Raw genomic sequence first — 50,607 nt, 5'->3', positions numbered from 1 at the left:
TCGCATCACTGCAGCACATGGTGCACGTCGAAGACGAAACAATTATCCGCTCCGCCTTGCGCCGCCTGCTGGAACGCAACCAGTACCAGGTCAGCGAAGCCGGTTCAGTGCAGGAAGCACAAGAACGCTTCACCATTCCTACGTTCGATCTGATCGTCAGCGATCTGCGTTTGCCAGGCGCGCCGGGCACCGAGCTGATCAAGCTCGGCCAGGGCACGCCAGTGCTGATCATGACCAGTTACGCCAGCCTGCGTTCTGCAGTCGACTCGATGAAGATGGGCGCGGTGGACTACATCGCCAAGCCTTTCGACCACGATGAAATGCTTCAGGCTGTCGCGCGGATCCTGCGTGACCGCCAATCGGCCCCTGCTGCCGGCGAGCCCGTTGCCGTGAAAACGACCAACGGCAGCGGCAAATCCGCGGTCGACAACAGCAACGGAGAGATCGGCATCATCGGCTCCTGCCCGCCGATGCAGGACCTGTACAGCAAGATCCGCAAAGTTGCGCCGACCGATTCCAATGTGTTGATCCAGGGCGAGTCCGGCACCGGTAAAGAGCTGGTAGCCCGCGCCCTGCACAACCTGTCGAAACGCGCCAAGGCACCGATGATCTCGGTGAACTGCGCGGCCATCCCGGAAAGCCTGATCGAGTCCGAACTGTTCGGCCACGAAAAAGGCGCGTTCACTGGCGCCAGCGCCGGGCGCGCCGGTCTGGTCGAAGCGGCGGACGGCGGCACGTTGTTCCTCGACGAAATCGGTGAGCTGCCACTGGAAGCCCAGGCCCGCCTGCTGCGCGTGTTGCAGGAAGGCGAGATTCGCCGGGTCGGTTCGGTGCAGTCGCAGAAGGTCGATGTACGACTGATCGCGGCGACTCACCGGGATTTGAAAAGCCTGGCGAAAATCGGCCAGTTCCGTGAAGACCTTTATTACCGCCTGCACGTGATCGCGCTGAAACTGCCTGCGCTGCGCGAGCGCGGTGCCGATGTCAACGAAATCGCCACGGCCTTCCTCGCGCGCCAGAGCGCACGCATCAACCGTACCGACCTGAAATTTGCCGCGGATGCCGAACAGGCGATTCGTCACTATTCCTGGCCGGGTAACGTGCGTGAGCTGGAGAACGCAGTCGAGCGCGCGGTGATTCTCAGCGAAAGCCCGGAGATCTCTGCCGACCTGCTGGGCATCGACATCGAGCTGAGCGATCTGGAAGACGACGAGTTCATCGGCCTGCCGCCACAAACGGCGGGTAACGCCAGCAACAGCAGCCATGAGCCGACCGAAGACCTGTCGCTGGAAGACTACTTCCAGCACTTCGTCCTTGAGCATCAGGACCACATGACCGAGACCGAACTGGCGCGCAAACTGGGCGTCAGCCGCAAATGCCTGTGGGAACGCCGTCAGCGTCTGGGCATCCCGCGGCGCAAGACCGGGGTCGCCAGCGAGAGCTGAACGTTACCTGTCGAGTGTGCGGGTAACGCTTGAAGATGTGAAAAAACTGTTACCTCAGTCGATTCACGTAACAGAAGCCGGGGTTATCGGTAACGAAACCCCGGCTTTTTTTCGTCCCGAGAAAACGGTTATATCGACCTAACCCTTTGTTTTACTGGGCTTCGCAAAAGTTGGCACGACCCCTGCTATATGTTTGGTACAAGAACAATAACAAGCAATGCACAAGACAATAAAAATAAGACGAATCGACTCACGCACAATAAAAACAAGACGGCGAGAGGCGCAGCTAACTGATTCTTTTGGAGAGGCGTTGTATTTGGGGCTTGCCCCACGACCAGGCCGAGAACAACAAAAACTGTCCTAAGACAGAGCCTGTACTGGTTGGATCGTAAGATCACTGCAATTCAGCGACCAAAGCAATCCGTTTGCTCTTGGCTCCCGATTGGGAGGGTCACGAAGGAAACACTTCGTGGCGAGGGCACTCAACAAAAACAAGAAGCCCGAATCAATAATAAAAAGAGCACGCAACTACTTCTTGGGGAGCTTCGGCTCCCCTTGTAGTTTCTCCTCCGCTGCAAAATCCCCCATTTTTATCGCGCGCGATGCCTGTAGCCTGCGGCTTGCAGCTCAAATCGGCCGTGTCCTACACCATCCCCCGACTAAATGCTAGAATCTGCGCCCATCATGCGGTCATTCTTTGGTATGGCCGAACATTCCTTCAAACAGTGCATCCCATGCTGAAGAAGTTGTTCCAGTCATTCCGAGCTCCCGTGCGTCGTACGCAACACATCCGCAGCACCCCTGAAGTGCTTAACAGCGGCCAACATTCGCTGCAGAAAACGCAATTCAGCCGCTATGCGGTGAATATCGTCGAACGCCTGCAAGGTGCCGGTTACCAGGCTTATCTGGTCGGCGGTTGCGTGCGTGACATGCTGCTGGGCATCACGCCCAAGGATTTCGACGTCGCCACCAGCGCCACGCCCGAGCAAGTCCGTGCCGAATTCCGCAATGCGCGGATCATCGGTCGCCGCTTCAAACTGGTGCATATCCATTTCGGTCGCGAAATCATCGAAGTCGCGACATTCCGCGCCAATCACCCGGTCAACGAAGACGACGAAGACAGCAACCAGTCTTCGCGTAACGAAAGCGGGCGGATTCTGCGCGACAACGTTTATGGCACCCTGGAAGAAGACGCGCAACGTCGCGACTTCACCATCAACGCCCTGTATTACGATCCGGTCAGCGAGCGCATCCTCGATTACGCCAACGGCGTACACGACATCCGCAACCACCTGATCCGCCTGATCGGCGACCCGAAGCAGCGCTATCAGGAAGACCCGGTGCGCATGCTGCGGGCCGTGCGTTTCGCCGCCAAGCTCAACTTCGGCATCGAAAAGCACACCGTACAGCCGATCCGTGAACTGGCGCCGATGCTGCGCGAGATCCCGTCGGCGCGTCTGTTCGAGGAAGTGCTCAAGCTGTTCCTCTCGGGCCACGCCGCGATCACCTTCGAAATGCTCGTCGATCTGCAACTGTTCGCCCCGCTTTTCCCTGCCAGTGCCGATGCGCTGGAACACAACCCGGAATACACCCACACGCTGATCAGCGAAGCGTTGACCAACACCGACCTGCGCATCAAGCAGAACAAACCGGTGACCCCGGCGTTCCTGTTTGCCGCGCTGCTGTGGCCTGCCCTGCCGGCCCGCGTGTTGCGCCTGCAGGAACGTGGCATGCCGCCGATTCCGGCGATGCAGGAAGGTGCGCACGAGCTGATCGCCGAGCAGTGCCAGCGCATCGCGATTCCAAAGCGCTTCACCATGCCGATCCGCGAGATCTGGGACATGCAGGAACGCCTGCCACGCCGCAGCGGCAAACGCGCCGACCTGTTGCTGGACAACCCGCGTTTCCGTGCCGGTTACGACTTCCTCCTGCTGCGTGAAAGTGCGGGCGAGGAAACTGATGGCCTCGGCGAATGGTGGACGGACTATCAGGACGCCAACGACAGCGAACGTCGCGACATGATCCGCGACCTCAGCGGCAAGGGTGATGACGCCAGTGGCGCGCCACGCAAACGTCGCCGCAGCGGTGGCTCCAAGCGCAAACGCGCCGGCGCCCCGAGCGCCACGGGCGAATAAGCGATGGAACGCATCTATATCGGCATGGGCAGCAACCTCGCTGACCCTGCCGAACAATTGCGCAGCGCCGTCGAGGCGCTGGGGCAATTGCCGCAGACCACGCTTGCTGGCGTTTCCGCCTTCTATCAAAGCGATTCATTGCTGCCGGGCCAACCGCGTTACACCAACGCGGTGGCGGCACTCGACAGCTCGCTTGCACCGCTGGAATTGCTCGATGCCTTGCAAGCGATCGAGAACGATCAAGGGCGTGAACGCCTGGAGCGTTGGGGCCCGCGTACGCTGGATCTGGACATTCTGCTGTTCGGCGATCGACTGATCGACGAGCCGCGCCTGCAAGTCCCGCATTACCAGATTCAGGAACGTGCGTTCGTGCTCTATCCCCTCGCCGAACTGGCGCCGCAGGATCTGCGCCTTGCCGACGGCCGAAACCTCCCAGAACTGCTGGCAGCCTGCCCGTTCGTCGGCCTGGAACGCCTCCCCCACGCCTGACGCAAATCCGCCCCTTTGTAGGAGCTGCGGAACGCTGCGATCTTTTGATCTTCAAAACCAAGATCAAAAGATCGCAGCGTTCCGCAGCTCCTACAGGGAATAGCGTTTACCCTCAGGATTTTGTCAGACAAAAACCCCGCGAATCAGCCCTGCCGCGCCGCTGAATCGCATCAGTAACGCCGGTAACACTCCCCTCGTAACAATGCGGTAACACACGCAATTGACTTCCTGTTGGCTCATCACGACTATAGGCGTCCCGCTGCCGCCAACCCGGCACATACGGGCGCAATCCAGGCCTTATAAGCACGACAAAAGAGCGTGCGCCTGAGTAGATGACGAATCACGCGCATTACTCGCAGCAGTTTCCAGAGCGCCTGAACGAGGATTTTTTACATGCCAGCCATCACCCTGACCACGCTCCAGAGCCTCAAGCAGAAAGGTGAAAAGATCACCATGCTGACCTGCTATGACGCGACCTTCGCTCACGCCTGCAACGAGGCCGGTGTCGAAGTGCTGCTGGTGGGCGACTCCCTCGGCATGGTCCTGCAAGGTCACGACAGCACCTTGCCGGTGACCACCGCAGAAATGGCCTACCACACCGCTTGCGTCAAACGCGGCAATACCGATGCCCTGATCCTCGCCGACCTGCCATTCATGGCCAACGCCACCCTCGAACAAACCATGAGCAACAGCGCGATGCTGATGCAGGCCGGCGCGCACATGATCAAAGTCGAAGGTCAGTTGTGGCTGGCCGAGTCGATCCGTCTGCTCGCCGAGCGCGGTGTACCGGTTTGCGCGCACATGGGCCTGACCCCACAAGCGGTGAACATTCTCGGTGGCTATAAAGTGCAGGGCCGTAACGAGAACCAGGCGCGGCAGATGCGCGCCGACGCGATCTCGCTGGAACAGGCCGGTGCGGCGATGCTGCTGCTGGAATGCGTACCGAGTGAACTGGCCGCTGAAATCAGCCAGGCCGTGAAGATTCCGGTGATCGGTATCGGTGCCGGTAACGCCACCGACGGCCAGGTGCTGGTACTGCACGACATGCTCGGCCTGTCGATCACTGGCCGCGTGCCGAAGTTCGTGAAGAACTTCATGCACGGTCAGGACAGCATCCAGTCCGCACTGAAGGCTTATGTCAACGAAGTCAAAGCCACCACGTTCCCTGGCATCGAACACGGATTCTCTGCATGAACACTGTTAAAACCGTACGCGAACTGCGCGCCGCTGTGGCCCGCGCCCGCAGTGAAGGCAAGCGCATCGGCTTTGTGCCGACCATGGGCAACCTGCACAGCGGCCACGTCGCGCTGATCACCAAAGCCACGCAACGCGTGGATTTTGTGGTCGCGAGCATTTTCGTCAACCCACTGCAGTTCGGCGCCGGCGAAGACCTCGACAAGTACCCGCGCACCTTGGCGGCGGATCAGGAAAAACTCCTCGAAGCCGGTTGCTCCCTGCTGTTCGCGCCGACTGTCGAGGAAATGTACCCTGACGGCATGGCCGGGCAGACCCGGGTCAGCGTGCCGCAACTCTCCGAAGGCCTGTGCGGCGCCAGCCGTCCGGGGCACTTCGAAGGTGTCGCGACCGTGGTCAGCAAACTGTTCAACATGGTCCAGCCGGATCTGGCGATTTTCGGCCAGAAGGATTACCAGCAACTGGCGGTGATCCGCGCGCTGGTGCATGACCTGAACATGCCGATCCAGATCATCGGCGAGCCGACCGTGCGTGCCACCGACGGACTGGCGCTGTCGTCGCGCAATGGCTTCCTCAGCGAAGAACAACGTGCGGCGGCCCCGGTGGTTTATCGCAGCCTGAGCAACATCGCCGAGTCGATCAAGCAAGGCGAACGCGACTTTCCGGCGCTGATCAGCGCTCAGCTGCAACAGCTCGAAGCCGCGGGTCTGCGTCCGGATTACCTGGAAATCCGTCATGCCCTGACCTTGCGTCCGGCGACGGCGGAGGATCGCGATCTGGTGATTCTGGTGGCGGCGTTCCTCGGCACCACGCGGTTGATCGATAACCTGCACCTGAATCTCGATACCCCGGTTTAAAGACACCGCAATACCCCCTGTAGGAGTGAGCCTGCTCGCGATAGCGGTGTGTCAGTCAGCATTAGTGTTGAATGACACACCGCCATCGCGAGCAGGCTCACTCCTACAGTGTTTTTCAGCGTCATGAAGATTGCATTCCAGCCATATTGCCGCCCTCAAAGCCTTCGGGCACACTGCCCGCCGTTTGATTCCAACCCGGGAAAATGCACATGCACGCGATCATGCTCAAGGCCAAACTGCACCGCGCCGAAGTCACTCATGCAGTGCTCGACTACGAAGGCTCGTGCGCCATTGATGGCGAGTGGCTGGACTTGTCCGGCATCCGTGAATACGAGCAGATCCAGATTTACAACGTCGACAACGGCGAGCGTTTCACCACCTATGCAATCCGTGGCGAAGAGGGTTCGCGGATGATCTCGATCAACGGCGCCGCCGCACACAAGGCCAAGGTCGGCGATCGGGTGATCATCTGCGCCTACGCCCATTACAGCGAAGCGGATCTGGTCAATTTCAAGCCGCGCATGCTCTACATGGGACCGGGCAATGAGCTGAGCCATACCAGCAACGCCATCCCGGTTCAGGTTGCCTGATCGCGTATCACCTCGTTCCGTTTGTCGGCCAGTTCCCGCTCTCGATGTTAAAAAAGTACAGGGATCTGGTCAGACAAAGTCAAGACAGAACGCAGCGCGAGGTTTACTGTATTCGCCCTGTGTCCAGAAATCGTGGCGACACAGTTGGCCCCACGCCCAAACATGGCGTGTCGTGGCTGTTCAGTGTTTAAAAGGCCGTTCAAGTAAAAAGGAAAACCGCAGCGATGGCGTACTACCGCACTCCTCACGACGTTACCGCTCTGCCCGCCTGGCAAGCGTTGAAAGATCACCGCCAAGCCATGCAGGATTTCAGCATGCGCGAAGCCTTCAACGCCGATCCGCAGCGCTTCAATCAGTTCACTCTCAGCAGCTGCGGACTGTTTCTCGACTATTCGAAGAATTTGATCAACGCCGAGACCCGCAATCTGCTGGTGGGTCTGGCCAACGAAGTTGATCTCAAGGGCGCAATCAAGGCGCTGTTCGACGGCGAAATCGTCAACTCGTCCGAAGGCCGCCCGGCGCTGCATACCGCCCTGCGCCGCCCGGTAGGCGACAAGTTATCGGTCAACGGCGTCAACGTGATGCCGGAAGTCCACAAAGTGTTGAACCAGATCACCGATCTGGTCGGCCGCATCCACGACGGTCTGTGGCGCGGTTACACCGAGAAGCCGATCACCGACGTGGTCAACATCGGCATCGGTGGCTCGTTCCTCGGCCCGGAGCTGGTGTCCGAAGCGCTGCTGTCGTACGCACAGAAAGGCGTACGTTGCCATTATCTGGCGAACATCGACGGCAGCGAATTCCACGAGCTGACGCAGAAGCTGCGCGCCGAGACCACGCTGTTCATCGTTTCGTCGAAGTCGTTCAACACCCTCGAAACCCTGAAGAACGCCCAGGCTGCTCGTGCCTGGTACCTGGCGCAGGGCGGTTCGGAAGCCGAGCTGTATCGTCACTTCATCGCCGTCTCGAGCAACAACGCGGCAGCCGTGGCGTTCGGTATCCGCGAAGAAAACATCTTCCCGATGTGGGATTGGGTCGGCGGTCGTTATTCGCTGTGGTCGGCCATCGGTTTGCCGATTGCCCTGGCCATCGGCATGTCCAACTTCAAGGAACTGCTGTCCGGTGCCTACACCATGGACCAGCATTTCCAGACCGCGCCGTTCGAACAGAACATGCCGGTGCTGCTGGCGCTGCTCGGTGTCTGGTACGGTAACTTCTGGGGCGCGCAGAGCCACGCGATCCTGCCGTACGACCACTACCTGCGTAACATCACCAAGCACTTGCAACAACTGGACATGGAATCCAACGGCAAGAGCGTGCGTCAGGACGGCACGCCAGTGTCGACCGATACCGGTCCGGTGATCTGGGGCGGCGTCGGCTGCAACGGTCAGCACGCTTACCACCAGTTGCTGCATCAAGGTTCGCAGCTGATCCCGGCCGACTTCATTGTGCCGATCGTCAGCTTCAACCCGGTTTCCGACCACCATCAGTGGCTGTACGCCAACTGCCTGTCGCAAAGCCAGGCGCTGATGCTCGGCAAGACCTTGCCGGAAGCCGAACAAGAGTTGCGCGACAAGGGCATGAGCGAAGAGCAGGTGCACAAACTCGCACCGCACAAGGTGATCCCGGGCAATCGTCCGAGCAACACCCTTGTGGTCGAGCGCATCAGCCCGCGTCGTCTCGGCGCACTGGTGGCGATGTATGAACACAAAGTGTTCGTGCAAAGCGTGGTCTGGGGCATCAACGCCTTTGACCAGTGGGGCGTGGAACTGGGCAAGGAACTGGGCAAAGGCGTTTACAACCGCCTGGTGGGCAGCGATGAAACCGTTGCCGATGACCCTTCCACCCAAGGCCTGATCAACTACTTCCGCGGTCGTCACCGCGGGTGATCAGTCGCTTGATAGAGAGCCCCTGAAGTTCAGGGGCTTTTTTTCGTCTGGCGTTTGGCGTGGATTTCGCGCTGACAGCCAGATCGTTTCCCCCTCACCCCAGCCCTCTCCCCCAAGGGCGAGGGGGAAAGGGAGCCGATTTTCGCGCTTTTCATTACTTGAGTTGGACTCAGGAATTTCAGGTCGATGTATCAAGCCCAAACACCTCGGTCAGTCCCCTCTCCCTTTGGGAGAGGGTTAGGGTGAGGGGCTCTTCGCGGTGGGGAGCCGTCTGCCGCCCTTGAACCCTTGCCCCCATCGGCGCATCTTTATCCTTGTCGCACCACAAGAATAAGGAACCGTCATGTTCGATATCAGCACGTACCCCAAAGCCGATGCCGTCCGCCGGGCTGCGCAATTGACTCAGGAAGACTATCGGCGCCTGTACCGCGAATCCATTGAACACCCCAGCACCTTTTGGGCCGAACAGGCCACGCGCTTCCTCGACTGGAGTACGCCGTGGCAAACCGTTCAGCGCTATGACCTGAAAACCGGTGAAGCCGCCTGGTTTGCCGGGGGCAAACTGAACGTCAGCTACAACTGCATCGACCGCCACCTCGCACAACGCGGCGAGCAGACCGCCCTGCTCTGGGAAGGCGACGACCCTGCCGAATCGGCGCAAATCACTTACAAAAAGCTCCACCACCATGTCTGCCGACTGGCCAATGTGCTGAAAAGCCGTGGCGTGAAGAAAGGCGACCGGGTGTGCATCTACATGCCGATGATCCCCGAAGCCGCTTACGCGATGCTTGCCTGCTCGCGGATCGGCGCGGTCCATTCGGTGGTGTTCGGCGGTTTCTCCCCGGACTCCCTGCGCGACCGCATTCTCGATGCCGACTGCCGCACGGTGATCACGGCGGATGAAGGCGTGCGCGGCGGCAAGTTCGTGCCACTGAAACAGAACGTCGACAAAGCCCTGCAGAGTTGCCCGGACGTCAGCACCGTTGTAGTGGTCGAGCGTACGCAGGGCAAAGTCGAATGGGTCGAGGGCCGCGACCTCTGGTATCACCAGGCCGTGCGCGACGTCAGCGACGATTGCCCGCCGGAGCCGATGGACGCCGAAGATCCGCTGTTCATCCTTTACACCTCCGGCAGCACCGGCAAACCCAAAGGCGTGCTGCACACCACCGGTGGCTACTTGCTGCAAGCGGCGATGACCTTCAAGTACGTGCTCGATTACCGCGACGGCGAAGTGTTCTGGTGCACCGCCGACGTCGGCTGGGTCACCGGCCACAGCTACATCGTCTACGGCCCGCTGGCCAATGGCGCGACCACGCTGATGTTCGAAGGTGTGCCGAGCTACCCGAGCAGCTCACGCTTCTGGCAGGTGATCGATAAACACAAGGTCAACATCTTCTACACCGCCCCCACCGCCCTGCGCGCATTAATGCGCGAAGGCGCCGAGCCGTTGAAGGAAACGTCGCGCGCCAGCCTCAGATTACTCGGCAGCGTCGGTGAGCCGATCAACCCGGAAGCGTGGGAATGGTATTTCAACGTCGTAGGAGAACAACGCTGCCCCATCGTCGATACCTGGTGGCAGACCGAAACCGGCGGCATCATGCTCAGCCCGCTGGTCAGCGCACAACGGATCAAGCCGGGTTGCGCCACGCAGCCGCTGTTCGGCGTGCAACCGGTGCTGCTCGATGAACACGGCAAGGAAATCAAAGGCGCCGGCAGCGGCGTGCTGGCGATCAAATCCAGTTGGCCGGCGCAGATCCGCAGTGTCTATGGCGACCCGCAGCGAATGGTCGATACCTATTTCAAACCCTACCCCGGCTACTACTTTACCGGCGACGGCGCGCGCCGCGATGAGGACGGCGATTACTGGATCACCGGGCGCATCGACGACGTGATCAACGTCTCCGGCCACCGCATCGGTACGGCCGAAGTGGAAAGCGCACTGGTCCTGCACGACAGCATCGCCGAGGCCGCCGTGGTCGGTTACCCCCACGACGTCAAAGGCCAGGGCATCTATGCCTTCGTCACGCCCATGAACGGCGCCGAACCGAATGACGAGTTGAAGAAACAATTGCTCGACCACGTCAGCAAGGAAATCGGCAGCTTCGCCAAACCGGACCTGATCCAGTGGGCGCCAGCCTTGCCGAAAACCCGCTCAGGCAAGATCATGCGGCGCATCCTGCGCAAGATCGCCTGTAACGAACTCGACAGCCTCGGCGACACCTCGACCCTGGCCGATCCGAGCGTGGTACAGGGCCTGATCGACAAGCGCCTCAATCAGTAACATCCCGGGCGCGGTCTACTGGTCGCGCCCGCCCTTCTTCACTGAGTGGTCATGGAATTCATCCGCAGCCGTATCGAACAGCAACTCATGAGCCTGACCGGGCTGTCCCTTGGCCAACTCGACCTGGAAAACCCCAAGGGCGATCCCGGCCTGTTCGGCCCCGACTCGGTCAGTTGGCAAGTGCACGGCGACTTCAGCAGCATGTTGATCGGCGGCATCAGCGCGTTGCTGCTGCAAGCGCTGCATCCGCTGGCGTTGGCCGGGGTTTGGGATCATTCGAATTTTCGTCAAGACATGCTCGGGCGCTTGCGCCGTACCAGCCAGTTTGTTTCCGGTACCACATTTGGATCGCGACGAGACGCCGACTGGTTGATCGAGAAAGTCCGAACCATTCACTTGCAGGTGGTGGGCACCGCACCGGATGGCCGGCCCTACGCGGCGAGCGATCCGGATTTGCTGACGTGGGTGCATGTGGCCGAGGTCAGCAACTTTCTCGCGGCGCATTTGCGCTATCGCAATCCGCACTTGTCGGCGGCCGATCAAGATCGTTATTACGCGGAAATCGCCGTGATTGCCGAACGCTTGGGCGCACGGGATGTGCCGAAATCGCGGCAGGCCGTGGCTGATTATCTGCAACGGATGCGCCCGCAGCTGCTGTGCGACGAGCGCAGCCGTGAGGTGTTGCGCCTGTTGCTCGCCGCGCCGGCACCGAGTGTTCTCGCGCGGCCGTTTGGCGATTTGATGATGAAGGCCGGTATTGATCTGCTGCCGGACTGGGCCAGTGCCATGCTCGATGTGCGGCAGAGTTCGCTGCAACGCCAGCTGATTCGCGCCAGCGTCAGACGCAGCGCGCCGATGCTGCGCTGGGCGATGCGCAATGGCTCGGTGCAACGGGCCAAACGGCGGATGGGCTTGCTGAGCTGAAAGCTTCGTCAGGCCCTTCGCGAGCAGGCTCGCTCCCACAGGAGATTTGATTTGCAGCACAGATCCCATGTGGGAGCGAGCCTGCTCGCGAAGGGCGCAACTCGATTGCCCACCAAGCTGCTAAACTCCCGCGCCCCAATTCTCTCCAGCAAGGCGCCCGCATGTCTTCCTTGAATCAGGCGCTGCGCGCCGCCCTCGATCAACGCCAGGATCTGCTAGCCGAGTTGCACCGCCAGGGCACCGATTGCTATCGCTTGTTCCATGGCAGCCAGGAAGGCGCCGGCGGTCTGACCATCGACCGCTACGGCCCGCAATTGCTGGTGCAAAGCTTCCACCAGACGCTGGAACGCGACGACCTGCTGCAACTGCACGCCATGGTCAATCAGACATTGGGCCTGGAAACGTTGCTGGTTTACAACGACCGCTCCCGTGGCAACTCGCGTATCGACCGTGAAGACAGCGTCTACAAGGCCGACGACGCTGCGCTGGTCGATCTGATCGGTCACGAATGGGGCCTCAATTACCGCGTGCGCGGGCGTCACGCCGGGCAGGATCCGCTGCTGTTCCTCGACCTGCGCAACACTCGCGGCTGGGTCAAGGATCACGCCAAAGGCAAATCCGTGCTCAACCTGTTCGCTTACACCTGCGGTGTCGGCCTCAGCGCAGCCGCCGGTGGCGCGAGTGAAGTGTGCAATCTGGACTTCGCTGAAGGCAATCTGGCGGTCGGTCGCGAGAACGGTCAGCTCAACCCGCAATTGCCGGAAATGCAATTTATCCAGTCCGATTACTTCCCGGCCATCCGCCAACTCGCCGGCTTGCCGATCAGTCAGCGCCGTGGACAAAAGCTGCCGAGCTATCAGCGCCTCGATCAGCGTCAATACGATCTGGTGCTACTCGATCCACCGGCATGGGCCAAGAGCGCGTTCGGCACCGTCGACCTGCTGCGCGACTATCAGAGCCTGCTCAAACCGGCCCTGCTGACCACTGCCGACAACGGCGTGCTGATCTGCTGCAACAATCTGGCGAAAGTCAGCATGGACGACTGGCGCGAACAGGTGTTGCGCTGCGCCGAGAAGGCGGGCCGGCCAGTCCGCGAGTGGAGCGTAATGACCCCGGGCGCCGACTTCCCGTCGATGGATCAGCAACCGCCGCTGAAAACCCTGATCCTGCAGCTATAAACAACCCTGTGGGAGCTGGCTTGCCAGCGATTGCGGTGGGTCAGTCAACAAAGTCGTCGACTGGTATGCCCTCATCGCTGGCAAGCCAGCTCCCACATGGGTTCTGTGTTTTGAGAAGAATCTGAACAATCCTGCCCCATGCGAGGTACTTCGGAACCAGAATCGCGTGCCATACTCCAAGGCACTCCGATTCAGACAGATGAAGCCGCACATGCCCAAAGGATTGATTCGCGCGATTGGCGCCTTGTTGACTGCTCTGGCTCTCTACAGCCTGCTGGGGTTTCTGATTTTGCCGGGCATCGCCCTGCGGGTGGCCAACCAGCAGTTGGCCAATTACGCGACGGTGCCTGCGCATATCCAGCGCATCGAGCTCAACCCGTTCAGCCTTGAAGTCACCCTGTGGGGGCTGGTCATCGGCGAACCGGGCAAGGAACAGGTCGGTTTCGAACGCCTGTACGCCGACCTGCAAATCGACAGCCTGTGGACAAAAGCGCTGCACCTGTCCGACATCGAACTCGACAAGCCGAAGAGTGAAATCCTCTTTGCCAAAGACGGCAAGCTCAACCTGCTCGGCCTGTTCAACGTGCCGGCCAGCGAGCCAACACCGGCCGACCCGAACGCCAAACCGTTTCCGCTGCGCATCGACAACATCAAACTGGCCGGCGGCGTCGTGCATTTTCAGGATGTGCGCCCAAGCGAACCCATCGAGTTCCTCTACGACGATCTGAATTTCGAGCTGAAGAATCTCAGCACCCTGCCCGAAGACAGCGCCGACATGACTTTGGTCGCCATCGGCCCGCAAGGTGGGCGAATCGACTGGGCCGGTAATTTCAGCCTGATCCCTTTCACCTCCGAAGGCACCCTGAAAGTCACCGACGGCAAGATGAAAGCCTTTTGGCCCTACGTGCGTGACTCCGTGCCGCTGGTACTCGAAGACGGCGTGATCAGCCTCAGCACTGAATACAAACTCAATCTGTCGAAAGAAACCGAACTGCTGCTCAATAACGTCGCCGTGAGCATCGCCCCCTTCGCCATCAAGGCCCCAGACGGGCGCCCGCTGGCGAAACTCGAACGTCTGGACGTCAGCGAAACGTCGGTGGATCTGGCCAAGCAACAAGTCGTGGTCGGCAAGATCCGCAGCCAGAAACTGGAAACCTGGGCTGCCCTTGAAACCGACGGCCAGCTGGACTGGCAGAAACTGTTCGCCAGCCAACCATCGAAACCGGCCGCCAAAGCCGCCGCCGAACCGGCAACGACACCGGCGGCTGCAGACTCGCCGAAAGCTGAACCGAACGCCCCGAGCAAACCGTGGCAAGTGCTGCTCAAGGATGTGCAACTGCGCAATTACACCGTGCACCTGGCAGACCGTTCGGCGAATCCGCCGGTGGCGCTGGATATCACCCCGCTGAACGTCGACCTGGAAGGTTTCGACAGCCTCAACGGCTCGCCCTTCAAGCTCAAGCTCGACAGCGGGCTGGGCAAACAAGGCAAGATCAGCGCTGATGGCACGGTCAATCTGGCCCCGGTCAATGCTCAGCTCGATGTGAAAACCCAGGACATCGACCTGCGTGTCGCGCAGTCCTACATCAATCCGTTCATTCGCCTCGAACTGCGCAGCGGCATGCTCGGCAGTGACTTGAAGGTCAATCTCAAAAGCACTGAACCGCTGGCGCTCAGCGTGACCGGACGGGCGCAGATCGATCAATTGCACACCCTCGACACCCTGAAAACCCGCGACTTCCTCAAGTGGCAGCAGGTGGTGGTCGAAGGCCTCAACTATCAGCACGGCGACAGTCTGTCGATCGACAAGGTCAACCTGTTCCAGCCTTATGTGCGATTCATGATCAACGACGATCGCACTACCAACATCGACGACCTGCTGATCCCGCAGCCCGCCGACAGTGGCGCGAAAACCGCAGCGGCAAAACCGGCCAGCAAAGACAAACCGCTGGGCATTCACATCGGTGGTATCGCGATCAATGACGGCTCGGCCAACTTCGCCGACTTCAGCCTGACACCGAACTTCGCCACCGCCGTGCAGCAGCTCAACGGTCAGATCGGCACCATCGACAGTCGCCAGGCGAAACCGGCGAGTGTCGACATCAAAGGCAAGGTCGACCGTTATGCGCCAGTGACCATCAAGGGCGCGGTAAATCCCTTCGATCCGATGGCCAGTCTCGACATCGCTACCAGTTTCAAACGCGTCGAGCTGACCACGCTGACCCCCTACTCCGGCAAGTTTGCCGGTTACCGGATCCGCAAGGGTCGGCTCAATCTCGACCTGCATTACCTGATCACCAAAGGTCAGCTCAAAGCTGAAAACAAAGTGGTGGTCGAACAACTGCAACTCGGCGAAAAAGTCGACAGCCCGGATGCCGTGAGCCTGCCGCTGAAACTGGCGATTGCCCTGCTCAAGGACGTCGACGGCAAGATCTCCATCGAATTGCCGGTGACCGGCGACTTGAACAATCCGCAGTTCAGCGTGATGCCGATCGTCTGGCAGACCCTGCGCAACCTGATCGTCAAAGCCGCTGCCGCCCCGTTCAAATTGATCGGGGGGCTGGTCAGTGGTGGCGGTTCGCAAGACCTCGGCACCGTGTCGTTCGCGCCGGGTTCCAGTGAGCTGAACAAGGACGCCGAAGCCGCGTTGGTCAAGCTGTCTCAAGCGCTGAAGGAACGTCCGGCATTGCGCCTGGAAATCGAAGGCACCGCCGCCAAAAGCAGTGACGGGCCGTTGCTCGCCGAACAGCGTCTGGAGCGTGAATACCAGTACAACTACTACAAGATGCTCCAGCGTCGTGGCGACAAAGTACCGGCTCAGGCGTCGCTGATCGAAGTGCCGGACAGCGAGAAAGGTCCGCTGCTCGAAGGCATCTATCGCACGCGTCTGAAAACCCAGCCACCGGCGCAATGGAAGGACTTGGGCAAGGAAGAACGCACAGCGAAGATGCGCGACGGCGTGATCCAGTTCTGGAGTGGCAGCGATGTGCTGCTGCGTCAGTTGGGTCAGGACCGTGCCAGCAGCATCAAGGATTATCTGGTCGATAAAGGCCAACTGGCAGACGACCGCGTTTACTTTATCGATGCCAATCTTGGTGAGGCCGAGAGCGACGGCCGCGTGGTGACGCAAATGCATCTGGATGCCGAGTGATGAAACAACAGTGGCTGGCCTTGCTCGCAATGACGCTCGCGGCCAGTCACGCCTCGGCGTCCGATACGCTGCGCTGCGGCAGTCAATTGATCAGCCTTGGCGACCGCTCCAGCGAAGTCCTGCAGAAATGCGGTGAGCCGGTCAGCCGTGATGTGTTGGGCTACAAGCGCAGCGCCAATCGCCGCGAGGAGTTTCAGGTCGAGGAGTGGACCTACGGCCCGAGCAACGGCATGTACCAATACCTGCGCTTCGAAGGCAATCGCCTGCGCCAGATCAACAGCAAACGCGGTAATTGACCCGCAGCGATCCCCTTGTAGGAGTGAGCCTGCTCGCGATAGCGGTGTGTCAGTCAGCAATTCAATTAGCTGACACACCGCTATCGCGAGCAGGCTCACTCCTACATTTGTTTTGTATTGCCCCGCAAATAGAACAGGCCCCGACACAAGTGGCGGGGCCTGTAATGGTCACATCCGTGTGACCGTTCGCATGAACTCTAAAGTTGCGGCAGACGTATGGCTCGGCCCGTCTGTCGCGCCTTCTCCCGGTCCAGGCGAGAAGTCATGCCTTACTCGGCTTTGAGGCCGTCAGCGGAGACCGCTTTGACGCCTTTGATTTTCTTGGTGATGTTCACTGCGGTGGTTTTCTGAGCCTCGGTCACGGCTACAGTCGACGACAGCGAAACAACGCCTTTGTTGGTTTCTACTTTGATGTCGGTGCCTGGAATGCCTTTTTCGGTCACCAGGTCACTTTTGACTTTGGTGGTGATCCAGGTATCGGAAGTAGCTTCTTTAGCCTGGGTGACTTCACCGGCGGCCAGAGTCATTGGAGCCTGGGTGGCCTGGGTGGTTTGTGCGAAAGCGCCGGTCATGGTCAGGGTCAGCGCGGTAGCAGCAGCGGCAGTGATAGCGAACTTCTTCATACGAGTAACTCCTGTTTTTCTGGAAAGTCTGCTGGATTACTTGTCAGCAGGGTTACCGAGGTAGTTGCGAACGCTGTGCCAACTTTTTCAAAGACATAAAATCCTTATAAATCAATAATTTATGAATAATGAAAAAATCCGGATTCATGCAAAATGCATGACTCGGGGAATATTCACATGCAAGTTGCGGTTTTTTGAAAAGTTCCTAAGACGCTGAAATTATTGAAGCTTTTGTGAAGCGACAGGCAATGAAAAATGCCCCGCAAGTGCGGGGCATTGATTCGTTTGCAAGCGAGGATCATGTACCGCTGGCAGTACAACCTTTAGGCGAGTAGTCCGCTGACACAGTCGTTGCACATGACCATCCGTTGGCGGCGGTACGACTCAACGTAATCGTTTTGCCCAGCACCGGGGCCGGCGCATTGGCAATCGTGCACACGATAGATCCCGCCCCATCAGCCGCAGTCCCCGAAGCCGACAACGAGCAGTTGGAAGTCGTGGTTACCGCGTCGCCTTTGACAATGGCGAGCGTAGGATTGGTCCCTTGATTGATGGTGTCTTCAAACGGCACCTTGAGTGCGCTGATTTCAGCCAGGCCCGCCGTTACCTTCGAGCGCGCCTGATATTTCGAATACTGCGGCAAGGCGATTGTCGCCAGAATCCCGATGATCGCCACAACGATCAGCAGCTCGATCAGAGTGAAACCTTGTTGTTTTTTCATAGACACGCTCCATGCATGAGTCGAAATCTCATGATCTGAAAAGGACGCAGCATAGGCCATGCCAATGCACGCGAGACCCCGTGCATTGGATATGAAACGCGAGCAGCGCCGTTTCCTACAACCTGCAACCGCACTATCTGACACTTTTTGTCACCTGCACCTGGCGTGTTTGGCGCTGTCACTTGACTAGGCTATAAGTCATGAACTGCAAGCGTGCGGAATCCCCATGAATGACATCGCTCTGAGCGGTCTGGCCAAGCAATTGGTGCAGGCCGAACTGCTGACCGAAAAAAGCGCCCAGCAGGCCTGGCAGCAGGCCCAGCGCAACCGGCTGTCGCTGGTCAGTTATCTGGTACAGAACAAACTGGTGAAGAGCTCCCAGGTGGCCGAAATCGCCTCGGAGCATTTCGGCATGGCGTTCCTTGATCTCAATTGTCTGGACAAGGAAACCCAGCCCAAGGGACTGGTCAGCGAAAAACTCGTGCGCCAGCACCATGCCCTGCCCTTGTGGCGACGCGGCAACAAGCTGTTCGTGGGCATTTCCGACCCGAGCAATCATCAGGCGATCAACGATATCCAGTTCAGCACCGGGCTGAGTACCGAGGCCATTCTGGTCGAGGACGACAAACTCACCGATGCCATCGAAAAATTCTTCGACACCCACGCCAGCGGCCTGGAAGACATGGCCGACGTTGATCTCGACGGCCTCGATGTCGAAGCCATCGATGACAGCAAACAGGAGGCTATCGGTGGACTCGACGCCGATGATGCGCCGGTGGTGCGTTTCGTTCACAAGATGCTGCTCGATGCGATCAAGAGCGGCTCGTCCGACCTGCATTTTGAACCCTACGAGAAAAACTACCGTGTACGGGTGCGCACCGACGGCATGCTGCGCGAGGTGGCAAAGCCGCCGATCCAGTTGGCCGGGCGGATTGCCGCACGCCTGAAAGTCATGGCCAGCCTCGATATTTCGGAGCGGCGCAAACCGCAGGACGGGCGGATCAAGATGCGCCTGTCGAAGAGCAAGTCGATCGATTTCCGGGTCAACACGCTGCCCACGTTGTGGGGCGAAAAAGTGGTGATCCGGATTCTCGACCCGTCCAGCGCACAGATCGGCATCGACGCGCTCGGCTATGAACCGGCGCAGAAAGACCTGTACATGGCGGCACTCAAGCAGCCGCAAGGGATGATTCTGGTCACCGGCCCCACCGGGTCGGGCAAGACCGTGTCGCTGTATACCGGCCTGAATATCCTCAACACCGTCGATATCAATATTTCCACCGCCGAAGATCCGGTGGAGATCAACATGGAAGGCATCAACCAGGTCAACGTCAATCCTAAACAGGGGCTGGACTTTGCTCAGGCCCTGCGCTCGTTTCTACGGCAGGACCCGGACGTGATCATGGTCGGCGAGATTCGCGACCTGGAAACCGCCGAGATCGCCATCAAGGCGGCTCAGACCGGCCACCTGGTGCTGTCGACCCTGCACACCAACAGCGCGGCGGAAACACTCACACGCCTGCACAACATGGGCATCCCCGGTTTCAACATCGCCACGTCAGTGAGCCTGATCATCGCCCAGCGCCTGGCACGCAAATTGTGCAGCCACTGCAAGAAGCCCATCGAGATCCCGCGCGAAACCCTGCTCAAAGAAGGTTTCCCCGAGGAACGCATCGGTCATTTCACGATCTACGAGCCGGTCGGTTGCGATCACTGCAACGGCGGCTATAAGGGACGCGTGGGGATTTATGAAGTGGTGAAAAACACTGCGCAGCTGCAACGGCTGATCATGGCCGAGGGCAACTCGCTGGAAATCGACAGCCAGATGCGCCGCGACGGCTTCGACGACCTGCGCACCTCAGGGTTGCACAAGGCCATGCAAGGCATCACCAGCCTTGAAGAAATCAACCGGGTCACCAAGGACTGAACATGGCGGTCAAGGCAGCGAAAATCAGCGTCTACACCTGGGAAGGCATGGACCGCAAAGGCAGCAAGGTCACGGGAGAACTGAGCGGGCAAAACCCCGCACTGATCAAGGCACAGCTGCGCAAACAGGGGATCAACCCCGGCAAGGTGCGCAAGAAGTCCGCCTCCTTGCTGAGCTTCGGCAAACGCATCAAGGCTCAGGACATCGCCCTGTTCACCCGGCAGATGGCGACCATGATGAAGGCCGGCGTGCCGCTGTTGCAGTCGTTCGACATCATTGGCGAAGGCTTTGAGAACCCGGCCATGCGCAAACTGGTGGACGAAGTGAAACAGGAAGTCGCGGCCGGTAACAGCTTCGCCACGGCCCTGCGCAAGAAGCCGCAATATTTCGACGAGCTGTATTGCAACCTGGTCGATGCCGGCGAGCAGTCCGGTGCCCTCGACACACTGCTCGAACGGGTCGCGACCTATAAGGAAAAAAGCGAACGCCTGAAAGCCAAGATCAAGAAAGCCATGACCTACCCGACTGCCGTGGTATTGGTCGCGGCCGTGGTGACCGGGATTCTGCTGGTGAAAGTGGTGCCGCAATTCCAATCGGTTTTCTCGGGTTTCGGCGCCGAACTGCCGGCCTTCACCCTGATGGTGATCAGCCTTTCCGAATTCATGCAGCAATGGTGGTGGGCGATCCTCGGCGTATCGGTGGCAGCCATTTTCGGCACCCGCCACGCTCTGAAAAAATCTCAGGAATTGCGAGACCGTCGCGACACCTGGCTGCTGAAACTGCCCTTGGTCGGCACGCTGATGTACAAATCCGCCGTCGCCCGTTTCGCGCGAACCCTGTCGACGACGTTTGCCGCCGGTGTACCGCTGGTGGAAGCACTCGACTCGGTGGCCGGCGCCACTGGCAATGTGGTGTTCAAGCGCGCGGTGCTGCGTATCCGCCAGGATGTCTCCACGGGTATGCAGTTGAATTTTTCGATGCGCAGCACCGGGGTCTTTCCCACCATGGCCGTGCAGATGACCGCGATTGGCGAAGAGTCCGGCGCACTGGACGAAATGCTCGACAAGGTCGCAGGGTTTTACGAAGAGGAAGTGGATAACATGGTCGACAACCTCACCAGCCTCATGGAGCCATTCATCATGGTCGTGCTGGGGGTGATCGTCGGTGGGCTGGTGGTAGCCATGTACCTGCCGATTTTCCAACTCGGCTCTGCGATCTGACATGCCTATCGACGAACTGTTTGCCCTGTATCCGCTGGCCTTCGTTTGCACCGCACTGCTGCTGGGCCTGGTGGTGGGCAGCTTCCTCAACGTGTTGATCTGGCGTCTGCCGAAGATGCTCGAGCGCGATTGGCGCCAGCAGGCCCACGACGTACTGGGCTTGCCTGCGGAACGACCGCTGCCCACCTACAACCTGATGCTGCCCCACTCCGAATGTCCGCATTGCGCGCATCGAATTCGCGCCTGGGAAAACATTCCGCTGTTCAGTTATCTGGCGCTGCGGGGGCGTTGCTCAGCCTGTGCGTCACCGATCAGCAAACGGTATCCATTGACCGAACTGGCCTGCGGCCTGCTCTCGGCATTCATCGCCTGGCATTTCGGTTTTGGCTGGCAGGCTGGTCTGTTGATCTTTCTCAGTTGGGCTTTGCTGGCGATGAGCCTGATCGACATCGAGCATCAATTGCTGCCCGATGTGCTGGTACTGCCGTTGCTGTGGCTGGGTCTGATCGTCAACAGTTTCGGGCTGTTCGTACCGCTGCATGACGCGCTGTGGGGCGCAGTCGCCGGTTACATGGCGCTGTGGTCGGTGTTCTGGCTGTTCAAGCTGTTGACCGGCAAGGACGGCATGGGTCATGGCGATTTCAAGCTGCTCGCGTTGTTCGGCGCCTGGGGTGGCTGGCAGATTCTGCCGCTGACGATTCTGCTGTCCTCGCTGGTGGGTGCGATTATCGGGGTGATTGTGTTGCGTTTGCGCGCTCAGGAAACCTCAACGCCAATCCCTTTCGGTCCCTATCTGGCAATTGCCGGCTGGATTGCCTTGCTCTGGGGTGGTCAAATAACCGACTTCTATTGGCAGTTTGTCGGTTTGAAATGAATACCCCTGTGGAAAAACCCTGGATTCTCGGCCTGACCGGCGGCATTGGCAGCGGCAAAAGCGCGGCGGCACAGCACTTTATCGACCTCGGCATCCATGTGGTCGACGCAGATCATGCGGCGCGCTGGGTGGTCGAGCCGGGTCGCCCGGCACTGGCAAAAATAGCCGAACACTTCGGCCCCGGCGTTTTGCAGGCCGACGGTACGCTGGATCGCGCCGCCCTGCGCAAACTGATCTTCGAGGTGCCGGAACAACGCCGCTGGCTCGAAGCCCTGCTGCATCCGCTGATCGCCGAGGAAATCGCTCATCATCTGGCGCAGGCACAATCGCCCTACGCGATTCTGGTTTCGCCGCTGTTGATCGAGTCCGGGCAATACGCGATGACCCAGCGCATCCTGGTGATCGACGCCCCGCAACAATTGCAGATCGAGCGTACCCTGCAGCGTGACCAGACCAGCGAACAGCAGGTTCAGGCGATCCTCAAGGCCCAGTCGAGCCGTGAAGACCGCGTGAGCCGCGCCGACGACGTGGTGGTCAACGACCGCGACCTCGCCTGGCTGCACAGCGAAGTCGAGCGTCTGCATCACTTTTACCTGACTTTATCCGGAGGCCAAGCATGAGCCAGACCCCAACCGTTGAATGCCCAACCTGCGGCGCGCCCGTTGAATTCACCCCTGAAAACAAGTTTCGGCCGTTCTGCTCTGATCGCTGCAAGCTGATCGACCTCGGCGCCTGGGCGTCGGAAGAACACAAGATTCCCGTTGCACCTGATGCCGAGGATGAACTGTTTTCCGGCGATTTCGATCCGCGCCACTGATCCCGATCAGGGCCGCATAAAGCCGTAGTCCTGATCGTCGTCGAGGTTTTCCGCCAAAAAGCGCAACTCGTCGGCCAGGTCTTCGGCGTTGCGCACCGCCTTGCTCTGTTGCACCACGGCACTGAGCAAGGCGCGCAAACTCAACCCCGGGTCAAAGCCCACCTCCTGCGCCATTTCCAGACTTTGCCGGGTCTCCTGCCTTGCCCACTCGTACACACTCATGTCGCCGCTCCTGAAGGGATTTGCGCGAGCATGAAATTTCGCGCGCATGGCGGGTTTGATATGGATCAAGACTTGGGATCGTCATCCTTCCACGGCGCCGAAAGGTAGCGCGTGCGATTGAACGTCTCCAGCCATTCCGGGCAGAACACCACCAGCGCACTGACGACCATGCCGTTGATGAACGCCTCGGGAAACAGCAGCAGCCACAAATAACCGATGAAGTCTTCCAGCCACTCCGGCATGGCGAAGAGACCGTCGTACCACAGCAGCGTCAGACTCAAGATTAGACATAACAGCGCGGACAACGCCGCAGCGAAGAATCCGGAGCAGAAGATGTACACGAACGGATTACGTGGCTGTGCGCGCTCGACGAGGATCGCCACACATTCAGTGATCAACACCGGTAACAGGATCAGCAGCGAGCCATTGACCCCGACCGCCAGCAGATCCTGACGACCCAATAGCACCAGGCCGATCTGTGCAATCAGGCCTGCGACAATTGCCAGCGGCCAATCCAGCAGTAAAGTCACAGCGGTCATGCCGATAAAGTGATACGACACGCCGGTGTCGAAATCCCTGCGCACCAGCCACAACAGAAACAAGGCGAACACCGTGCCGAACAGCAGATGCTGACGGCGGCTGTCGCTGAACAACTCGACCCACGGCGCACGCGCGATCGCCCACAGCAGCACAGGCAGGTAAATCAGCCAGCCGAGCGTCAGGCTCGCTATCGAAAGCAGTTCAGCTCCAATCATGACCCTCACCTTCCTACGACACATCCCCCTGTAGGAGCTGCCGCAGGCTGCGATCTTTTGACTTTAAAAAGAACAGGATCAAAAGATCGCAGCCTTCGGCAGCTCCTACAAGTGCACGATGACGCGGGGATCTGTAAACATCAGCCAAGCAAAGCTTTCTGCTTGTCGCATTTGAACGCTAAGCTTGGGCTTATGGATGACTCAGATTATTTACGCCTGCTGACCATCGCGGCCGAGCAGGCCAACGCGTTCCTGTCCAATGCCCGCAAATGGGAGCGTGAGCGTTGGGTTTGCCAGCGCCTCCTGCAAGGCTTGAACATTCCTTACCGTGTCGACGAATTCGCGCCGGCCGGTGAGCCGCCGGACGTGCTGTTTCGCGAGGCCAATTTCGAAGTGTTCTTCGTCCTCGATGAAGGGCGCCGGCTCAATGACGAATGGCGCGATGAACTGCAGCGTCGCCGCAGTGCATTTTCTCTCAGCCAACTGGTGCGCCGAGAAGCCAAGCCCAAGCGCATCCCGGCCAATGAGTTCCTCATGCGACTGGCACCGACCTTGCGCAAAAAAGCCCACAACTACAAAGAACGCGGCATGGATCTCGGCGAGCTGGACATCATTGCCTTCGCCAGTCTCAAGCGCGAAGTGCTGGATCTGAACAGTCACTTCCCGCCGCCCACCGAATATTTGCGTCAGGGTTGGCGCTCACTGTCCCTGGTCGGCCCGACCTTCGCCCGCGTGCTGTTCGCCCATCCGGATGCGCCGGATTTCTTGCGCAGCAACCTCGGACGCAGCATCGTCTTTGACGTCGGGATCAGCCTGTGACGCCGCTTCAGCAGTTGATTGCCGACGTACCGCAGTCCGGCCGTGTGCGCTGGATCGGCGTGCGTCCGGAATCCCGTGGGCCGATGATCGAGCTGGATGCCGTCGAGGCGCGGCTCGAAGCCGGGCTGACCGGCGATCATGCGCGCCCCGGTGTGCGCAATGCGCGGCAAGTGACGCTGATTCAGTGGGAACATCTGGCCGTCATCAACGCCTTGATGGGGCGTCCGGACGATCAACCGGTCAGACCTGAAGATCTGCGGCGCAATCTCGTTATCAGCGGTATCAATTTGTTTAGCCTGAAGGGTCGGCGCTTTCGCATCGGTCAGGCAATATTCGAAACCACCGGTTGGTGTCAGCCTTGCGCGCGCTTGCAGAACAACCTTGGCCCCGGCACCTTTCAAGCCGTGCGCGGGCATGGCGGAATTACCGCGCGGGTGTTACAAAGCGGGATCATCCGCCTTGAAGATAGCGTGAGCGTCGAACCGGTTCCGGACAGCGGCTATGCTGCGTTCAACCCCGGATAAAAACCGCTGTAGCTTCTGCCCATTCAGCAACGTCTACCTGACGAGGCAAATATGACCAGCCGCCTGAACCCTGAAGACCAGAAACATGTCGAAGAGTACCTGCAACTGTCCCAACACCGAGTCGAGCGCCGACCTTTCCGGCCGTGGATGCTCCTCGTGCTGGTGCTGGCAGTGACCATTGGTCTGGGCCTGTTGAGCCGATTTATCAGTTACCTGACGCTATGAGCTGCCTCGCGCTCGCTTGGGTAACCGCACCGATTTCCTTTAAAAACCTTGCGAGTTATCCCCATGTCCCATCGTATTGTTATTGTCGGCGGCGGCGCCGGCGGTCTGGAGTTGGCTACCCGTCTGGGTAAGACTCTGGGCAAGCGTGGCACCGCCAGTGTGATGCTGGTCGACGCCAACCTGACGCACATCTGGAAACCACTGCTGCACGAAGTGGCCGCCGGATCGCTGAACTCCTCCGAAGACGAACTCAACTATGTTGCCCAGGCTAAATGGAACCACTTCGAGTTCCAGCTGGGGCGCATGAGCGGGCTCGATCGCGCACAGAAGAAAATCCAGCTGGCAGCGACCTACGACGAAAACGGCGTAGAACTGGTGCCGGCGCGTGAAGTGCAGTACGACTCGCTGGTCATCAGCGTCGGCAGCACCACCAATGATTTCGGCACTCAGGGCGCGGCGCAGCACTGCCTGTTCCTCGACACCCGCAAACAGGCCGAGCGTTTCCACCAGCAACTGCTCAACCACTATCTGCGTGCGCACGCCGGGCAAACCGATGTCGTCGAGCAGATCAGCGTAGCGATCGTCGGTGCTGGCGCGACGGGCGTCGAGCTGGCGGCAGAACTGCACAATGCCGCCCATGAGCTGGCGGCGTATGGCCTGGACCGGATCAAACCGGAAAACATGCACATCACCCTGATCGAAGCCGGGCCTCGGGTGTTGCCTGCCCTGCCGGAACGCATCAGCGGGCCAGTGCACAAGACGCTGGAGAAACTCGGGGTCAATGTCATGACCAACGCCTCGGTCAGCGAAGTGACGGCGGACAGCCTGATCACTGCCGACGGCAACGAGATCAAGGCGAGCCTCAAAGTCTGGGCTGCCGGTATCCGCGCGCCAGGTTTCCTCAAAGACATCGACGGCCTGGAAACCAACCGCATCAATCAACTGCAAGTGCTGCCGACGCTGCAAACCACCCGCGATGAAAACATCTTCGCCTTCGGCGATTGCGCGGCCTGCCCGCAACCGGGCACCGATCGCAACGTACCGCCGCGTGCACAAGCAGCGCACCAACAGGCATCGCTGCTGGCCAAGTCGCTAAAGCTGCGCATCGAAGGCAAGACCCTGCCGGAGTACAAATACACCGACTACGGCTCGCTGATCTCACTGTCGCGTTTTTCCGCCGTGGGTAACTTGATGGGTAATCTGACGGGCAGTGTGATGCTCGAAGGCTGGCTGGCGCGAATGTTTTACGTGTCGCTGTATCGTATGCACCAGATGGCGCTGTACGGGCCGTTCCGCACGGCGATGCTGATGCTGGGCAGCAAGATTGGCCGTGGCACCGAGCCGCGCTTGAAACTGCACTGATGTAAGACCTGTAGGAGTGAGCCTGCTCGCGATAGCGTTGTGTCAAACGACAACGATGTTGCCTGATACACCGCTATCGCGAGCAGGCGAAGGCCTACATTTGATTTGTGTTTCTGTCTCGTAATGTATCTGCGTCCGTAATATCTAACCTTCGCTTACAAACTCCCCAGCTGCGCGACACAGTCGCGATACACCGCCACCGCTAAATGGCCACACCCGAGCAGCAACTGCTCAGGCTTTCGCCCTTAACGTGTGGTTGCACAGCGAGCCCAGGAGAATCCAGATGTCCCGTACTTCGACCCTCGGTAAAAATTCCATTGGCCTGATCGGCGCAGCCTTGGCTGGTGGCCTGATGCTGTCCGGTTCGGTAATTGCCGCTCAACCACTGGCGCAGGGCTACATGGTCGCTTCGGCGGAAACCTCGGTGAAAGCGCCGGAAGGCAAATGCGGTGAAGGCAAATGTGGCGATGCCTCGATGGCCAAGACTGACAGCGACGGTGACGGCAAGGTCTCGCGCGCCGAATTCCTCAAAGTCGCGCCGAAGTCCGACTTCGACAGGATCGACACCAACCATGACGGTTTTATCGACGAACAAGAGGCCTACAACAACGTGAAGGCCAACTTTGAATCCAACGGCAAGAAAATGCCCAAAGGACTGTTCGAGCACCTCAAAGATCAAGACGGCGCCTGATCAGCAGAAAAAACCAAGCCGCGCTTCCCCTGAGAGAAACGCGGCTTTTTCACGTCTGGCGCTTACAACTGGAAGCGCCGCACCATGCCCTGCAAGGCATTGGCCAGTTGCGACAATTCATGGCTGGATGCACTGGTCTGGTCGGCACCGGCGGCAGAACGTACTGACAAATCACGAATGTTCACCAGGTTGCGATCCACTTCCCGGGCTACTTGCGCCTGCTCTTCGGCGGCACTGGCGATCACCAGATTGCGCTCATGGATCTGATGCACTGACGCGGTAATGGTTTGCAGCGCTTCACCGGCGCGCTCGGCGAGCGCCAGCGTGGTCGTGGCACGCGCGGTACTGGCCTGCATCGAATCCAGCGCCAGGCTCGAACCGCTGCGCATGCCCTGGACCATCTGCTCGATCTCCTGCGTCGATTGCTGCGTGCGATAAGCCAACGCCCGCACTTCATCGGCAACCACGGCAAAACCTCGTCCGCTCTCACCCGCACGCGCCGCTTCAATCGCTGCGTTGAGTGCCAGCAGGTTGGTCTGCTCGGCAATCGCCCGAATCACGTCCAATACTTTGCCAATGTTCTGCGACTGGTTGGCCAGTGATTGCACCAACTCACCGGTCTGTTGCACGTCACTGGCCAGCGCGTTGATGGCCGTGGCGGTCTCACTGACGCGCACCTGGCCCAGATGCGCCGACTCGCTGGACTGACGAGTCGCGTCAGAGGTCGACACGGCATTGCGTGCGACCTCCTCCACCGCTGCCGTCATCTGGTTGACCGCAGTGGCGGCTTGTTCGATTTCATTGTTCTGCTGTTGCAGCCCCTGCGTGCTGTCGAGCGTCACCGCATTGAGCTCATCGGCAGCCGTTGCCAATTGCGTCGCCGAACCGCTGATGCCTTGCAGCGTCTCACGCAGGTTCTGCTGCATGGTCGCCAAGGCTTTGAGCAAGCGACTGACTTCATCATTGCCATGGGTTTCGATTGGCCGGGTCAGATCACCCTGCGCCACACTTTCTGCTGCGCTCACGGCACTGCTCAGCGGCCGGACGATACTGCGCGTGAGCATCATCGCCAGGGCGACTGTGGCCAGCGCGGCCAAGGCAATGAACAAGCTGACAATCGTGCGCGAGTTTTCGTAGTGCGCAGCGGACTTCTGGCTCTCGGCAGCGACCTGTTTGGCGAACAGATCCGCCAGGTCGTTGAGTTGTTTGCCGGAACCATCGACGACGGTTTTCATGTCGACCAGCAATAACCTGGTCAGCTCATCACGCTTGCCTTGCTCGGCGAGGGTGAAAGATTGAGCGATGCCACTGCGATAGGCGGCGAAGGTTTTCTTGAACTGGTCGTATAGCTGCTGGCCTTCCGGGGTGTTGACCAGTTTGTCGTAAGCGGCGATTTTCTCGCTCAGCTCCTTGTCGCGGGTGTCCATCTGGCTGCGGTAAGTCGCAATGTTGGCCGGATCCTGATCCAGCGCCATGCGCAGCGAGATGGTGCGGATGCGCAGCATGATCTCGCGAATCTCGTCGCCGCCACGAATACTCGGCAGCCACTGGTTTTCTACCGCGACTTCACTGTCGCGAATACTCGACATCTGCCCGAGCGCAAACACACCGAGCAAAGCCACCAACACCGCGATCAGGGCGAATCCCAGGGCAGCCCGGGGAGCAATATTCAACTGACGAAGCAACATGACGCACGCCCTTATTCTTGTATTGGCCAGATTCAAGGGGCGAAGCCATGGCAGTCCCCTCGTGTTAGCGGGCTATCGGCCAGTTGTACGATGACTTGAAGGGAATTGTCTTTTCGAAGGACAAAAAAAATCCCCGTATCTTTCGATACGAGGATTTTTAATATGGTCGGGGTAAGGGGATTCGAACTCCTGACATCCTGCTCCCAAAGCAGGCGCGCTACCGGACTGCGCTATACCCCGGCTTGAAATTGGCTCCGTGACCAGGACTCGAACCTGGGACCCAATGATTAACAGTCATTTGCTCTACCGACTGAGCTATCACGGAACTACATATTTCAATTTACAACGGTGAAACTTGTTGCTTCCAGTGACTCGTTCGCATCGCTGCGTTCGTGTGTCTGAGGCGCGCTATTCTACAACCTAGAACACCTCTGTCAACCCCCTAAATTGCTTTCAAGTTAATGATTTGCAACTTATTTCAGATTTCAACTCAGTGAGCTGAGACCGTCTTGGCGACTGACTGCGGGGCGCACTTTACAAGCCTTTTCCTTTGAGTTCAACAGCCTAACGAAAAAAAAGGCCCCACAAGGTGGGGCCTGCCAATTTTCATTGGTGTTCGGGCTTAGTTGAAAACGATTTCGTCGTTCTCGACAGTCCCGGTCGCCGTGTCGCCTGGCATGAAATGACCCGAGAGGATCAATTGCGCCAGCGGGTTTTCGATCCAGCGCTGGATCGCCCGTTTCAAAGGACGCGCGCCATACACCGGGTCGTAACCAACCGCGATCAGCTTGTCCATCGCTTCCGGGCTCAGTTCCAGCTTCAGCTCGCGCTCAGCCAGACGCGTACGCAGACGGCCCAACTGAATCTCGGTAATGCCTGCGATCTGATCCCGTGCCAGAGGCTCGAAGATCACCACTTCGTCGACCCGGTTGATGAACTCCGGACGGAAGTGCGACGTCAGTGCATCCATTACCGCTGCGCGTTGCGCCTCACGATCACCGACCAGCTCCTGAATCTGCACAGAGCCGAGGTTCGAGGTCATGACGATCACGGTATTGCGGAAGTCCACCGTGCGGCCATGGCTGTCGGTCAGACGACCATCCTCAAGCACTTGCAGCAAGATGTTGAACACATCCGGGTGCGCCTTCTCGACTTCGTCCAGCAGGATCACCGAGTAAGGCTTGCGACGCACAGCCTCGGTCAGGTAACCACCCTCTTCGTAACCGACGTATCCCGGTGGCGCACCGATCAGCCGCGCCACGGAATGTTTCTCCATGAACTCGGACATGTCGATCCGCACCATTGCCTCTTCAGTATCAAAGAGAAATTCGGCCAGCGCCTTGCACAGCTCGGTTTTACCGACGCCGGTCGGGCCGAGGAACATGAACGAGCCGCTCGGACGATTCGGGTCGGACAACCCGGCGCGGGAACGGCGTACCGCATTGGCCACAGCGACCACGGCCTCTTCCTGACCGATGACCCGTTTGTGCAACAGGCTTTCCATCTTCATCAGTTTGTCGCGCTCGCCTTCGAGCATTTTCGACACCGGAATGCCGGTCCACTTCGACACGACTTCGGCGATCTCTTCTTCAGTCACCTTGCTGCGCAGCAACTGGTTCTCGCTCTTGCCGTGCTGATCGACCATTTGCAGGCTGCGCTCCAGATCCGGGATCACCCCGTACTGCAACTCGGCCATGCGGTTCAGATCGCCTTTACGACGCGCGGCTTCCAGTTCTTGACGCGACTGTTCGATCTTCTGCTGAATCTGTGCAGAACCCTGCACCTCGGCTTTCTCCGAGTTCCAGATTTCTTCCAGATCGGAATACTCGCGCTCGAGACGGACGATTTCCTCCTGGAGTTTCTCCAGACGTTTCATCGCCGCTTCGTCACTTTCTTTCTTCAGTGCCTGAGATTCCACCTTCAACTGAATCAGGCGACGTTCCAGACGATCGAGCACTTCCGGCTTGGAATCGATTTCCATGCGGATGCGGCTCGCGGCCTCGTCGATCAGGTCGATGGCCTTGTCCGGCAACTGCCGGTCAGTGATGTAGCGATGGCTGAGCTTGGCCGCGGCGATGATCGCGCCGTCGGTGATCGCCACCTTGTGGTGAACCTCGTAACGCTCTTTAAGGCCACGCAGGATGGCAATGGTGTCTTCTTCGCTCGGCTCATCCACCAGGACTTTCTGGAAGCGTCGTTCGAGTGCCGCGTCCTTCTCTATATATTGGCGATACTCGTTGAGCGTGGTCGCGCCGACGCAGTGCAACTCGCCACGCGCCAGTGCTGGCTTGAGCATGTTGCCGGCGTCCATCGAGCCTTCGCCCTTACCGGCGCCGACCATGGTGTGCAGCTCGTCGATGAACAGAATGATCTGCCCTTCCTGCTTCGACAGCTCGTTGAGCAGCGATTTCAGGCGTTCTTCGAACTCACCGCGATACTTGGCACCGGCAATCAGCGCGCCCATGTCCAGCGAGAGCAGACGCTTGCCTTTAAGGCCGTCCGGCACTTCACCGTTGATGATGCGCTGAGCCAGACCTTCGGCGATCGCGGTTTTACCCACGCCGGGTTCACCGATCAGCACCGGGTTGTTCTTGGTGCGGCGTTGCAGAACCTGAATGGTGCGACGGATTTCATCGTCACGACCGATCACCGGATCGAGCTTGCCGTCTTCGGCGCGCTTGGTCAGGTCGACGGTGTATTTATCCAGCGCCTGCCGCGACTCTTCGTGGTTGGCGTCATTCACCGCTTCGCCGCCACGCAGGTTGGTAATCGCGTTCTCCAGGGCTTTTTTGCTGACGCCCTGGCCGAGCAACAACTTGCCGAGCTTGCTGTTCTCGTCCATTGCAGCGAGCAGCACCAGTTCACTGGAAATGAACTGATCGCCCTTCTGCTGAGCCAGACGGTCAGCCTGATTGAGCAGGCGTGCCAGATCCTGCGACATGTTGACGTCGCCAGTCGGGTTCTGGATTTTCGGTAATTGGTCGAGCTCTTTGGTCAGCTCTTTGCGCAAGCTGTTGACGTCGAAGCCCACCTGCATCAGCAGAGGTTTGATCGAACCACCCTGCTGTTCAAGCATGGCTTGCATCAAGTGCGCCGGCTCAATCGCCGGATGATCGTGGCCGACAGCCAACGACTGGGCGTCGGACAAGGCCAACTGTAATTTGCTGGTTAAACGGTCTATTCGCATAAGTCACCTTCCTTTTGAGCAGGCCGGACCTAAAAACCATCCTGAATAAAGAAACCTGCCAGATACCACTGTAGATGCGGTCGATTCTGGGAGATTCAAGCGTCAGAGGGTTGATGCAGATCAGAGAGTTTAGCGGGTGAGCCAGATAAGGGAGGCAAAGCGACCGGTGCGTGACGCACGGCGATAAGAGAAGAAGCGTGGATCGGTCACGGTGCAGAAACCGCCGCCATAAACAGCGGTAACACCACGTTCAGCCAGACGCAGGCGCGCCAGCTTATAAATGTCAGCCATGAACTTGCCGGCGTTGTCGCTCGGCACGAAGGCTTCTGCCGCTGCGGGCAATTGATTGATGAAGACTTCCCGCACTTCCGGGCCGACTTCAAAGGCTTGCGAGCCAATCGCCGGGCCGAGCCAGACCAGCACGTCCTTGGGCGGAATATCGAGGCTATCGAGCGTCGCTTCAAGTACACCCGCCGCCAGACCACGCCAACCGGCATGAGCCGCCGCCACGCGAGTGCCAGCACGATCGCAGAACAAGGCCGGCAAGCAGTCCGCCGTCATCGCCGCGCAGGCAATCCCCGGCGTTGCCGTCCAGCTGGCATCTGCGGTCGCAACAACGCCCGGATCAGCATGCGCCACGGCAATCCCGTGCACTTGCTGCAACCAGGCAGGCTGTATAGAGAAATGATCGGTCAGGCGCCGTCGGTTCTCGGCAACAGCCTCAGGACGATCATCGACATGATCGCCCAGATTGAGGCTGTCGAACGGCGCCTCGCTGACACCGCCCTCGCGGGTGGTGACGCAGGCTTTGACGCTGGCCGGCGCGGGCCAGTCCGGCGTCAGCCAGTTCATCCGATGAAGGCCTCGCGATCCTGTTTGAGCAAGGTCAGCAGCCAGACGAAATCTTCTGGCAGCGGCGATTCCCAGCTCATGCGTATACCGGTCGTCGGATGATCCAGTTCAAGGAAGCGCGCGTGCAGGGCCTGACGCGGGAAATGCTTGAGCGATTCCACCATCGTCGGGTTGGCGGCTGGCGGAATGCGGAAACGACCGCCGTACGCCGGATCGCCGACCAACGGAAAGTTGATGTGCGACATGTGCACGCGAATCTGGTGCGTACGGCCCGTTTCCAGTTTCACCCGCACGTGGGTGTGCGAACGGAAACGCTCCAGCACGCGATAGTGGCTGACGGCAGGCTTGCCGCCCTCCATCACCGCCATGCGCTGGCGCTGCTGGCCGTGACGACCGATCGGGGCGTTGATCTTGCCCCCGGCGGTCACCACACCAATCACGATGCACTCATAGATGCGGCTGACGCTGCGACTCTGCAACTGAGTAACGAGCTTGGTCTGCGCCTGAATAGTCTTGGCCACCACCATCAGACCGGTGGTGTCCTTGTCCAGACGATGCACGATACCGGCGCGCGGGACATTGATGATGTCCGGCACGTGGTGCAGCAAAGCGTTGAGCAAGGTGCCATCGGCGTGACCGGCAGCCGGGTGCACCACCAGGCCCGCAGGCTTGTTGATCACCAGAATGTCGTCGTCTTCATAGACGATGTCGAGTTCGATGTCCTGGGCGATCCATTCGCCCTGGGCTTCCTGCTCGGCAGTCAGCTCAAGGATGGCACCGCCATGCACGATGTCGCGAGGGCGGATGACCGCCCCGTCCACAGTCAGGCGACCTTCTTTGATCCAGGCGGAAAGGCGCGAGCGAGAGTGCTCAGCGAAGAGTTGGGCAGCGACTTGATCGAGGCGTTGGCCGCCCAATTCGGACGGCACCTCTGCGCGAAGTTCAATTTTATCGGACATGCTCTGACTGTGCGTCGGCACAGCTTTTGGTTTCGGCTGCGCGCTTGTGGTTAAATACGGCGTCTTTTGCCCCGAGGCTTTTCAACGGGGCGCTCATCATAACAGGACGGCCCCGCCCAAGACAGCGGCCGTCATAGGGACGCAAGCCGCCATGCAAGTGAAACACCTGCTGCTGATCGCCATCCTCGCATTGACCGCTGCTTGCTCATCGAAGGAAGTCGTAGACGAAAACCTCAGCGAAGCCGAGCTGTATCAGCAGGCTCAGACTGACCTGGACAATAATAGCTACACCAGTGCCACAGCCAAGCTGAAGGCTCTGGAGTCGCGTTATCCGTTCGGTCGCTACGCCGATCAGGCACAGCTGGAGCTGATCTACGCCAACTATAAGAACGCCGAGCCGGAAGCTGCAAAATCCGCCGCCGAGCGTTTCATTCGTTTGCATCCGCAGCACCCGAACGTGGATTACGCGTACTACCTCAAAGGTCTGACCTCGTTCGACCAGGACGTCGGCCTGCTGGCGCGCTTCCTGCCGCTGGACATGACCAAGCGTGACCCGGGCGCCGCGCGCGACTCGTACAACGAGTTCGCCCAGTTGACCAGCCGCTACCCGAACAGCCGCTACGCGCCAGACGCCAAGCAGCGCATGATCTACCTGCGCAACCTGCTGGCCGCCTACGAAATCCACGTGGCCGACTACTACCTGACCCGTCAGGCCTATGTAGCCGCCGCCAACCGTGGCCGCTATGTAGTGGAAAACTTCCAGGAAACCCCATCGGTCGGCGACGGCCTGGCGGTGATGACCGAGGCTTACCAGCGTCTGCACCTGGACGAACTGGCCAACACCAGCCTGGAAACCCTGAAGCTCAACTACCCGAATCACCCGAGCCTGCAAGACGGCCAGTTCGTGCCACGGGTTGCCGAAGCCGACAACCGTTCGTTCCTGAGCAAGGCGACATTGGGTCTGATCGAGTCGCGTCCTCCGCTGCCGCCGGGCGAAACCCGCGCCAACCAGGACGTGCAGAAGCAGTTCCAGGACGCGAAAGACGCGATCCCGAACGAGCTCAAGCCTAAAGACGAGAACGGTGACGTGATCGAAGAGCCAGAGCCCGAGTCGAGCAACACTGACCGTTCGTGGTTCAGCTACATGACTTTCGGCGTGTTCGACTGATCACACCGGATGGACAAGAAAGGGAGATCTGCGGATCTCCCTTTTTCGTTTCTGCGCTTTAATCCGCTGTGCGCTTGTCAGGTCCTTGGCTAAACTGCCGGATCATCAGTCGAAAAGCCGCTCATCATGCTTCGTTTATTGTTCTGGATCGTCGTGATTTTCGCCGCCATCTGGCTGTGGCGGAAATTCAAGGCCCCTGCCGCGTCCTCTCAATCCAATCGCACATCACGCGAGCAGGACGCCGCGCCGATGGTGCGTTGCGCCCATTGCGGCGTGCATCTGCCGCGCGACCGTGCGCTGAGCGTGCAACAACAGTGGTATTGCAGCCAGGCTCACCTTGAGCAAGGCCCGGGTGCCAGTGATCGCTGAGGCCAACCACGCCGACAGCAAACAGGCGCAGCGCCTGCTGCGCCTTTACCATCTCTACCGTTTAAGCGTCGGCATCACCCTGGTGTTGCTGATCTCCAGCAACATGGACAACCGCCTGCTGACGTCGGCCAACGACGGGTTGCTGCGCGGCGGCAGTTGGCTGTACCTGATTCTCAATATTCTGTTGGTGGTATTCCTCGAGAACACACGACGGCCGGCGCAACTGTTCAGTCTGGCCCTCGTCGATGTCCTGCTTTTATGCGGCTTGTTCTTTGCTGCCGGTGGCGTTGGCAGCGCGCTGGGCAATTTGCTGATTGTCTCGGTGGCAATCAGCAACACCTTGCTACGACGGCGCATCGGCCTGTTGATCGCCGCGATCGGCGCGCTGGGTATCATCGGCTCGAGTGTCCTGCTGAGCTTCGATCATCCCCTGAGCGCCAATGAATACCTGCAAGCCGGCACGCTCGGCGCCCTGTGCTTTGCCGCCTCGTTGCTGGTGCAGGGACTGATTCGGCGGCTGGAGGTCAGTGAAACGCTGGCCGAACAACGCGCCAGCGAAGTCGTCGGCCTCGAAGCGCTCAATGCGCTGATCCTGCAACGCATGCGCACCGGCATTCTGGTGCTCGACGAGGAGCGCCGGGTGCAACTGGCCAATCACAGCGCCCAGACCTTGCTCGCGCAGTCACACTTGCAGGGCCATCTGATCGACGATTATTCGCCAGCCCTGGTCGACCGCCTGCAACTGTGGATGAACAACCCGACCTTACGCCCACAGAGCCTGAAAATCCCCGGCAACGGTCTGGAACTGCAACCGAGCTTCATCGCTCTGGAACAAAGCCCGAACCAGCAAACACTGGTGTTTCTCGAAGACCTCGCGCAAATCGCCCAGCAGGCTCAGCAACTGAAGCTCGCTGCGCTCGGTCGCCTGACCGCCGGCATCTCCCATGAAATCCGCAATCCACTCGGTGCCATCAGTCATGCTGCGCAGCTATTGGGTGAGTCCGAGGAACTCGACGGCGCCGATCGGCGTCTGACACAGATCATTCAAGACCACTCCCAGCGCATGAACCGAGTCATCGAAAACGTCCTGCAACTGTCCCGCCGCCAGCAGAGCGCGCCGCAACGGCTGGACCTCAAGCCGTGGCTGGAAAACTTCGTCGCCGAAAGCCGCGAACAAGCCAGCGAGCGCCAGCAGATTCATCTGCGGATCAACTCCGGGGAGTTCATCACGCTGATGGACCCCGATCAGCTCACGCAGATTCTCGATAATCTGTTACGCAACGGTTGGCGCCACAGCGCCCTGCTGCACGATCAGGCGCAAGTCTGGCTGGCCCTGTTTATCGATCCCGACAGCCAATTGGCGATCCTCGAAGTACAGGACAACGGCCCGGGCGTCCCCGCCGATGAACAGACACATCTGTTCGAACCTTTTTTCACCACCAGCAGCCAGGGCACCGGCCTTGGGCTTTATCTGTCCCGTGAGCTGTGCGAAAGCAACCAAGCGCGCCTAGACTTTCAATCACGCCAAGGCGGCGGCTGCTTTCGCATCACCTTTGCTCACGGACGGAAACAAAGTTGAACACGAGCCCACGGCAAAAAATTCTTATCGTCGACGACGAACCGGATATCCGCGAACTCCTGGAAATCACCCTGGGACGGATGAAACTCGACACCTACAGCGCGCGCAATCTGGCTGAAGCCCAAGCGCTACTGAACCGCGAGAGTTTCGACTTGTGCCTGACCGACATGCGCCTGCCCGACGGCACGGGGCTGGAACTGGTGCAGCATATTCAGCAACGTTATCCGCAACTGCCAGTGGCGATGATCACCGCATATGGCAGCCTTGAAACGGCGATCAACGCCTTGAAAGCCGGCGCTTTCGACTTTCTCACCAAACCGGTGGATCTCACCCGCTTGCGCGAGCTGGTCGCCACGGCCCTGCGCATGCCGGCGGCTGGAAGCAGTTTTACCTCCATTGATCGACGCTTGCTCGGCGATTCCCCGCCGATGCGCAATCTGCGCAAGCAAATAGACAAACTCGCTCGCAGTCAGGCGCCGGTGTATATCAGTGGCGAGTCGGGCAGCGGCAAGGAACTGGTGGCACGGCTGATCCACGAACAGGGGCCGCGCGCCACTCAGCCGTTTGTGCCGGTGAACTGCGGGGCGATTCCGTCGGAGCTGATGGAAAGCGAGTTTTTCGGCCATCGCAAAGGCAGTTTTACCGGCGCGGTCGAGGATAAACCCGGACTGTTTCAGGCGGCCAATGGCGGCACCTTGTTCCTCGATGAAGTGGCGGACTTGCCGCTGTCGATGCAGGTAAAACTGCTGCGCGCGATCCAGGAAAAAGCCGTGCGCAGTATCGGTGGCCAGCAGGAAAGCGTGGTTGATGTGCGGATTCTTTGCGCCACGCACAAGGATCTTGATGCCGAAGTCGCGGCCGAACGCTTTCGTCAGGACCTTTATTACCGCTTGAACGTGATCGAACTGCGCGTGCCGTCGCTGCGTGAGCGCCGTGATGACATTGAAGTGCTCGCGGCCAATATGCTCAAGCGTTTGGCCAAGGACAGTGCTCAGCCCGTTGCGCGCCTTCATCCACAGGCGCTGGAAGCGTTGAAGAATTACCGGTTTCCGGGGAATGTGCGGGAGCTGGAGAACGTGCTCGAGCGCGCACACACCTTATGTGAAAACCGTACGATCGAGGCTGAAGATTTACGTCTGAGCGAAGGCAACTGCGCGGCGGATGGCGGGATCGCCGATCTGACCCAGATCGATAATCTTGAGGATTATCTGGAGAACGTTGAGCGGAAGCTGATTTTGCAGGCGCTGGAGGAGACGCGCTGGAATCGCACAGCAGCGGCGCAGCGGTTGAGTCTGTCGTTTCGGTCGATGCGCTACAGACTGAAAAAACTCGGTCTGGATTAAATCCTAAAAGATCGCAGCCTTCGGCAGCTCCTACAGGAAACGCATTCCAATGTAGGAGCTACCGAAGGCTGCGATCTTTTGATCTTGCTTTAAATGCGACCCTCAGGCGCATACGGCGCCGGATCAATGATCGGCGTGCGGCCGAGCATCACATCGGCAAACAACTGACACGACGCCGGCGCCAGCACCAGCCCGTTGCGGTAATGCCCGCAGTTCAGCCACAACCCCGCAAACCCCGGCACCCGGCCAATGTACGGAATTCCTTCCGGCGAACCCGGACGCAACCCCGCCCAGTGCCCGACCACCTCGGCATTCGCCAGCGCCGGCAGCAGATCCACCGCTGAAGCCTTGAGACTTTCCAGCGCGACATCGGTCGGTGTCTTGTCGTAGCCTTCGTGCTCCAGCGTGCTGCCGATCAGAATATGCCCGTCGCGACGGGGAATCGCATAACGGCCCTTGGCCAATACCATGCTCGGCAAAAAATCCGCCGCACACTTGTAGAGAATCATCTGGCCTTTGACCGGTTCGACCGGCAGTGTCAGGTCCAGCGTTTTGAGCAGATCACCGCTCCACGCCCCAGCGGTCAGCACGATCTGATCGCCCTTGATCACACCCTTCGACGTCTCGACGCCAACAACCTGCTCACCCTCGCGGACAAACCCGCTGACTTCGCATTGTTCGTGAATGGTCACGTTCGGTAATGCCTGCAGTGCCGCTTTCAGTGATTTCACCAGACGCGGATTGCGTACGTTGGCGACATCCGCCATGTAGATCGCTCGGGAGAACCCGCCGCCGAGCACTGGCACCGCATCATGCGCCGCCGAGATATCCACAGCCCGTAGCGGGCGATTTTCTCGCTCGGCCCAAGCCAGTGCCTCGCCTTCGTCGTCCAGATCCAGCCAGTACAGGCCAGTGGTGTGCACTTCCGGATCGACCCCGGTGTCGGTAAACAGACGCTCGCCGAGCTGTGGATAAAAGTCCTGCGACCAATGCGCCAGCGCGGTAACCGCCGGGCTATAGCGCCACGGATACAACGGCGAAACGATACCGCCACCCGCCCAGGACGATTCCTGACCGAGGTTCGAACGATCCAGCAGCACCACGCTGCGCACTTCGGAGGCGAGGTTGTAGGCGGTCAGCAGGCCAATTACCCCGCCACCGACAATCACCACTTGCTGTTGCCTGGTCATGTTTGATCCAACCGTAAAGAAGACAGTGGGCGCAAAAGGCACCCGAAAGAAAGCGCCTCAGCGACCCCAGCAATCCTTGGTGGTCAGCCCGGTAGTCGCATTGTTCATGTTACGGACGCCGGTGTTGGTCAGGGTGAAATCCCCACACTTGTCGGTGGCCATGGACGTGCCCGTCTTGCGGGTCGCGGTCAGCAGGAAGGTCTGGTCAGCAATGGTCGGGGTGATGGTGTAGAAATCATTGCCCGTGCTGAGTCCGGTGATGCCGGTATAGACATTGTTCTTGGTGTAGAAGCGCTCGAGGGTTTGCGCCTGTTCCGAGAGCAGCGACACCACTTCGGCGCGACGGCCTTTTTTCAGGTACTCGGTATAGCTCGGTGCGGCGATGGTGATGACGATCCCGATGATCGCAATCACGATCATGATTTCGATCAGGGTGAAACCTCGGTTGGATCTACGCATGCCTCAAACTCTCGCTTACTGGATTTGTCGCCACATGATACGACGGCTACCGCCGCCGCCCTTTTCCACAATGATCGTGATGGTGCCACTGGTGTCGGTCGTACCCTTGCGCTTGCCATCGCTGGAGATGAAGTTCAGGGTCGGAATGCCACCGGTGAATATCACGCCGCTGGAGATCGTGTCATTGCTGTCGACCAAACCGTCAGAATTGGTGTCCAGCACGGCGTAATTGAGCATCTTACCGCTGAACGCATCCAGTTCGACCAGTTTGCCAGTACCAAAACTCGCACAGGGATCAGTGGTATCAACACTCGCCGTGGTAAAGACAACACGGCCCAGCACGATACTCGCCTGATTGATCACCCGCTCGCCGGTCAGCACGTTGTTGTACACCAGCGGAAGATACCAACCCTTCTGCGCCGGATACGTCGTGTCATTCTGTGTTGTGGTCAAAAACTGCCCGGAGCTGCCGGAGAATGATCCCGTGATCGCCTGCGGCTGCAAGCTGCTGACGGTCAACTGACCAGAACCACCATCGGCGTCCCACACGGAATAAAACGCCTGCAAATCCTTGTTGGTCTTGTCCGCCGTTTCGTTGAACTTGCCGGTACCGACGAAGACCTGTTTGCCGCCCAGCGCATTATCCGCCAGTAACGGCTGCGCGGTGATCGGTTGCGCCGCGCCGCCCGCCGTGGTGAACAACGGTTTGCCGGAAAACGCCACGCCCCAACTGTCGGGAGAAGTGGCACTCAGGTCGAACTTCCATAACCGCCCTTTCAAGTCGCCGCCGTAAGCGGCCTGCACCACATTCGAAGAGTTGACCTTGAGTTTCACCGACGACAAACCGTTGCTGGTTTCGGTGCTGTCGATAACGATTTTTTTGATCAGCGAACCGTCCAGCGCATCCAGTACATACAAAGCTGCAACGCCCGAATTGCTGCCGTAACCATTGGCGATGAAAGTCGCCCAGCGACCATTGGCCAAGCGTGCCACTTCCGGACGGGCATAGGCGTAACCCAGATCATTGAATGCGTTCGCCGTACTGGCGGTGGCCGGCGCACTGACCTCCCACAAGGCCTTGATCACATTGCCCGCAGACGCATCAAACAGTTGCAGCCCGTAGAAGGTTTTGCCGCCGGCACCGGTGCCGCCAATGGCCAGGGTTTTCCACGCCGCGCCGGACTGGGCGTCGAACACCCCGACCTGACCGTCGACCAAAAACTTGTGGCTCACGCCGTTGACGTAGTTGGTGTCGGCAATCAGCCGCAACGACGGCAGCACACTGGACGGCATGTAGGCGTAGCGGCGAGTGCCGTTCGCCGAATTGATCACGTTGACGAAACCGTCGTTGGCGTTGACCAGCAGACTGGCGCTCATGTTTGCAGCCTTGGTGGCCAGGTAAGTGCTGTAGCTGGTGTCCCCGGAAAGATCGGCGGCGGTTTTGTCTGCTGGCGACGCCAGCACCAGCGGCGAATTGATGATGTCGCCGAGCAGCACACTGCGCACTTTCAGCCCGGCCTTGTTGGTTCCCTTGCTCCACTCCACCAGATCAACGCCGCTGATGCCGGTGGGCAAACCCTGACTCAGCGTGGTCTGCTGGGCCGGGGAAAAGTTGCCGTAGGCCAGGGTTACCGCTGCGTTGCTCAGAGTGTTCCACGACTGAAAGGTCGCGGCGGTGGCGGCTGGCACGATGGTGGTATCGGTCGTCCACTGCGCCGCCGAGGTATTGACCGTCCCGGCCGAGGTGAAGCCGAACGACTTGATCGTGCCGCGCCAATCCCTGGGGTCATAAGTGGTTTGATAAAAACTGCTGCTGGAGGTCAGTGTGGTGCCGCTGGTGACCCCCGCGCCGCCGGAGCCGGCCTTGGACGTGATGTCGCTCAGCGCCGAGGACAAGGCGGCGTTGAGCCCGGTACTGTCGGTCGCCTGGTAATACCTGCCTTGTCCGTAACTGGCCGCGTCCGACAGCATGTCATTGTCGGCGGTGAAGCCCACGGTGTAGGTGTTCATGTTCTGCTTGGGAAAATCCACCGCGTTCCAGCTCTTGCCCGCGGCGTCGGTGCCGGTCGAACGCATATCGATGTCAAAGGCAAACTTGGCGATGTCATCCAGATACAGCGTGTCCCCTTCACCGTCACCGTTGAGATTGATGCCGTCATTGTTGACGCCATCCCAGTTCGGCAAACGGCTGCCGCCCAGTGGGTCATTGGTGGGGAAAGTACGGTCGAAGGTCGGCAAGCCGTCGGTGATCACCACACCATAGTTTTTCTGGCAGCGGTACTGAATCGGGCTGGTGTAGGTGGTCGGTGTGCTGTTGTAGTACGGCGTCATGCCGCGCATGTAACGAGTGATTTCGTAATAGGTTTCCGCCAACGGCGTATTGGCCACGGCGCTCAAGCCGTTGATGGAAGAGATCAGTGCGTTGTAATTGGTGTCGGCCTGGGCTTGAGTCACGCTGCCGGACACCGGCGACAAATCGCTGATCGCACGGGCAATGAAACCGCCATTGCCGGAATTGTTGCTGGTGGCCGGATTGAATGTCGACAGGCCGATACGCAACGTGCGGTTGCTGCTGACCAAAGCTGTGGAGACGTTGCGCGCTACGTTGATGCGGTAGTCGCCGGGAATCGCCCCAGTGGTGAAATCGCGTGTGCCATTGTTGATGGCCAGCCCGACTACATAGGCAATGTAGTCCCCGGAATAACGCGTGTTGCCGCTGCCCACCGGATCCGGCAGCTTCAGACACAACGGCGCCAGGCTGTTGTTGTAGAACGCATAGGCCCCGCCGGAACAGCCTGATGTCGGCAGGCTCGACAGAAAGATCGTGTCACCGCTGATTGTCGTCGAACTCAGGCACAAGCCCAGCAAGGCGTTACATTGCCGGGCCGGCGTGCGATCAGCCGTCGGATCGAAGCCGGCCGCATAAATGATGCTGTTCATACTCCCCGAATCGTCGATCAGCAGCATGACGTTGGGTGGCACCGCTGCTGCACTCAACAGCGGCGAATCGGAAGGCGTGAACGCATACGCCGGCGCGGCCAGATAAAAGCTCAGCAGCATGCCGATCAACAGTGACATGCAGCGCTCAATACTTCGCATAAACACTCTCCACCACGCTACGCGAAGTGCCGGCGATGCCGACCGCTGTAACCCGATACAACGTCGCCGAGGTGTTGCTCGGTACGTTCACGGCCGTGAGAGTCGTACCGATGTTCTGTACTCCATAGAATCCATTGCCGGCCGCAATCCAGGTCACCCCGGAAGTCGAGTTGAGCCCCGCCGCGCTGACCACCGACGACTCCGCTGGCGGCGCGCATTGAGTGGTACCGCTGCACACGGCCAGCGAATAACTGTCCAGTTGCACCGCACTTTCGCCAATGCGCAACGCCGCCTCGGCAGTCTGAAACGACTGATTACGCAGACTCACGCTGCCGGCCATTTTTTCCTGCAGGTTGGCGCTCTGCATCGACGACAGACCAATCAGGGTCAGCAACAACAGGAATACCAGACTGACCAGCAAGACCATGCCGCGCTGCGCCTGACGGGTGTGGAGAGTCATCCTCATCGCCGCGCCCCTCACTGCAAGCGGTTGCGCAAAGCGGCAACCACGTTGAAGGTTTGATTGCGCACCCGATTGCTCGGATCGTTGAGGGTCAGGCTCAGCCGCACGCTGCGAATGCGTGCCGGATCGGCGGGGTTGGCGCTGTAGGTCGAGGCCGCCACGTCCGTTGCCGAACTGGCCAGACCGAACGTGACGTTGAAAGCACTGACGTTGTTCACCAGCACCTGCTGGGTCGGTGTGCCGCTGCCGGTGCCCATGAGAATCTGATTGTTGCTGAAGCTGTAGATCAGACGCCGGATCGGGAACGCGATCTGCCCGCTCGCCGCCGCTCGTAAACCCGTGTACGCCGTGGCGCTGTTGCGGCAATCGGAAACCACTGTCCAGGTTGGCGTGCCGCCGCCGCTGCCAATATCGGCAGTGACCAGCGTCAGTTTGAGGTTGGCATTGTCCCAACTGATCGGTGTGACCTGCGAGGCGTTGAAATCACCTGCGCTGCTCGAATCGGTGATGGTGCCAAGACAGCCGAACATCCCGACCATGCGAATTTCCTGAATCATTTTGCTCAACACAAACCGGGCGTCTTCCTGCATCGCCGCGGCAGTGTTCTGGCTGACATAGGTGTTTTTTGCCGCGATGAATATCTGCACCACGCCCAGCACCACGATCAGCCCCAATGCCAAAACGATGAGTAATTCGATCAGACCGAATCCACGGTTTCGCCGCTTCATGGCGTAGCCACCGGATCAACTGCTGCGCGGCTAGTCAGCACAAAACTGCGTTGAGCACTGGCGGTGTTGGCTGCCCGTGCGTCACTCCAGTTGATGGTGATGGTGTAGACCCGCTGATTGAGCGCGATGCTGCCGGTCGCCGTCGGCCCGCCAAAATTGATGATATTGGTGGTGAAATCGTAGAGATCCTGATCCCGCGCAACGCTGAGATTGCCCGAGGTCGGAGGCGTAATGGTGTAGTCGGCGCCGGAGTTGGCGCGGATGCGGTCCATCATGTCGTAGGCGATGAAACTGGCCTGGCTGGTCATCCGCGAACTGTCGGTGTACTTCAGCGCATTCAGTTGCACCGCCGCCGCGCCCAGCAGCCCGACCGTCAGAATCAGCAACGCGACCAGCACCTCGATCAGCGTCATACCCTGCTGTATATGTTGACTCCCTGCCCTCATCCGCAACTTCCACCCAATTGTATTCGTCCGTTCAAACACACGTTCAGCGTCCTGCTTTGCGTTCCCAGCGTGTAACTGATGACCACCGCTGTGGACGGCACCGCCAGACCGCCGAGGTTGTTGAAATCCAGCGCGGTCACTCCAGAGGTTAGCGTCAGAGTGGCGCCGCTGCTCATCGCTGGAACAACCCGCAATACATTGGCCGAAGTGCCAGTACTGTCATAGACCGCCAATTCGCCGGTCCACACGCTGCCGCCGGCGCTTGGCCGCAGGCGCAGGGTGGTGCCGCGATCAATGGCTTCGAGCCTGGCGTAATTGATCGCACGTCGCAGGTCGCCCATTTCGGTATCGGCCCTGCTGCTTTGTATGGTTCGAGTAAACGACGGTATTGCCAAAGTAATCAGGATGACAAATATCGCCAATGCGACCAGCAACTCGATCAGCGTGAAACCTTTTGTACGAAGATCCATCGATGCCCTCCGTTGCCGTCGGCTATACCTGCTTTACACGCTAGAACATTCAACCGGCCCATGTCGGTTGATTTGCCCTGCGCGGCGCAAGGATCGCGCCGCTCATCACACTCCACGGAGGGAGTTTGCATGCCGCAACAAGGTTTCAGCCTGGTAGAACTGCTTATGGGACTGGCGATCGGCGCAATTGTTCTGCTGCTGGTCAGTCCGTCATTTGCGGCACTGCGCGAATCGAACCTGCGGGATCAGGCCGCGCAGTCGCTGCTCGACGGTATCCGCAACGCGCGAACACTGGCCATTACCCGCAATCAGAGCGTGGTGATTCATGGCATCGATGGCGACTGGAGCCAAGGCTGGCGGATCATTCTGGATATCAGCGGCAACGGGCCGAAAGACAGCAGCAATCCGCTGCTGGTAGAGCACGCGAGCGAGGCGAAGGTGCCGGTTGTCGGCAACTGGCTGGTCAGTCGTTACATCAGATTCAGCAGTCTGGGACAACCACTGATGCCCGGTCGGGCCTTTCAGGCAGGGACATTACATATCTGTTCGGCTGACGAACCGGTCAGCCGGCAGCAGATAGTGCTGGCAGCGACCGGTCGCGTGCGCCTGAGCAGCAAAAGCGCTGAACAGGCGTTGTGTCAGAAAGCCAAAAGCGTCAGATCGAACGCACGCGCAGCTCTTTAGGCATCGAGAAGGTAATGTTCTCTTCACGCCCGGCCAGTTCGTCGGCACCGGTGGCGCCCCAAGCCTGCAATTGCTGGATCACGCCACGCACCAACACTTCCGGTGCCGAAGCACCAGCGGTAATGCCGATACGCTCGACACCGTCGAACCAGCTCTTTTGCAGGTCTTCGGCGCCGTCGATCAGGTAGGCCGGCGTGGCCATGCGTTCAGCCAGCTCACGCAAGCGGTTGGAGTTGGAGCTGTTCGGGCTGCCGACGACCAGCACGACGTCACACTCGTCGGCCAATTGCTTGACCGCGTCCTGACGGTTTTGCGTGGCATAGCAAATGTCGTCCTTGCGCGGACCGCCGATGGCCGGGAAGCGCGTGCGCAAGGCATCGATGACGCGACTGGTGTCGTCCATCGACAGCGTGGTCTGAGTAACGAAAGCCAGTTTTTCCGGATTGTGCACCTGCAACTCGGCAACGTCTTTCTCGTCTTCAACGAGATAAATCGCGCCGCCATTGCTGCCGTCGTACTGGCCCATGGTGCCTTCGACTTCCGGGTGACCGGCGTGGCCGATCAGGATGCACTCACGACCGTCGCGGCTGTATTTCGCCACTTCGATGTGCACCTTGGTAACCAGTGGGCAGGTGGCGTCGAATACTTTCAGGCCTCGGCCAGCGGCTTCAGTACGCACAGCCTGGGAAACGCCGTGAGCACTGAAAATGACGATGACGTCATCCGGCACCTGATCCAACTCTTCGACGAAGATCGCGCCACGACTGCGCAGGTCTTCGACGACGAACTTGTTGTGCACCACTTCATGGCGCACGTAGATCGGCGGCCCGAAGACTTCCAGGGCACGGTTGACGATTTCGATCGCCCGGTCCACGCCGGCGCAGAAGCCACGGGGGTTGGCGAGTTTGATTTGCATGCTGTGCCTCGTGTCTTGCGCGCAAGAAATAGCGAAAACGGTGGAAAACATTGTGGGAGCGAGCCTGCTCGCGAAAGCGGTGTGTCAGACAACATCTATGTTGAATGTCAGTCAGCATTCGCGAGCAGGCTCGCTCCCACATTTGACTCTATAGAGTCAGTTAGATCGCTTTAACGTTGATGATCTCGACGTCAAAGGTCAGCGTCTTGCCCGACAGCGGGTGGTTGAAGTCGATGGTCACTTGCGTGTCGTCGAACTCTTTCACCACACCCGGCAGCTCAGTATTGGCCGCATCGTTGAAGATCACCAGCAACCCCGGCGACAACTCCATATCGACGAACTGCGAACGTGGAATGATCTGCACGTTCTGCGGGTTCGGCTGGCCGAAGGCGTTTTCCGGCTCGACGGTCAGCGTGCGCTTGTCGCCGGCCTTGAAGCCGAACAGCGCCGCTTCGAAACCCGGCAGCAGGTTGCCGTCGCCGACCTTGAAGGTCGCCGGGGCTTTGTCGAACGTACTGTCGACGGTGTCGCCGTTCTCCAGGCGCAATGCAAAGTGCAAAGTGACTTCCGTGTTCTGGCCAATGCGTTGCTCAGCCAATACCTGATCAGTCATGAACGGCCTCTTCGGTTTTCTTGGTTTTGAACATATCCAGTGCCAGCATTATCGCGCCAACGGTAATCGCGCTGTCGGCGAAGTTGAACGCCGGGAAATGATGGCGGTTCTGCCAGTGCACCAGAATGAAATCGATCACATGGCCGAGGGCAATGCGGTCGTACAGATTGCCCAGCGCGCCGCCCAGCACCAACGCCAAAGCGACGGCCAGCCAGGTTTCGTTGCGGCCCAGACGCTTGAGCCAGACCACCAGCACGGCGCTGACCACAATTGCGATCAGGGCAAACAGCCAGCGCTGCCAGCCGGAGCTGTCGGCCAGGAAGCTGAAGGCAGCGCCGGTGTTGTAGGCCAAGGTCCAGCTGAAGTAATCAGGGATCACCACAATCTGTTGATACATTTCGAGCTTGCCTTCGAAGTAGAACTTGCTGGCCTGGTCGATGACCAGAACCAGCAAACTCAACCAGAGCCAGCTCAACCGTCCGAAACGGCCAACGGCATTAGGCATAGTGACGAACCTCGCCAGCGCCGCTGATGTTGTCGACGCAACGACCGCAGATTTCCGGATGTTCCGGGTTTACGCCGACGTCTTCACGGCAGTGCCAGCAACGGGCGCATTTCGGGAAGGCCGATTTGACGATCTTCAGCTTCAGGCCGCTGACTTCAGTCACAACCGCATCGGCCGGAGCCTGAACGAACGGCGCAACGCTTGCGGTCGAAGTGATCAGGACAAAGCGCAGTTCGTTGCTCAGCTTGGCCAGATCGGCGCTCAGGGCGTCTTCGGCGTACAGCGTCACTTCGGCTTGCAGGTTGCCACCGACGGCTTTCGCCGCGCGCTGGATTTCCATTTCTTTGTTGACCGCTACTTTGACCGCCATTACGCGCTCCCAGTAGTCGCGACCCAGTTCAACGTCGGCCGGCAGTTCGGTCAGACCTTCGTACCAGGTGTTGAGCATGACCGATTCGTTGCGCTCGCCCGGCAGGTATTCCCACAGTTCATCGGCAGTGAAAGCGAGGATCGGCGCGATCCAGCGCACCAGCGCTTCGGAGATGTGGAACAGCGCGGTTTGCGCCGAACGGCGGGCCTTGCTGTTGGCGCCAGTGGTGTACTGACGGTCCTTGATGATGTCGAGGTAGAAACCGCCCAGCTCCTGCACGCAGAAGTTGTGGATCTTCGAGTAGACGTTCCAGAAACGGTATTCGCCGTAGTGCTCTTGCAGCTCGCGTTGCAGCAGCAAGGTGCGGTCGACCGCCCAACGATCCAGCGCGAGCATTTCTTCAGCCGGCAGGATGTCGGTGGCCGGGTTGAAACCGGTCAGGTTCGAGAGCAGGAAGCGCGCGGTGTTACGGATACGACGATAGGCGTCCGCACTGCGCTGCAGGATCTGGTCGGAAACCGCCATCTCACCGGAGTAGTCGGTCGAAGCGACCCACAGACGCATGATGTCAGCGCCCAGGGTGTCGTTGACTTTCTGCGGCGCGATTACGTTGCCCAAGGACTTGGACATCTTGCGGCCGGCTTCGTCGACGGTGAAACCGTGGGTCAGCAGTTCGCGGTACGGCGCGTGGTTGTCGATGGCGCAACCGGTCAGCAACGACGAGTGGAACCAGCCACGGTGTTGGTCGGAACCTTCCAGGTACAGGTCGGCACGCGGGCCGCTTTCGTGACCCATCGGGTGCGAACCGCGCAGGACGTGCCAGTGCGTGGTGCCCGAATCGAACCAGACGTCGAGGGTGTCGCTGATCTTGTCATACAGCGGCGCTTCGTCGCCGAGCAGTTCGGCAGCGTCCATCTTGAACCAGGCTTCGATGCCTTCGACTTCAACGCGCTTGGCGACTTCTTCCATCAGTTCAACGGTGCGTGGGTGCAGCTCGCCGCTTTCCTTGTTGAGGAAGAACGGGATCGGCACGCCCCAGTTGCGCTGACGCGAGATGCACCAGTCCGGACGGTTAGCGATCATCGAATGCAGACGCGCCTGGCCCCAGGCCGGCACGAACTGGGTGTCTTCGATGGCTTTGAGCGAGCGCACACGCAGGGTGTCGCCGCTGGTTGGCTCTTTGTCCATGCCGATGAACCACTGCGCAGTGGCGCGGTAGATCAGCGGGGTCTTGTGGCGCCAGCAGTGCATGTAGCTGTGTTCGATGACGGTGGTGTGCATCAGCGCACCGACTTCGGTCAGCTTGTCGACGATGGCCGGGTTGGCCTTCCAGATGAACTGGCCGCCGAAAAATTCCAGCGACGGCACGTATACGCCGTTGCTCTGCACCGGGTTGAGGATGTCGTCGTTGACCATGCCGTATTTCTTGCAGGTCACGAAGTCGTCCACGCCGTAGGCCGGAGCGGAGTGAACCACGCCAGTGCCAGCGCCCAGTTCGACGTAGTCAGCCAGGTACACCGGCGACAGACGGTCGTAGAACGGGTGACGGAAGTTGATCAGCTCAAGTTCTTTACCGGTGGTGGTGGCGATGACCGAACCTTCCAGGCTGTAACGAGCCAGGCACGCTTCGACCAGCTCTTCGGCCAGTACCAGCAGCTTGTCACCGACATCAACCAGCGCGTAGTTGAATTCCGGGTGCACGTTCAGCGCCTGGTTGGCCGGGATGGTCCACGGGGTGGTGGTCCAGATCACGATCGAGGCAGGCTTGCTCAGCGACGGCAGACCGAACGCGGCAGCCAGTTTGGCTTCGTCAGCGATCGGGAATGCTACGTCGATGGTCGAGGACTTTTTGTTCTCGTACTCGACTTCCGCTTCAGCCAAGGCCGAACCGCAGTCGAAGCACCAGTTCACCGGCTTGAGGCCCTTGAACACGAAACCGCCCTTGACGATTTCAGCGAGGGCGCGGATTTCACCGGCCTCGTTCTTGAAATCCATGGTCTTGTACGGGTTGGCCCAGTCACCCAGCACGCCGAGACGGATGAACTCGGACTTCTGCCCTTCGATCTGCTCGGTGGCGTAGGCACGGCACAGTTCGCGGGTTTTATCCGCGCCCAGGTTTTTGCCATGGGTCACTTCAACCTTGTGCTCGATCGGCAGGCCGTGGCAGTCCCAACCCGGAACATACGGCGCGTCGAAGCCCGACAGGGTCTTCGAGCGGATGATCATGTCCTTGAGAATCTTGTTCAGTGCGTGACCGATGTGGATCGTGCCTTTGGCATACGGAGGGCCGTCGAGCAGAACGAACTACGG

Annotated in this window: 45 protein-coding genes, 2 tRNA genes and 2 pseudogenes; 27 read left to right on the top strand and 22 right to left on the bottom strand. The window is 59.4% G+C overall.

The window, feature by feature from the left end:
• The first annotated feature begins 17 nt into the window (after positions 1 to 17).
• From ACIPIZ_RS21310 to ACIPIZ_RS21255, 12 genes are all read left to right on the top strand, one after another.
• The gene (locus ACIPIZ_RS21310; RefSeq protein ID WP_401167266.1) at positions 18 to 1,445 is read left to right on the top strand and encodes a sigma-54-dependent transcriptional regulator; all 1,428 of its coding nucleotides are present in this window, start codon (positions 18 to 20) and stop codon (positions 1,443 to 1,445) included.
• A gap of 734 nt (positions 1,446 to 2,179) precedes the next feature.
• Positions 2,180 to 3,580 carry a polynucleotide adenylyltransferase PcnB gene (locus tag ACIPIZ_RS21305; RefSeq protein WP_064392480.1) on the top strand — a complete coding sequence of 467 codons (1,401 nt, stop codon included), beginning with the start codon at positions 2,180 to 2,182 and terminating at the stop codon, positions 3,578 to 3,580.
• Between the two features lie 3 nt (positions 3,581 to 3,583).
• Positions 3,584 to 4,069, top strand: coding sequence for a 2-amino-4-hydroxy-6-hydroxymethyldihydropteridine diphosphokinase (gene folK, locus ACIPIZ_RS21300; protein ID WP_122660836.1), 486 nt, complete (start codon positions 3,584 to 3,586; stop codon positions 4,067 to 4,069).
• 393 nt (positions 4,070 to 4,462) lie between these two features.
• The gene (panB, locus tag ACIPIZ_RS21295) at positions 4,463 to 5,263 is read left to right on the top strand and encodes a 3-methyl-2-oxobutanoate hydroxymethyltransferase (protein ID WP_016983495.1); all 801 of its coding nucleotides are present in this window, start codon (positions 4,463 to 4,465) and stop codon (positions 5,261 to 5,263) included.
• Positions 5,260 to 6,120 (top strand): pantoate--beta-alanine ligase, encoded by an 861-nt coding sequence (panC, locus tag ACIPIZ_RS21290; protein ID WP_401167246.1) that lies wholly within the window; start codon positions 5,260 to 5,262, stop codon positions 6,118 to 6,120. The genes panB and panC overlap by 4 nt, the downstream gene beginning before the upstream one ends.
• Before the next feature lie 209 nt (positions 6,121 to 6,329).
• Complete coding sequence (gene panD / locus ACIPIZ_RS21285) at positions 6,330 to 6,710, top strand: aspartate 1-decarboxylase (protein WP_122660837.1); 381 nt, start codon at positions 6,330 to 6,332, stop codon at positions 6,708 to 6,710.
• Positions 6,711 to 6,934: 224 nt separating this feature from the next.
• Entirely contained in the window at positions 6,935 to 8,599 is a 1,665-nt protein-coding gene (pgi, locus tag ACIPIZ_RS21280) for a glucose-6-phosphate isomerase (RefSeq protein ID WP_064392473.1), read from the top strand.
• Between the two features lie 343 nt (positions 8,600 to 8,942).
• Complete coding sequence (acs, locus tag ACIPIZ_RS21275) at positions 8,943 to 10,880, top strand: acetate--CoA ligase (protein ID WP_401167243.1); 1,938 nt, start codon at positions 8,943 to 8,945, stop codon at positions 10,878 to 10,880.
• 51 nt (positions 10,881 to 10,931) lie between these two features.
• Positions 10,932 to 11,804, top strand: a complete 873-nt coding sequence (locus tag ACIPIZ_RS21270; protein ID WP_064392470.1) for an oxygenase MpaB family protein — start codon at positions 10,932 to 10,934, stop codon at positions 11,802 to 11,804.
• Positions 11,805 to 11,965: 161 nt separating this feature from the next.
• On the top strand, positions 11,966 to 12,982 hold the full coding sequence (locus tag ACIPIZ_RS21265; protein ID WP_105709396.1) for a class I SAM-dependent rRNA methyltransferase: 1,017 nt from the start codon (positions 11,966 to 11,968) through the stop codon (positions 12,980 to 12,982).
• Between the two features lie 199 nt (positions 12,983 to 13,181).
• Positions 13,182 to 16,133 carry a DUF748 domain-containing protein gene (locus ACIPIZ_RS21260; RefSeq protein WP_401167238.1) on the top strand — a complete coding sequence of 984 codons (2,952 nt, stop codon included), beginning with the start codon at positions 13,182 to 13,184 and terminating at the stop codon, positions 16,131 to 16,133.
• Entirely contained in the window at positions 16,133 to 16,429 is a 297-nt protein-coding gene (locus ACIPIZ_RS21255) for a DUF2845 domain-containing protein (RefSeq protein WP_122853788.1), read from the top strand. Before ACIPIZ_RS21260 ends, ACIPIZ_RS21255 begins: the two co-directional genes overlap by 1 nt.
• A 269-nt stretch (positions 16,430 to 16,698) precedes the next feature.
• Here ACIPIZ_RS21255 and ACIPIZ_RS21250 read toward each other — a convergent pair whose 3' ends face one another.
• The gene (locus ACIPIZ_RS21250) at positions 16,699 to 17,052 is read right to left on the bottom strand and encodes a BON domain-containing protein (protein WP_064392464.1); all 354 of its coding nucleotides are present in this window, start codon (positions 17,050 to 17,052) and stop codon (positions 16,699 to 16,701) included.
• Between the two features lie 298 nt (positions 17,053 to 17,350).
• Entirely contained in the window at positions 17,351 to 17,773 is a 423-nt protein-coding gene (locus ACIPIZ_RS21245; protein ID WP_064392462.1) for a pilin, read from the bottom strand.
• A 226-nt stretch (positions 17,774 to 17,999) separates the two neighbouring features.
• On the opposite strand from ACIPIZ_RS21245, the gene pilB reads away from it, so the two are divergent.
• From pilB to yacG, 5 genes are read left to right on the top strand one after another with little or no spacing between them, the layout of a single operon-like run.
• Complete coding sequence (pilB, locus tag ACIPIZ_RS21240; protein ID WP_122660843.1) at positions 18,000 to 19,700, top strand: type IV-A pilus assembly ATPase PilB; 1,701 nt, start codon at positions 18,000 to 18,002, stop codon at positions 19,698 to 19,700.
• Between the two features lie 2 nt (positions 19,701 to 19,702).
• Positions 19,703 to 20,920 (top strand): type II secretion system F family protein, encoded by a 1,218-nt coding sequence (locus tag ACIPIZ_RS21235; protein WP_105709393.1) that lies wholly within the window; start codon positions 19,703 to 19,705, stop codon positions 20,918 to 20,920.
• A gap of 1 nt (position 20,921) precedes the next feature.
• Positions 20,922 to 21,794 (top strand): A24 family peptidase, encoded by an 873-nt coding sequence (locus ACIPIZ_RS21230; RefSeq protein ID WP_064392459.1) that lies wholly within the window; start codon positions 20,922 to 20,924, stop codon positions 21,792 to 21,794.
• A complete protein-coding gene (coaE, locus tag ACIPIZ_RS21225) occupies positions 21,791 to 22,414 on the top strand; it encodes a dephospho-CoA kinase (protein ID WP_064392457.1) in 624 nt (207 codons plus the stop codon). Before ACIPIZ_RS21230 ends, coaE begins: the two co-directional genes overlap by 4 nt.
• Entirely contained in the window at positions 22,411 to 22,611 is a 201-nt protein-coding gene (gene yacG / locus ACIPIZ_RS21220) for a DNA gyrase inhibitor YacG (protein WP_064392456.1), read from the top strand. The genes coaE and yacG overlap by 4 nt, the downstream gene beginning before the upstream one ends.
• Before the next feature lie 6 nt (positions 22,612 to 22,617).
• Here the strand turns inward: yacG and ACIPIZ_RS21215 are convergent, their stop codons facing one another.
• Both ACIPIZ_RS21215 and ACIPIZ_RS21210 read right to left on the bottom strand, forming a co-directional pair.
• Positions 22,618 to 22,833, bottom strand: a complete 216-nt coding sequence (locus tag ACIPIZ_RS21215; RefSeq protein WP_007959584.1) for a hypothetical protein — start codon at positions 22,831 to 22,833, stop codon at positions 22,618 to 22,620.
• Positions 22,834 to 22,898: 65 nt separating this feature from the next.
• The gene (locus tag ACIPIZ_RS21210) at positions 22,899 to 23,588 is read right to left on the bottom strand and encodes an energy-coupling factor ABC transporter permease (protein WP_064392454.1); all 690 of its coding nucleotides are present in this window, start codon (positions 23,586 to 23,588) and stop codon (positions 22,899 to 22,901) included.
• Between the two features lie 192 nt (positions 23,589 to 23,780).
• Between ACIPIZ_RS21210 and ACIPIZ_RS21205 the strand changes: the two genes are divergently transcribed.
• From ACIPIZ_RS21205 to ACIPIZ_RS21185, 5 genes are all read left to right on the top strand, one after another.
• Positions 23,781 to 24,407, top strand: a complete 627-nt coding sequence (locus tag ACIPIZ_RS21205) for a DUF1780 domain-containing protein (protein ID WP_064392452.1) — start codon at positions 23,781 to 23,783, stop codon at positions 24,405 to 24,407.
• Complete coding sequence (locus ACIPIZ_RS21200; protein ID WP_064392450.1) at positions 24,404 to 24,931, top strand: MOSC domain-containing protein; 528 nt, start codon at positions 24,404 to 24,406, stop codon at positions 24,929 to 24,931. Before ACIPIZ_RS21205 ends, ACIPIZ_RS21200 begins: the two co-directional genes overlap by 4 nt.
• A 51-nt stretch (positions 24,932 to 24,982) precedes the next feature.
• Positions 24,983 to 25,156 carry a DUF3094 domain-containing protein gene (locus ACIPIZ_RS21195; protein WP_007909875.1) on the top strand — a complete coding sequence of 58 codons (174 nt, stop codon included), beginning with the start codon at positions 24,983 to 24,985 and terminating at the stop codon, positions 25,154 to 25,156.
• Between the two features lie 63 nt (positions 25,157 to 25,219).
• Positions 25,220 to 26,518, top strand: coding sequence for an NAD(P)/FAD-dependent oxidoreductase (locus tag ACIPIZ_RS21190; RefSeq protein WP_016986237.1), 1,299 nt, complete (start codon positions 25,220 to 25,222; stop codon positions 26,516 to 26,518).
• A gap of 283 nt (positions 26,519 to 26,801) precedes the next feature.
• Positions 26,802 to 27,209: an EF-hand domain-containing protein gene (locus tag ACIPIZ_RS21185; protein WP_401167233.1), complete on the top strand. Its 408-nt coding sequence runs from the start codon at positions 26,802 to 26,804 to the stop codon at positions 27,207 to 27,209.
• 62 nt (positions 27,210 to 27,271) lie between these two features.
• Here the strand turns inward: ACIPIZ_RS21185 and ACIPIZ_RS21180 are convergent, their stop codons facing one another.
• The 7 genes and pseudogenes from ACIPIZ_RS21180 to rluD form a co-directional block, all read right to left on the bottom strand.
• Positions 27,272 to 28,135: a methyl-accepting chemotaxis protein gene (locus tag ACIPIZ_RS21180; protein WP_371920188.1), complete on the bottom strand. Its 864-nt coding sequence runs from the start codon at positions 28,133 to 28,135 to the stop codon at positions 27,272 to 27,274.
• Positions 28,127 to 28,897 (bottom strand): annotated as a pseudogene (locus ACIPIZ_RS21175) (MCP four helix bundle domain-containing protein); the annotation flags it as partial. The gene ACIPIZ_RS21180 and the pseudogene ACIPIZ_RS21175, both read right to left, overlap by 9 nt.
• 163 nt (positions 28,898 to 29,060) lie before the next feature.
• A tRNA-Pro gene (locus ACIPIZ_RS21170) sits at positions 29,061 to 29,137 on the bottom strand.
• 9 nt (positions 29,138 to 29,146) lie between these two features.
• A tRNA-Asn gene (locus ACIPIZ_RS21165) sits at positions 29,147 to 29,222 on the bottom strand.
• A gap of 297 nt (positions 29,223 to 29,519) precedes the next feature.
• Complete coding sequence (gene clpB / locus ACIPIZ_RS21160; RefSeq protein ID WP_064392441.1) at positions 29,520 to 32,084, bottom strand: ATP-dependent chaperone ClpB; 2,565 nt, start codon at positions 32,082 to 32,084, stop codon at positions 29,520 to 29,522.
• Positions 32,085 to 32,213: 129 nt separating this feature from the next.
• Entirely contained in the window at positions 32,214 to 32,936 is a 723-nt protein-coding gene (gene pgeF / locus ACIPIZ_RS21155; protein ID WP_105708384.1) for a peptidoglycan editing factor PgeF, read from the bottom strand.
• Positions 32,933 to 33,895, bottom strand: a complete 963-nt coding sequence (gene rluD / locus ACIPIZ_RS21150; RefSeq protein ID WP_008078515.1) for a 23S rRNA pseudouridine(1911/1915/1917) synthase RluD — start codon at positions 33,893 to 33,895, stop codon at positions 32,933 to 32,935. Before rluD ends, pgeF begins: the two co-directional genes overlap by 4 nt.
• A gap of 151 nt (positions 33,896 to 34,046) precedes the next feature.
• Between rluD and ACIPIZ_RS21145 the strand changes: the two genes are divergently transcribed.
• The 4 genes from ACIPIZ_RS21145 to ACIPIZ_RS21130 all read left to right on the top strand — a co-directional run bounded on the left by ACIPIZ_RS21145 (position 34,047) and on the right by ACIPIZ_RS21130 (position 38,354).
• Positions 34,047 to 35,063, top strand: coding sequence for an outer membrane protein assembly factor BamD (locus ACIPIZ_RS21145; RefSeq protein WP_077574589.1), 1,017 nt, complete (start codon positions 34,047 to 34,049; stop codon positions 35,061 to 35,063).
• 126 nt (positions 35,064 to 35,189) lie between these two features.
• The gene (locus ACIPIZ_RS21140; RefSeq protein WP_064392436.1) at positions 35,190 to 35,432 is read left to right on the top strand and encodes a PP0621 family protein; all 243 of its coding nucleotides are present in this window, start codon (positions 35,190 to 35,192) and stop codon (positions 35,430 to 35,432) included.
• Positions 35,422 to 37,011, top strand: coding sequence for an ATP-binding protein (locus ACIPIZ_RS21135; protein WP_122660849.1), 1,590 nt, complete (start codon positions 35,422 to 35,424; stop codon positions 37,009 to 37,011). The genes ACIPIZ_RS21140 and ACIPIZ_RS21135 overlap by 11 nt, the downstream gene beginning before the upstream one ends.
• Positions 37,008 to 38,354, top strand: a complete 1,347-nt coding sequence (locus ACIPIZ_RS21130; RefSeq protein WP_122853784.1) for a sigma-54 dependent transcriptional regulator — start codon at positions 37,008 to 37,010, stop codon at positions 38,352 to 38,354. The genes ACIPIZ_RS21135 and ACIPIZ_RS21130 overlap by 4 nt, the downstream gene beginning before the upstream one ends.
• A gap of 89 nt (positions 38,355 to 38,443) precedes the next feature.
• Here ACIPIZ_RS21130 and thiO read toward each other — a convergent pair whose 3' ends face one another.
• The 7 genes from thiO to ACIPIZ_RS21095 are packed head-to-tail and all read right to left on the bottom strand — an operon-like array spanning position 38,444 to position 45,209.
• On the bottom strand, positions 38,444 to 39,544 hold the full coding sequence (gene thiO, locus ACIPIZ_RS21125; protein WP_105708381.1) for a glycine oxidase ThiO: 1,101 nt from the start codon (positions 39,542 to 39,544) through the stop codon (positions 38,444 to 38,446).
• Between the two features lie 57 nt (positions 39,545 to 39,601).
• On the bottom strand, positions 39,602 to 40,003 hold the full coding sequence (locus ACIPIZ_RS21120; protein ID WP_064392431.1) for a type IV pilin protein: 402 nt from the start codon (positions 40,001 to 40,003) through the stop codon (positions 39,602 to 39,604).
• A 15-nt stretch (positions 40,004 to 40,018) separates the two neighbouring features.
• The gene (locus ACIPIZ_RS21115) at positions 40,019 to 43,102 is read right to left on the bottom strand and encodes a pilus assembly protein (protein WP_401167227.1); all 3,084 of its coding nucleotides are present in this window, start codon (positions 43,100 to 43,102) and stop codon (positions 40,019 to 40,021) included.
• Complete coding sequence (locus ACIPIZ_RS21110) at positions 43,089 to 43,568, bottom strand: PilX N-terminal domain-containing pilus assembly protein (protein WP_064392426.1); 480 nt, start codon at positions 43,566 to 43,568, stop codon at positions 43,089 to 43,091. The genes ACIPIZ_RS21115 and ACIPIZ_RS21110 overlap by 14 nt, the downstream gene beginning before the upstream one ends.
• A gap of 11 nt (positions 43,569 to 43,579) precedes the next feature.
• The gene (locus ACIPIZ_RS21105; protein WP_401167224.1) at positions 43,580 to 44,293 is read right to left on the bottom strand and encodes a PilW family protein; all 714 of its coding nucleotides are present in this window, start codon (positions 44,291 to 44,293) and stop codon (positions 43,580 to 43,582) included.
• Positions 44,290 to 44,739 carry a type IV pilus modification protein PilV gene (pilV, locus tag ACIPIZ_RS21100; RefSeq protein ID WP_064392422.1) on the bottom strand — a complete coding sequence of 150 codons (450 nt, stop codon included), beginning with the start codon at positions 44,737 to 44,739 and terminating at the stop codon, positions 44,290 to 44,292. Before pilV ends, ACIPIZ_RS21105 begins: the two co-directional genes overlap by 4 nt.
• A complete protein-coding gene (locus ACIPIZ_RS21095; RefSeq protein ID WP_064392419.1) occupies positions 44,736 to 45,209 on the bottom strand; it encodes a GspH/FimT family pseudopilin in 474 nt (157 codons plus the stop codon). The genes pilV and ACIPIZ_RS21095 overlap by 4 nt, the downstream gene beginning before the upstream one ends.
• 129 nt (positions 45,210 to 45,338) lie before the next feature.
• On the opposite strand from ACIPIZ_RS21095, the gene ACIPIZ_RS21090 reads away from it, so the two are divergent.
• A complete protein-coding gene (locus ACIPIZ_RS21090) occupies positions 45,339 to 45,893 on the top strand; it encodes a GspH/FimT family pseudopilin (RefSeq protein ID WP_064392418.1) in 555 nt (184 codons plus the stop codon).
• On the opposite strand, the gene ispH is transcribed toward ACIPIZ_RS21090, so the two are convergent.
• From ispH to ileS, 4 genes and pseudogenes are all read right to left on the bottom strand, one after another.
• Positions 45,865 to 46,809, bottom strand: coding sequence for a 4-hydroxy-3-methylbut-2-enyl diphosphate reductase (gene ispH, locus ACIPIZ_RS21085; protein WP_034153853.1), 945 nt, complete (start codon positions 46,807 to 46,809; stop codon positions 45,865 to 45,867). The two genes, ACIPIZ_RS21090 and ispH, sit on opposite strands and share 29 nt — an antisense overlap.
• A 160-nt stretch (positions 46,810 to 46,969) precedes the next feature.
• Positions 46,970 to 47,407, bottom strand: a complete 438-nt coding sequence (gene fkpB / locus ACIPIZ_RS21080; RefSeq protein WP_175555644.1) for an FKBP-type peptidyl-prolyl cis-trans isomerase — start codon at positions 47,405 to 47,407, stop codon at positions 46,970 to 46,972.
• A gap of 7 nt (positions 47,408 to 47,414) precedes the next feature.
• On the bottom strand, positions 47,415 to 47,927 hold the full coding sequence (lspA, locus tag ACIPIZ_RS21075; RefSeq protein ID WP_064392414.1) for a signal peptidase II: 513 nt from the start codon (positions 47,925 to 47,927) through the stop codon (positions 47,415 to 47,417).
• Positions 47,920 to 50,601: pseudogene (gene ileS / locus ACIPIZ_RS21070) on the bottom strand (isoleucine--tRNA ligase); the annotation flags it as partial. The pseudogene ileS and the gene lspA, both read right to left, overlap by 8 nt.
• Between the last annotated feature and the right edge of the window lie 6 nt (positions 50,602 to 50,607).

The sequence above is a fragment of the Pseudomonas sp. NPDC087690 genome (assembly GCF_044743175.1).
Classification (GTDB): Bacteria; Pseudomonadota; Gammaproteobacteria; order Pseudomonadales; family Pseudomonadaceae; genus Aquipseudomonas.
Note: the sequence above shows the minus strand (reverse complement) of the source record. Positions and strands in the feature narration are given on the sequence as shown.

Excerpts from the sequence above, each read along its gene's own strand:
- ACIPIZ_RS21310 (WP_401167266.1), top strand. The coding sequence starts at position 18 with ATGGTGCACGTCGAAGACGAAACAATTATCCGCTCCGCCTTGCGCCGC.
- ACIPIZ_RS21305 (WP_064392480.1), top strand. The coding sequence starts at position 2,180 with ATGCTGAAGAAGTTGTTCCAGTCATTCCGAGCTCCCGTGCGTCGTACG.
- folK (WP_122660836.1), top strand. The coding sequence starts at position 3,584 with ATGGAACGCATCTATATCGGCATGGGCAGCAACCTCGCTGACCCTGCC.
- panB (WP_016983495.1), top strand. The coding sequence starts at position 4,463 with ATGCCAGCCATCACCCTGACCACGCTCCAGAGCCTCAAGCAGAAAGGT.
- panC (WP_401167246.1), top strand. The coding sequence starts at position 5,260 with ATGAACACTGTTAAAACCGTACGCGAACTGCGCGCCGCTGTGGCCCGC.
- panD (WP_122660837.1), top strand. The coding sequence starts at position 6,330 with ATGCACGCGATCATGCTCAAGGCCAAACTGCACCGCGCCGAAGTCACT.
- pgi (WP_064392473.1), top strand. The coding sequence starts at position 6,935 with ATGGCGTACTACCGCACTCCTCACGACGTTACCGCTCTGCCCGCCTGG.
- acs (WP_401167243.1), top strand. The coding sequence starts at position 8,943 with ATGTTCGATATCAGCACGTACCCCAAAGCCGATGCCGTCCGCCGGGCT.
- ACIPIZ_RS21270 (WP_064392470.1), top strand. The coding sequence starts at position 10,932 with ATGGAATTCATCCGCAGCCGTATCGAACAGCAACTCATGAGCCTGACC.
- ACIPIZ_RS21265 (WP_105709396.1), top strand. The coding sequence starts at position 11,966 with ATGTCTTCCTTGAATCAGGCGCTGCGCGCCGCCCTCGATCAACGCCAG.
- ACIPIZ_RS21260 (WP_401167238.1), top strand. The coding sequence starts at position 13,182 with ATGAAGCCGCACATGCCCAAAGGATTGATTCGCGCGATTGGCGCCTTG.
- ACIPIZ_RS21255 (WP_122853788.1), top strand. The coding sequence starts at position 16,133 with ATGAAACAACAGTGGCTGGCCTTGCTCGCAATGACGCTCGCGGCCAGT.
- ACIPIZ_RS21250 (WP_064392464.1), bottom strand. The coding sequence starts at position 17,052 with ATGAAGAAGTTCGCTATCACTGCCGCTGCTGCTACCGCGCTGACCCTG.
- ACIPIZ_RS21245 (WP_064392462.1), bottom strand. The coding sequence starts at position 17,773 with ATGAAAAAACAACAAGGTTTCACTCTGATCGAGCTGCTGATCGTTGTG.
- pilB (WP_122660843.1), top strand. The coding sequence starts at position 18,000 with ATGAATGACATCGCTCTGAGCGGTCTGGCCAAGCAATTGGTGCAGGCC.
- ACIPIZ_RS21235 (WP_105709393.1), top strand. The coding sequence starts at position 19,703 with ATGGCGGTCAAGGCAGCGAAAATCAGCGTCTACACCTGGGAAGGCATG.
- ACIPIZ_RS21230 (WP_064392459.1), top strand. The coding sequence starts at position 20,922 with ATGCCTATCGACGAACTGTTTGCCCTGTATCCGCTGGCCTTCGTTTGC.
- coaE (WP_064392457.1), top strand. The coding sequence starts at position 21,791 with ATGAATACCCCTGTGGAAAAACCCTGGATTCTCGGCCTGACCGGCGGC.
- yacG (WP_064392456.1), top strand. The coding sequence starts at position 22,411 with ATGAGCCAGACCCCAACCGTTGAATGCCCAACCTGCGGCGCGCCCGTT.
- ACIPIZ_RS21215 (WP_007959584.1), bottom strand. The coding sequence starts at position 22,833 with ATGAGTGTGTACGAGTGGGCAAGGCAGGAGACCCGGCAAAGTCTGGAA.
- ACIPIZ_RS21210 (WP_064392454.1), bottom strand. The coding sequence starts at position 23,588 with ATGATTGGAGCTGAACTGCTTTCGATAGCGAGCCTGACGCTCGGCTGG.
- ACIPIZ_RS21205 (WP_064392452.1), top strand. The coding sequence starts at position 23,781 with ATGGATGACTCAGATTATTTACGCCTGCTGACCATCGCGGCCGAGCAG.
- ACIPIZ_RS21195 (WP_007909875.1), top strand. The coding sequence starts at position 24,983 with ATGACCAGCCGCCTGAACCCTGAAGACCAGAAACATGTCGAAGAGTAC.
- ACIPIZ_RS21190 (WP_016986237.1), top strand. The coding sequence starts at position 25,220 with ATGTCCCATCGTATTGTTATTGTCGGCGGCGGCGCCGGCGGTCTGGAG.
- ACIPIZ_RS21185 (WP_401167233.1), top strand. The coding sequence starts at position 26,802 with ATGTCCCGTACTTCGACCCTCGGTAAAAATTCCATTGGCCTGATCGGC.
- ACIPIZ_RS21180 (WP_371920188.1), bottom strand. The coding sequence starts at position 28,135 with ATGCAGCAGAACCTGCGTGAGACGCTGCAAGGCATCAGCGGTTCGGCG.
- clpB (WP_064392441.1), bottom strand. The coding sequence starts at position 32,084 with ATGCGAATAGACCGTTTAACCAGCAAATTACAGTTGGCCTTGTCCGAC.
- pgeF (WP_105708384.1), bottom strand. The coding sequence starts at position 32,936 with ATGAACTGGCTGACGCCGGACTGGCCCGCGCCGGCCAGCGTCAAAGCC.
- rluD (WP_008078515.1), bottom strand. The coding sequence starts at position 33,895 with ATGTCCGATAAAATTGAACTTCGCGCAGAGGTGCCGTCCGAATTGGGC.
- ACIPIZ_RS21145 (WP_077574589.1), top strand. The coding sequence starts at position 34,047 with ATGCAAGTGAAACACCTGCTGCTGATCGCCATCCTCGCATTGACCGCT.
- ACIPIZ_RS21140 (WP_064392436.1), top strand. The coding sequence starts at position 35,190 with ATGCTTCGTTTATTGTTCTGGATCGTCGTGATTTTCGCCGCCATCTGG.
- thiO (WP_105708381.1), bottom strand. The coding sequence starts at position 39,544 with ATGACCAGGCAACAGCAAGTGGTGATTGTCGGTGGCGGGGTAATTGGC.
- ACIPIZ_RS21120 (WP_064392431.1), bottom strand. The coding sequence starts at position 40,003 with ATGCGTAGATCCAACCGAGGTTTCACCCTGATCGAAATCATGATCGTG.
- ACIPIZ_RS21115 (WP_401167227.1), bottom strand. The coding sequence starts at position 43,102 with ATGCGAAGTATTGAGCGCTGCATGTCACTGTTGATCGGCATGCTGCTG.
- ACIPIZ_RS21110 (WP_064392426.1), bottom strand. The coding sequence starts at position 43,568 with ATGAGGATGACTCTCCACACCCGTCAGGCGCAGCGCGGCATGGTCTTG.
- ACIPIZ_RS21105 (WP_401167224.1), bottom strand. The coding sequence starts at position 44,293 with ATGAAGCGGCGAAACCGTGGATTCGGTCTGATCGAATTACTCATCGTT.
- pilV (WP_064392422.1), bottom strand. The coding sequence starts at position 44,739 with ATGAGGGCAGGGAGTCAACATATACAGCAGGGTATGACGCTGATCGAG.
- ACIPIZ_RS21095 (WP_064392419.1), bottom strand. The coding sequence starts at position 45,209 with ATGGATCTTCGTACAAAAGGTTTCACGCTGATCGAGTTGCTGGTCGCA.
- ACIPIZ_RS21090 (WP_064392418.1), top strand. The coding sequence starts at position 45,339 with ATGCCGCAACAAGGTTTCAGCCTGGTAGAACTGCTTATGGGACTGGCG.
- ispH (WP_034153853.1), bottom strand. The coding sequence starts at position 46,809 with ATGCAAATCAAACTCGCCAACCCCCGTGGCTTCTGCGCCGGCGTGGAC.
- lspA (WP_064392414.1), bottom strand. The coding sequence starts at position 47,927 with ATGCCTAATGCCGTTGGCCGTTTCGGACGGTTGAGCTGGCTCTGGTTG.